At 58.4% G+C, this 57,671-nt stretch carries 51 protein-coding genes, 1 tRNA gene and 1 pseudogene (2 of these 53 running past the window's edge); 24 read left to right on the top strand and 29 right to left on the bottom strand.

Annotated features, from left to right (window positions below):
• The 4 genes in view from nirB to cobA are tightly spaced (at most 13 nt apart) and all read left to right on the top strand, a layout consistent with a single transcriptional unit that may run on beyond the window.
• A protein-coding gene (nirB, locus tag PspR84_RS09555) for a nitrite reductase large subunit NirB (RefSeq protein WP_160057063.1) crosses the window boundary here: on the top strand, positions 1-1,248 show its 3' portion. It extends 1,206 nt beyond the left edge of the window; 1,248 of the gene's 2,454 nt are visible here — the last part of the coding sequence; its start codon lies beyond the left edge, outside the window; the stop codon is at positions 1,246-1,248.
• On the top strand, positions 1,245-1,562 hold the full coding sequence (gene nirD, locus PspR84_RS09550) for a nitrite reductase small subunit NirD (RefSeq protein WP_053118721.1): 318 nt from the start codon (positions 1,245-1,247) through the stop codon (positions 1,560-1,562). The genes nirB and nirD overlap by 4 nt, the downstream gene beginning before the upstream one ends.
• Complete coding sequence (locus PspR84_RS09545; protein WP_160057062.1) at positions 1,562-4,276, top strand: nitrate reductase; 2,715 nt, start codon at positions 1,562-1,564, stop codon at positions 4,274-4,276. The genes nirD and PspR84_RS09545 overlap by 1 nt, the downstream gene beginning before the upstream one ends.
• Before the next feature lie 13 nt (positions 4,277-4,289).
• Positions 4,290-5,033 (top strand): uroporphyrinogen-III C-methyltransferase, encoded by a 744-nt coding sequence (gene cobA, locus PspR84_RS09540; RefSeq protein ID WP_160057061.1) that lies wholly within the window; start codon positions 4,290-4,292, stop codon positions 5,031-5,033.
• A gap of 87 nt (positions 5,034-5,120) precedes the next feature.
• On the opposite strand, the gene PspR84_RS09535 is transcribed toward cobA, so the two are convergent.
• The 8 genes from PspR84_RS09535 to ppsA form a co-directional block, all read right to left on the bottom strand.
• A complete protein-coding gene (locus PspR84_RS09535; protein ID WP_160057060.1) occupies positions 5,121-6,155 on the bottom strand; it encodes an OmpA family protein in 1,035 nt (344 codons plus the stop codon).
• A 107-nt stretch (positions 6,156-6,262) separates the two neighbouring features.
• The gene (gene sigX, locus PspR84_RS09530; RefSeq protein WP_011333251.1) at positions 6,263-6,853 is read right to left on the bottom strand and encodes an RNA polymerase sigma factor SigX; all 591 of its coding nucleotides are present in this window, start codon (positions 6,851-6,853) and stop codon (positions 6,263-6,265) included.
• 90 nt (positions 6,854-6,943) lie between these two features.
• Positions 6,944-7,768 carry a mechanosensitive ion channel domain-containing protein gene (locus PspR84_RS09525; protein WP_007916401.1) on the bottom strand — a complete coding sequence of 275 codons (825 nt, stop codon included), beginning with the start codon at positions 7,766-7,768 and terminating at the stop codon, positions 6,944-6,946.
• 2 nt (positions 7,769-7,770) lie between these two features.
• Positions 7,771-8,019: a hypothetical protein gene (locus PspR84_RS09520; protein ID WP_008076827.1), complete on the bottom strand. Its 249-nt coding sequence runs from the start codon at positions 8,017-8,019 to the stop codon at positions 7,771-7,773.
• 63 nt (positions 8,020-8,082) lie between these two features.
• Positions 8,083-9,078 (bottom strand): zinc transporter ZntB, encoded by a 996-nt coding sequence (locus tag PspR84_RS09515; protein ID WP_160057059.1) that lies wholly within the window; start codon positions 9,076-9,078, stop codon positions 8,083-8,085.
• 22 nt (positions 9,079-9,100) lie between these two features.
• On the bottom strand, positions 9,101-9,592 hold the full coding sequence (rraA, locus tag PspR84_RS09510; protein ID WP_137218790.1) for a ribonuclease E activity regulator RraA: 492 nt from the start codon (positions 9,590-9,592) through the stop codon (positions 9,101-9,103).
• A gap of 224 nt (positions 9,593-9,816) precedes the next feature.
• Positions 9,817-10,806, bottom strand: a complete 990-nt coding sequence (locus tag PspR84_RS09505; protein WP_160057058.1) for an alpha/beta fold hydrolase — start codon at positions 10,804-10,806, stop codon at positions 9,817-9,819.
• Positions 10,807-10,991: 185 nt separating this feature from the next.
• Positions 10,992-13,367 (bottom strand): phosphoenolpyruvate synthase, encoded by a 2,376-nt coding sequence (gene ppsA / locus PspR84_RS09500; protein ID WP_160057057.1) that lies wholly within the window; start codon positions 13,365-13,367, stop codon positions 10,992-10,994.
• A 174-nt stretch (positions 13,368-13,541) separates the two neighbouring features.
• Here ppsA and PspR84_RS09495 point away from each other — a divergent pair, with 174 nt between their 5' ends.
• Entirely contained in the window at positions 13,542-14,360 is an 819-nt protein-coding gene (locus tag PspR84_RS09495; RefSeq protein ID WP_034152875.1) for a pyruvate, water dikinase regulatory protein, read from the top strand.
• A gap of 114 nt (positions 14,361-14,474) precedes the next feature.
• Here the strand turns inward: PspR84_RS09495 and PspR84_RS09490 are convergent, their stop codons facing one another.
• Positions 14,475-15,884, bottom strand: coding sequence for a PLP-dependent aminotransferase family protein (locus PspR84_RS09490; protein WP_160057056.1), 1,410 nt, complete (start codon positions 15,882-15,884; stop codon positions 14,475-14,477).
• Positions 15,885-15,998: 114 nt separating this feature from the next.
• Between PspR84_RS09490 and PspR84_RS09485 the strand changes: the two genes are divergently transcribed.
• A complete protein-coding gene (locus tag PspR84_RS09485) occupies positions 15,999-16,913 on the top strand; it encodes an EamA family transporter (RefSeq protein WP_174244499.1) in 915 nt (304 codons plus the stop codon).
• An 88-nt stretch (positions 16,914-17,001) separates the two neighbouring features.
• Here PspR84_RS09485 and prpD read toward each other — a convergent pair whose 3' ends face one another.
• The 6 genes from prpD to PspR84_RS09455 form a co-directional block, all read right to left on the bottom strand.
• A complete protein-coding gene (gene prpD / locus PspR84_RS09480) occupies positions 17,002-18,486 on the bottom strand; it encodes a 2-methylcitrate dehydratase (RefSeq protein WP_160057053.1) in 1,485 nt (494 codons plus the stop codon).
• A 299-nt stretch (positions 18,487-18,785) separates the two neighbouring features.
• On the bottom strand, positions 18,786-19,976 hold the full coding sequence (gene prpF / locus PspR84_RS09475; protein WP_160057051.1) for a 2-methylaconitate cis-trans isomerase PrpF: 1,191 nt from the start codon (positions 19,974-19,976) through the stop codon (positions 18,786-18,788).
• 54 nt (positions 19,977-20,030) lie between these two features.
• On the bottom strand, positions 20,031-22,625 hold the full coding sequence (gene acnD / locus PspR84_RS09470; RefSeq protein ID WP_160057049.1) for a Fe/S-dependent 2-methylisocitrate dehydratase AcnD: 2,595 nt from the start codon (positions 22,623-22,625) through the stop codon (positions 20,031-20,033).
• A 199-nt stretch (positions 22,626-22,824) separates the two neighbouring features.
• Positions 22,825-23,952: a 2-methylcitrate synthase gene (prpC, locus tag PspR84_RS09465; RefSeq protein ID WP_160057047.1), complete on the bottom strand. Its 1,128-nt coding sequence runs from the start codon at positions 23,950-23,952 to the stop codon at positions 22,825-22,827.
• A gap of 136 nt (positions 23,953-24,088) precedes the next feature.
• On the bottom strand, positions 24,089-24,982 hold the full coding sequence (gene prpB, locus PspR84_RS09460) for a methylisocitrate lyase (protein ID WP_103303868.1): 894 nt from the start codon (positions 24,980-24,982) through the stop codon (positions 24,089-24,091).
• On the bottom strand, positions 24,979-25,701 hold the full coding sequence (locus PspR84_RS09455; RefSeq protein ID WP_174244498.1) for a GntR family transcriptional regulator: 723 nt from the start codon (positions 25,699-25,701) through the stop codon (positions 24,979-24,981). Before PspR84_RS09455 ends, prpB begins: the two co-directional genes overlap by 4 nt.
• Before the next feature lie 357 nt (positions 25,702-26,058).
• Here PspR84_RS09455 and PspR84_RS09450 point away from each other — a divergent pair, with 357 nt between their 5' ends.
• The 4 genes from PspR84_RS09450 to pabB all read left to right on the top strand — a co-directional run bounded on the left by PspR84_RS09450 (position 26,059) and on the right by pabB (position 30,770).
• Positions 26,059-26,595 carry an ATP-dependent zinc protease gene (locus tag PspR84_RS09450; protein ID WP_008081000.1) on the top strand — a complete coding sequence of 179 codons (537 nt, stop codon included), beginning with the start codon at positions 26,059-26,061 and terminating at the stop codon, positions 26,593-26,595.
• Between the two features lie 5 nt (positions 26,596-26,600).
• Positions 26,601-28,136: an inactive transglutaminase family protein gene (locus PspR84_RS09445; protein WP_134175033.1), complete on the top strand. Its 1,536-nt coding sequence runs from the start codon at positions 26,601-26,603 to the stop codon at positions 28,134-28,136.
• Complete coding sequence (locus PspR84_RS09440; RefSeq protein WP_160057043.1) at positions 28,136-29,122, top strand: alpha-L-glutamate ligase-like protein; 987 nt, start codon at positions 28,136-28,138, stop codon at positions 29,120-29,122. The genes PspR84_RS09445 and PspR84_RS09440 overlap by 1 nt, the downstream gene beginning before the upstream one ends.
• A 304-nt stretch (positions 29,123-29,426) precedes the next feature.
• Entirely contained in the window at positions 29,427-30,770 is a 1,344-nt protein-coding gene (pabB, locus tag PspR84_RS09435; protein WP_160057041.1) for an aminodeoxychorismate synthase component I, read from the top strand.
• Positions 30,771-30,865: 95 nt separating this feature from the next.
• On the opposite strand, the gene thrH is transcribed toward pabB, so the two are convergent.
• Entirely contained in the window at positions 30,866-31,483 is a 618-nt protein-coding gene (gene thrH, locus PspR84_RS09430) for a bifunctional phosphoserine phosphatase/homoserine phosphotransferase ThrH (protein WP_160057039.1), read from the bottom strand.
• 165 nt (positions 31,484-31,648) lie between these two features.
• On the opposite strand from thrH, the gene PspR84_RS09425 reads away from it, so the two are divergent.
• From PspR84_RS09425 to PspR84_RS09415, 3 genes are all read left to right on the top strand, one after another.
• Positions 31,649-32,383 carry a phosphoadenylyl-sulfate reductase gene (locus PspR84_RS09425; protein ID WP_160057037.1) on the top strand — a complete coding sequence of 245 codons (735 nt, stop codon included), beginning with the start codon at positions 31,649-31,651 and terminating at the stop codon, positions 32,381-32,383.
• A 575-nt stretch (positions 32,384-32,958) separates the two neighbouring features.
• Complete coding sequence (locus PspR84_RS09420) at positions 32,959-34,497, top strand: NCS1 family nucleobase:cation symporter-1 (protein ID WP_160057035.1); 1,539 nt, start codon at positions 32,959-32,961, stop codon at positions 34,495-34,497.
• A 54-nt stretch (positions 34,498-34,551) separates the two neighbouring features.
• The gene (locus tag PspR84_RS09415) at positions 34,552-35,280 is read left to right on the top strand and encodes an aspartate/glutamate racemase family protein (protein ID WP_160057033.1); all 729 of its coding nucleotides are present in this window, start codon (positions 34,552-34,554) and stop codon (positions 35,278-35,280) included.
• 121 nt (positions 35,281-35,401) lie between these two features.
• Here the strand turns inward: PspR84_RS09415 and PspR84_RS09410 are convergent, their stop codons facing one another.
• Positions 35,402-36,328, bottom strand: coding sequence for a LysR family transcriptional regulator (locus PspR84_RS09410; protein WP_160060065.1), 927 nt, complete (start codon positions 36,326-36,328; stop codon positions 35,402-35,404).
• Between the two features lie 127 nt (positions 36,329-36,455).
• On the opposite strand from PspR84_RS09410, the gene PspR84_RS09405 reads away from it, so the two are divergent.
• Positions 36,456-37,202 carry a 3-oxoacyl-ACP reductase family protein gene (locus tag PspR84_RS09405; protein WP_053116857.1) on the top strand — a complete coding sequence of 249 codons (747 nt, stop codon included), beginning with the start codon at positions 36,456-36,458 and terminating at the stop codon, positions 37,200-37,202.
• Between the two features lie 73 nt (positions 37,203-37,275).
• On the opposite strand, the gene PspR84_RS09400 is transcribed toward PspR84_RS09405, so the two are convergent.
• Positions 37,276-37,971: an HAD-IA family hydrolase gene (locus PspR84_RS09400; protein ID WP_034152892.1), complete on the bottom strand. Its 696-nt coding sequence runs from the start codon at positions 37,969-37,971 to the stop codon at positions 37,276-37,278.
• 246 nt (positions 37,972-38,217) lie between these two features.
• On the opposite strand from PspR84_RS09400, the pseudogene PspR84_RS29835 reads away from it, so the two are divergent.
• The 5 genes and pseudogenes from PspR84_RS29835 to PspR84_RS09385 form a co-directional block, all read left to right on the top strand.
• Positions 38,218-40,806: pseudogene (locus tag PspR84_RS29835) on the top strand (DUF6531 domain-containing protein); the annotation flags it as partial.
• A gap of 62 nt (positions 40,807-40,868) precedes the next feature.
• Positions 40,869-40,970, top strand: a complete 102-nt coding sequence (locus tag PspR84_RS29600) for a hypothetical protein (RefSeq protein WP_238785312.1) — start codon at positions 40,869-40,871, stop codon at positions 40,968-40,970.
• Positions 40,954-43,005 carry an RHS repeat-associated core domain-containing protein gene (locus tag PspR84_RS29595; protein ID WP_238785310.1) on the top strand — a complete coding sequence of 684 codons (2,052 nt, stop codon included), beginning with the start codon at positions 40,954-40,956 and terminating at the stop codon, positions 43,003-43,005. Before PspR84_RS29600 ends, PspR84_RS29595 begins: the two co-directional genes overlap by 17 nt.
• The gene (locus PspR84_RS09390; protein ID WP_160057029.1) at positions 42,995-43,297 is read left to right on the top strand and encodes a contact-dependent growth inhibition system immunity protein; all 303 of its coding nucleotides are present in this window, start codon (positions 42,995-42,997) and stop codon (positions 43,295-43,297) included. Before PspR84_RS29595 ends, PspR84_RS09390 begins: the two co-directional genes overlap by 11 nt.
• 288 nt (positions 43,298-43,585) lie before the next feature.
• A complete protein-coding gene (locus PspR84_RS09385) occupies positions 43,586-43,828 on the top strand; it encodes a contact-dependent growth inhibition system immunity protein (RefSeq protein ID WP_342794569.1) in 243 nt (80 codons plus the stop codon).
• 81 nt (positions 43,829-43,909) lie between these two features.
• On the opposite strand, the gene PspR84_RS29465 is transcribed toward PspR84_RS09385, so the two are convergent.
• From PspR84_RS29465 to PspR84_RS09365, 5 genes are all read right to left on the bottom strand, one after another.
• The gene (locus PspR84_RS29465; protein ID WP_174244440.1) at positions 43,910-44,083 is read right to left on the bottom strand and encodes a hypothetical protein; all 174 of its coding nucleotides are present in this window, start codon (positions 44,081-44,083) and stop codon (positions 43,910-43,912) included.
• A gap of 122 nt (positions 44,084-44,205) precedes the next feature.
• On the bottom strand, positions 44,206-44,625 hold the full coding sequence (locus PspR84_RS09380; protein WP_007914081.1) for a YMGG-like glycine zipper-containing protein: 420 nt from the start codon (positions 44,623-44,625) through the stop codon (positions 44,206-44,208).
• A gap of 120 nt (positions 44,626-44,745) precedes the next feature.
• Entirely contained in the window at positions 44,746-46,077 is a 1,332-nt protein-coding gene (locus PspR84_RS09375; RefSeq protein WP_160057027.1) for an IS4 family transposase, read from the bottom strand.
• Positions 46,078-46,196: 119 nt separating this feature from the next.
• Complete coding sequence (locus PspR84_RS09370) at positions 46,197-46,568, bottom strand: glycine zipper domain-containing protein (protein ID WP_016983669.1); 372 nt, start codon at positions 46,566-46,568, stop codon at positions 46,197-46,199.
• Positions 46,569-46,892: 324 nt separating this feature from the next.
• Positions 46,893-47,081 carry a hypothetical protein gene (locus PspR84_RS09365; protein WP_095050941.1) on the bottom strand — a complete coding sequence of 63 codons (189 nt, stop codon included), beginning with the start codon at positions 47,079-47,081 and terminating at the stop codon, positions 46,893-46,895.
• Positions 47,082-47,321: 240 nt separating this feature from the next.
• Here PspR84_RS09365 and PspR84_RS09360 point away from each other — a divergent pair, with 240 nt between their 5' ends.
• Complete coding sequence (locus tag PspR84_RS09360) at positions 47,322-47,606, top strand: hypothetical protein (protein ID WP_160057025.1); 285 nt, start codon at positions 47,322-47,324, stop codon at positions 47,604-47,606.
• A gap of 60 nt (positions 47,607-47,666) precedes the next feature.
• On the opposite strand, the gene PspR84_RS09355 is transcribed toward PspR84_RS09360, so the two are convergent.
• Both PspR84_RS09355 and PspR84_RS09350 read right to left on the bottom strand, forming a co-directional pair.
• A complete protein-coding gene (locus tag PspR84_RS09355; RefSeq protein ID WP_016985528.1) occupies positions 47,667-47,987 on the bottom strand; it encodes a YbjQ family protein in 321 nt (106 codons plus the stop codon).
• A gap of 143 nt (positions 47,988-48,130) precedes the next feature.
• A tRNA-Ser gene (locus tag PspR84_RS09350) sits at positions 48,131-48,220 on the bottom strand.
• A 295-nt stretch (positions 48,221-48,515) separates the two neighbouring features.
• Here PspR84_RS09350 and PspR84_RS09345 point away from each other — a divergent pair.
• The 3 genes from PspR84_RS09345 (at position 48,516) to PspR84_RS09335 (ending at position 51,251) form a co-directional block, all read left to right on the top strand.
• Positions 48,516-49,205 (top strand): crotonase/enoyl-CoA hydratase family protein, encoded by a 690-nt coding sequence (locus tag PspR84_RS09345; RefSeq protein WP_160057023.1) that lies wholly within the window; start codon positions 48,516-48,518, stop codon positions 49,203-49,205.
• A 217-nt stretch (positions 49,206-49,422) separates the two neighbouring features.
• The gene (locus tag PspR84_RS09340; protein WP_077571798.1) at positions 49,423-50,145 is read left to right on the top strand and encodes a 1-acylglycerol-3-phosphate O-acyltransferase; all 723 of its coding nucleotides are present in this window, start codon (positions 49,423-49,425) and stop codon (positions 50,143-50,145) included.
• Between the two features lie 134 nt (positions 50,146-50,279).
• Positions 50,280-51,251 carry a magnesium and cobalt transport protein CorA gene (locus PspR84_RS09335; protein WP_134175048.1) on the top strand — a complete coding sequence of 324 codons (972 nt, stop codon included), beginning with the start codon at positions 50,280-50,282 and terminating at the stop codon, positions 51,249-51,251.
• Between the two features lie 109 nt (positions 51,252-51,360).
• On the opposite strand, the gene PspR84_RS09330 is transcribed toward PspR84_RS09335, so the two are convergent.
• From PspR84_RS09330 to PspR84_RS09320, 3 genes are all read right to left on the bottom strand, one after another.
• Positions 51,361-52,083: an amidotransferase gene (locus tag PspR84_RS09330; protein ID WP_160057021.1), complete on the bottom strand. Its 723-nt coding sequence runs from the start codon at positions 52,081-52,083 to the stop codon at positions 51,361-51,363.
• Positions 52,084-52,175: 92 nt separating this feature from the next.
• The gene (locus tag PspR84_RS09325; protein ID WP_160057019.1) at positions 52,176-54,320 is read right to left on the bottom strand and encodes a 3-hydroxyacyl-CoA dehydrogenase NAD-binding domain-containing protein; all 2,145 of its coding nucleotides are present in this window, start codon (positions 54,318-54,320) and stop codon (positions 52,176-52,178) included.
• A gap of 23 nt (positions 54,321-54,343) precedes the next feature.
• Positions 54,344-55,549: an acetyl-CoA C-acetyltransferase gene (locus PspR84_RS09320; protein ID WP_160057017.1), complete on the bottom strand. Its 1,206-nt coding sequence runs from the start codon at positions 55,547-55,549 to the stop codon at positions 54,344-54,346.
• Positions 55,550-56,134: 585 nt separating this feature from the next.
• Between PspR84_RS09320 and PspR84_RS09315 the strand changes: the two genes are divergently transcribed.
• On the top strand, positions 56,135-56,956 hold the full coding sequence (locus tag PspR84_RS09315; protein WP_160060064.1) for a cytochrome c: 822 nt from the start codon (positions 56,135-56,137) through the stop codon (positions 56,954-56,956).
• Positions 56,957-57,068: 112 nt separating this feature from the next.
• Here the strand turns inward: PspR84_RS09315 and PspR84_RS09310 are convergent, their stop codons facing one another.
• Positions 57,069-57,671, bottom strand: partial view of a transglutaminase family protein gene (locus PspR84_RS09310; protein WP_102901166.1) — the 3' portion only. It continues 201 nt past the right edge of the window; only the last 603 of its 804 coding nucleotides appear in the window; its start codon lies beyond the right edge, outside the window; the stop codon is at positions 57,069-57,071.

Raw genomic sequence — 57,671 nt, 5'->3', positions numbered from 1 at the left:
CTCGGCGACGTAGGACATCAGGGCCAGGACAAAGCCATGGTCATGGCCGACACCGCCGAAGTCTGCGGCTGCAACGGCGTGTGCAAAGGCACCATTGTCAAAGCCATTCAGGAACACGGCCTGTTCAGCGTCGATGAGGTGAAGAAACACACCAAGGCTGCCAGCTCCTGTGGCTCGTGCGCCGGGCTGGTCGAACAGATCCTGATCAACACCGTCGGCGGTGCGGCCGACGTCAAACCGAAAAGCGAAAAAGCCATCTGCGGTTGCAGCGACCTCAATCACGGGCAGATCCGCCAAGCCATTCGCGAGCAACATCTGCTGACCATCGCCGGCACCATGAGCTACCTCAACTGGCGCACGCCGAACGGCTGCGCAACGTGCCGCCCTGCTCTCAACTATTACCTGATTTCCACTTGGCCCGGCGAAGCCAAGGACGATCCGCAATCACGCCTGATCAACGAACGTGCACACGCCAACATCCAGAAGGACGGCACGTATTCGGTGGTGCCACGGATGTGGGGCGGCGTGACCAATCCTTCGGAACTGCGACGGATTGCCGACGTCGCCGACAAGTACAACGTGCCGATGGTCAAGGTCACCGGCGGTCAGCGCATCGACTTGCTCGGCATCAAGAAGCAGGACTTGCCCGGCGTCTGGAAAGACCTCGACATGCCGTCCGGCCACGCTTACGGCAAATCCATCCGCACGGTGAAAACCTGCGTCGGCAGCGAGTTCTGCCGCTTCGGCACGCAGAACTCGACACAACTGGGCATCGAACTCGAGCACGACCTGTTCAACATGTGGTCGCCGCACAAAGTGAAACTCGCTGTCTCCGGATGCCCACGCAACTGCTCGGAAGCGGGGATCAAAGACGTAGGAATCATCGGCGTCGACTCCGGTTGGGAGATGTACATCGGCGGCAACGGCGGGATCAAAACCGAAGTCGCCGAATTCTTCGTCAAGCTGAAAACCGCCGAAGAAGTGCGCGAATACAACGGCGCCTTTCTGCAGCTGTATCGCGAAGAAGCCTTCTACCTCGAACGCACCGTGCATTACCTGCAACGGGTCGGCATGGAACACATCAAGAAAGCCGTGCTGGAAGACCCGGAGCGCCGCAGAGCGCTGAACGAACGCCTGCAATTCTCCCTGTCGTTCGAACAAGACCCGTGGAAAGAACGCCTGGCGCAGCCGCAACTGAAGAAAGAATTCGATGTGATCCCTGTGAAAAACCTGGAGGTGCCGGCATGAACTGGCTGGATATCTGTGCTCTCGAAGAGATCAACGCCCTCGGCTCGCGGATCATTGCCGGGCCGAAAGGTGACATCGCGATTTTTCGTACAAGCGACGATGAGGTTTTCGCCCTCGACGACCGCTGCCCGCACAAGGGTGGGCCGTTGTCGCAAGGCTTGATCTACGGCAAACGTGTGGCCTGCCCGCTGCACAACTGGCAGATCGATCTCGAATCCGGCGAAGCGCAGGCGCCGGACATCGGTTGCGCGCACCATCACCCGGCGCGGGTCGAAAACGGTCGTGTGCAACTGGCCCTGCGGGACGCCATCTGATGAACCGCCAGACGACCGCCTCGACCTGCTGTTATTGCGGGGTCGGCTGCGGCGTGCTGATCGAGCATGACGGCGAGCGCATCCTCGGCGTCAGCGGCGATCCGGCGCACCCGGCCAACTTCGGCAAACTGTGCAGCAAAGGCTCGACCCTGCATCTGACCGGCGACCTTGCCGCTCGCGCGCTGTACCCGGAATTGCGCCTGGGCAAAGGCCTGGCGCGCAGCCGCACAGACTGGGACACCGCACTGGAACACGCTGCCAACGTGTTCGCCGAGACCATCGCCGAGCACGGCCCTGACAGCGTGGCGTTCTATATCTCCGGACAGTTGCTGACCGAGGACTACTACGCCTTCAACAAGCTGGCACGGGCACTGGTCGGGACCAACAACATCGACAGCAATTCGCGCCTGTGCATGTCCTCAGCCGTGGTCGGCTACAAGCGCAGCCTCGGCGCCGACGCCCCGCCGTGCAGTTATGAGGATCTGGAGCTCAGCGATTGCGTGATGATCGTCGGCAGTAACATGGCCTACGCCCATCCGGTACTTTTTCGTCGGCTGGAAGAAGCAAAATCTCGCCGCCCGCAGATGAAAGTCATCGTCATTGATCCACGGCGCACCGACACCTGCGACCTTGCCGATTTGCACCTGGCGATTCTGCCCGGTACCGATGTCGCTTTGTTTCATGGGATTTTGCATCTGTTGTTGTGGGAAGACTGGATCGACCGCGATTTCGTCAAAGCGCACACCGATGGCCTCGCCGAACTGAAAAGTCTGGTGCGCGATTACACCCCGCAAATGGTTTCGCAGTTATGCGGCATCAGCGTCGAGCAATTGCAGCAGTGCGCCGAATGGGTGGGCACTTCGCCGAGTTTTCTGTCGCTGTGGTGCATGGGTTTGAACCAGTCCACGGCTGGCAGCGCGAAAAACAGTGCACTGATCAATCTGCACCTGGCCACCGGACAAATCGGTCGTCCGGGTGCAGGACCTTTCTCCCTGACCGGCCAGCCAAATGCCATGGGCGGACGCGAAACCGGCAGCTTGTCGAACCTGTTGCCGGGTCATCGTGACGCGGCCAACCCGGAGCATCGCTCACAAGTGGCGGCTTATTGGGGTGTGGATCAACTGCCGGAAAACACTGGTCTCAGCGCCATCGAACTGTTCGAGCAAGTGCGCAGCGGCAAGATCAAGGCGTTGTGGATTGCCTGCACCAACCCTGCGCAATCGATGCCGGATCAGAACTCAGTGCGCGCGGCGCTGGAAGCTTGCCCGTTTGTGGTTCTGCAAGAAGCCTTTCGCACCACCGAAACCGCAGCGTTTGCCGATCTCCTGCTACCCGCCGCCAGTTGGGGCGAGAAGGAAGGCTCGGTGACCAACTCCGAACGACGCATTTCCCACGTACGCAAGGCCATCCTCCCACCGGGCGAAGCGCGGCCGGACTGGGCGATCACAGTGGATTTCGCACAGCGCCTGGAGAAACATCTGCGTCCCGCTGAGCCGAGCCTGTTTACGTTTACTCGGCCCGCGCAGTTGTTCGATGAGTTCAAAGGGCTGACACGCGGCCGCGATCTGGATATGTCCGGGATCAGTCACGCGCTGATCGACGAGATCGGACCGCAGCAATGGCCCTTCCCTGTCGGAGCGCGGCAAGGAACGCCACGCCTGTACGAGGATGGGATTTTCCCAACCGCCAACGGACGCGCGCAATTCATAGCCGACCCTTATCGCGCCGCCAAAGAACAGCGCGACGCACGTTTTCCACTGACGTTGATCACTGGACGTCTGCGTGATCAATGGCACGGTATGAGCCGCACCGGCACGGCGGCGCAATTGTTCGGGCATGTCAGCGAAGCGGTGTTGAGCTTGCACCCGGACGAACTGCGCAGGCATCGCTTGCAGCCAGGAGATCTGGTCAACCTCAAAAGTCGTCGCGGCGCAGTGATCGTCGCGGTTGGCAGCGATGACAGTGTGCGTCCGGGACAGGCATTTCTACCGATGCACTGGGGCGACCGCTTTCTCAAGGGTGGCGTAAACAGCCTGACCCTGCCGGCCTTCGACCCGTTGTCGAAACAACCGGAACTCAAACACAGCGGCGTGCGCCTGGAGCCGGTCAATCTGCCGTGGCAGCTTTTCGCGCTCATTGAGGGTGATGTTCAACGGCATTTCGAGGCCCTGCGACCGCTCTGTGAGGCATTTTCCTACGTGAGTCTCAGCCTTGTCGGACGTGAACGACCGGCATTGCTGATACGCGCAGCCAGCAGCGAGGCGCCGGATGCGCAGTTGCTCAATGAAATCGACCGATGCCTGTCACTGATCGACGGCCCGGTTCTGGCTTACGACGATCCACGTCGGGCCATTGGCAAGCGCGTACGCATTGAAAACGGCCGAATCACCGCGATTCGCCTGGCCGGCGAAACCCTCGCCCGGCATTGGCTGCAAGGGTTGTGGCTGGAGGGCCGTGCGGACGAACAACTGCGGCGCTGGTTGCTGGCACCGATGAGTGCTCCTCCGGGTAGTGCCGGGGCGCAGATCGCTGCGGATAAAACCCTGTGCAACTGCAAGAACGTCAGCCTCAACGCGGTCTGCGCCGGTATTCGCCAAGGGCTCGATTTGCAAGGCTTGAAAAACAATCTGGGCTGCGGCACGCAATGCGGCTCCTGTGTCCCGGAAATAAAACGCTTGCTGGCTGCCGATGTGCAGCCAGTCGCCGTCATCTGATGAGGAAAACACCATGAACGCAAAAGTCTGGCTGGTGGGTGCAGGTCCTGGTGATCCCGAATTACTGACCCTCAAAGCGGTGCGCGCCCTGCGCGAGGCCGATGTGGTGCTGATCGATGATCTGGTCAACGACGCAGTGCTCGAGCACTGCCCTGGCGCGCGCATTATTGCGGTGGGTAAGCGCGGTGGTTGCCGTTCCACGCCGCAGGCATTTATCCATCGGTTGATGCTGCGCTATGCCCGTCATGGCAAGTGTGTGGTGCGGCTCAAGGGCGGCGATCCGTGCATCTTCGGCCGTGGCGGTGAAGAGGCGCAATGGCTGCGTGAACGTGGCGTTGAGGTGGAGTTGGTCAATGGCATCACCGCCGGGCTCGCTGGGGCGACGCAGTGCGATATTCCATTGACGTTACGCGGTGTAGCGCGCGGGGTGACGCTGGTGACTGCGCATACTCAGGACGACAGCCAGTTGAACTGGCAGGCACTGGCGCAAAGTGGCACAACGCTGGTGATATACATGGGCGTGGCTAAGCTGGGCGAGATTCGCGATCAGTTGTTGGCGGGCGGAATGGCGGCGGATACCCCGGTGGCGATGATCGAGAATGCATCGTTACCAGAACAACGAGAATGCCGGAGCGATCTCACGGCAATGAACGAAGCAGCCTACAGATTTCAATTGAAGAGCCCTGCGATACTGGTGATCGGCGCCGTGGCCGGTTATGCGCAGGAAGCCAGCGAGACGCGTATTGCCGCAATGTAGGAGCAGCCTGGTTTCAAAGCTTCAATCTCAAATCGCAGGCAAAGAAAAGCCCGGCCTAAGCCGGGCTTTTCTCAGAGCGGCAGCTAATTACTTAGCTTGAGCTTCAACCTGCGCTTCTACGCGACGGTTTACAGCGCGGCCAGCTTCAGTTTTGTTGTCAGCAACTGGGCGGGATTCGCCGTAGCCAACAGACTGAACGCGGGACGATTCAACACCGTACTGGTTGGTCAGAACTTGCTTAACGGCGTTTGCACGACGCTCGGACAGTTTCTGGTTGTAAGCGTCAGGACCGACGGAGTCAGTGTGACCTTCAACAGTAGTGGTGGTGGATGGGTACTGCTTCATGAAGTCCGCCAGGTTCTTGATGTCGCCGTAGCTGTTGGTTTTAACAACAGATTTGTCGAAATCGAACTTAACGTCCAGCTCAACACGAACAACTTCAGCAACTGCTGGGCAGCCGTCAGCGTCAACAGTTACGTTGGCTGGGGTGTCCGGGCACTTGTCAACGTTGTCGCAAACGCCATCGTTGTCGCTGTCGGAGCAAACTTCAGCTGGTGCTGGAACTGGAGCAGCAGCAGGCTTGGAGCCACCACCGAAGTTCACACCGATACCAACGCTAGGAGCCCACTCGGTGTCGCCCTGGTCGATGTTGTACTGAGCTTCAACGCCGGCACGGGCGTAGAAGTTCTCGGTGAAGTACAGCTTGGCACCGCCGCCAACGTTGGCGAAGGTGGAACGGTTACGACCGCCAGAACCGTTCTGACCGATGCTCTGATCGGAGAAACCAGCCGATACGTATGGACGCAGCATGTCGCCTGGGTTGTTGAAGTGGTACAGAGCGTCCAGAGCGGTGTTAGCGCCCTTGATGTTACGACCGTCGTCGGAACGCACGTTGTGCACTTCGTCGTAGCCCAGACGCAGTTCAACGTCGTCGGTCAGGAAGTAACCGATCGAACCGCCGAACAGGTTGCCGTTGTTCTTGAAGTTACGAGCGCTGTCGAATTGTTCTTTCTTTGCGAAGCCTTCGATTTCAACTGCGCCTTGGCCTTGTGCCAGAGCGCCGAACGAAGTGGCGGCAATCAGAGAACCAATGGCCAAGCCCAAGGTGTTTTTCAGTTTCATCCGTTAAATCCCCATCTGGTGATTGTGAAGCAGTCCCGCAAACCGGGGGACAACTCGGCGGCAAGTCTATCAGAACTTGCCTACACGTAAGAGATATTTGCGCTGAACTAAGTTTCAGCAATGCCTGCAAATTTCTCACGCAATTTATCTAGAGCACGTTTGTAACGCATTTTTGTCGCACTCAAACCCATGTGCATGATGTCTGCGATCTCCTGAAATTCCAGCTCTGCGACAAATCGAAGCACCAGAATTTCGCGGTCAATCGGGTTCACATACACCAGCCAGCGATCAAGCCCGCCCTTCTCCTCGGGTTTCGGCGCCTTTTCTTCGGACGCTTCCTCGAGGGGGTCAAGACTCAATGCGTCCATCAAGCGACGCTTTCGCCGTTCCTTCCGATACTGCGTAATACATTCGTTGTACGTGATGCTGTAGAGCCACGTTTTGAACTTCGATTTCCCCTCGAAGTTCTTCAGGCCATACAGCACCTTCAACATGACTTCCTGACAGACATCGTCTGCGTCGCGATCGTTCCCAAGATATCTCGCACAAACGTTAAATAATGTTCTCTGGTAACGCCGCATCAGTTCTTCATAAGCGCGCGTTACGTGAAAAAGCTCGGTATGCGAGCGCGCGACCAACTCCTCATCAGAGAGCTCGCGGGGGTCGTAGCGCGTGGATAGCGTTTGGGCTTTATTCAAAACAAGTCGTGCCGACAGTCAGGTCAATGTCCACCGCGACCAGCATCAGCTGGCATTTTGCGGCGGCATACATTAGCAGGGTTTGCCGGATTAGCGGCTACTCACATGCTGTTCCAGCAGGATCCGATTGGAAAGAGAGACTAGCTCACCCTCATCGGTCAGCAATGTGGTTTTCACCGTGCCGATCTCCTCGATCTGCCCTTCGACCTCGCCAACACGCACTTGTTGCCCAACCTGATACAACTCACGCACATAGATTCCCGCAAGAATCTGACCGGCAATTTCCCGGCTTCCCAAACCCATGGCCAGCGCAACCGCCAGACCAACGGTAATCAAAACGATGACGATCACATGGTTCAGCAGGTCGGTCTTGACCTCAAGCTGGCTGATCGCGACCGAAATGCTGATGATGATTACCAGCCCCTGAGCAATTCGCCCAAGCCCCGAAGCGTAGTCCAGGCCTACGCCTTCTGCCGCCCCGCGCACCAGTCCGTTGGCCAGTTGCGCGAGCAAGACACCTACCAGCAACACCAGCGCCGCGCCGAATACTTTCGGCAAATAGAGCGCCAACATATCCAGCGTAGCTGAAACTCGCTCAAGGCCAAGGGATTCTGCTGCAGAAACCAGAAAAATCAGCAGGACGAACCAGTAAACGATTTTACCGATCAGCGTCGAAATCGGAACCTGCAGTCCCGCCCGGGACATCAATTTGGTCAGCCCGGTACCGCCCATCAGGCGATCAAGGCCCAGTTTGGCGAGCAGCTTGGAGAGCAAGGTATCGAGCAGCTTGGCCACGACGAAACCCAACAGCAGCACGACGAGTGCGCCGAACAGGTTCGGGATGAAATTGGCCACTTTGGTCCACAACGCAGTCATTGCAGTGACGAGGCTCTGAGTCCAGAGGTCGAGTTCCATATTCAATCAGCCTTATCAGCAGTGCGAGCGGTAGGTTTACGAAGACGGGAAACCGGCGAGACATGGGCCGAGCCGTTATTCAGGGCGATCATCAGCGCGGGCAGCCAGCGGCCCAGCAGGCTGAACAGATCACCGGCGCCAACCTGGCGGTTGGCGGTTTTGAGTACGCGGCCCAAGCACGCATCGTCGTCGCGGCTGGACGGCGAGGCGTTGAGCATGTCGCGCAAAGACTGTTCAAACGGATCGTGCATACGCACCTCTCGTGATGTCTGTGAAAGACGCGGGCAGATTTGGTCGGGTCACATGCTCCATGTTCAAACCCAGCGCAAACGACGGAACAACCACCACTGACCAAAGGCCAGGGCGAGCACCGTCAAACAGGCAATCAGGAAACCATAGGGGCTGCTGGAGAATGGAATGCCGCCAACGTTGATGCCCAGCAGACCGGTGATGAAACTCATCGGTAAAAAGATGCAGGTGATGATCCCGAAGCGGTACATCGTGCGATTCATGCGCTCGCTCAAACGCCGGTCTTCAGCCTCAAGCACAAGCCCCACGCGCTCTCGGGTCAATTCGAGCTCTTCGAGATAGCGGGTCAGGCTGTTGTTCAATTCGTTCCAGTAATCGGCATCGTCATCGACAAACCACGGCAGTTTTATCCGCGTGAGTTGTCCAAAAATATCCCGCTGCGGCGCAAGAAAACGCTTCAGCCCGGCAGCCCTGCGACGGATGTGCAAAATGGCGCCATGCTCAGGGGTATACCGTTCGTCGGCATCCATCTTTTCTTCTTCCTCATCGGCGATTTCCGAGAGGCAAGTGACCAGATCCTGAACCTTGTTGGTGAGGAACTGCGCCAGATAAAGGATCAGTTCAGAGGCCGTTTTCGGACCTTTGCCATCCGCCAATTGCACCAACAGTTCATCGGTGGCGCGCAATGGGCGCAAGCGCAGGGAAATCACCCGTTGGGCCGAAGCAAAAATCCGCACCGAAACCATGTCTTCCGGCTCGGCACCCGGGTTGAGATTGACCCCGCGCAGAAACAGCAGCAGTTCGGCATCCGGCAACGGCAACAGGCGCGGACGCGTGTTCTCTTCCAGCAGCAGGTCGCAGGTGAATTCGTTGAGACCGCTGGATTTGCGCAGCCAGGTCTGGGTCTGCGGATGGCTGCGATCCCAATGCAGCCACAGGCTTTCATGGGCCTGCAACTGCAAATCGTCGAGCTCAGTCCGGGCTATCGAACGCGCACCGCCTTTTCCGTCCAGCACCAGGGCATGCACCAACCCCCATTGCGCGTTTTCTTCCTCGAACATCCGCATCCCTTTGTCGAAACTCTTATTCAGGCATCTGCAGCGGGCTCGGCGAAATGATCACGCCGTTGTTGTCCGCATAAATGTACTGGCCCGGGTGGAACGTCACACCGGCGAAAGTCACCGGAACGTTGAGGTCACCGATACCACGTTTTTCAGTTTTCATCGGATGGCTGGCCAGCGCCTGCACACCCAGATCGGTTTGCGCGATGACGTCGACGTCACGGATGCAACCGTAGATCACCAGCCCTTCCCAACCGTTTTTAGCAGCCTTCTCGGCAATCATGTCGCCCAGCAGCGCGCGACGCAGCGAACCACCGCCATCGACCACCAGCACCTTGCCATTACCTTTGAGTTCGGCTTGTTCCTTGACCAACGAGTTGTCTTCGAAGCATTTGATGGTCACGATTTCGCCACCGAACGAATCACGGCCACCGAAATTGCTGAACATCGGTTCCAGCACCTGCACCAGCTCCGGATAGGCGTCGCACAGGTCAGGCGTAAGGTAATGGTTCATCGAAAAACTCCTGTAAAAAGGAAGACGATCAAGGATGCCGCGTTCTGAAGAGACGAGCTCCGCTGGTCGCTGTTTACCTTAGCTCATTGAATGTTCGCTGAATGAACCTGAACAAACGCTGAAACGTAATTGCTAAACAGTCACCGAATATGACCAGAACCGCACAATTCGTCATATCTTAGCCGCAAGCCGATCTGAACGAAATGCCCTTCAGAGCCTCCGTCTCAGACCGCAGCAACCAGATCAGGCTGCTCGCCCAGCAACGGCGCGTGCTGATCGTTCAACCAGCGCGCCACCAACGGCCACACCTCAGTCTGCGCGGTTTTGCTCACCAACATTTCAACATGACCGAAATTATCAGTGAAACCCTTCTCGCGCCCCAGATTGATGAACTGCTTGTGTTCGGAGCCAATTTGCTCAAACAGTTTGCGACAGGCCCACGCAGGATCCTGATGATCCCCTGCTGCAGTCACCGCCAGCACTGGCACTTGAACATCGGCCAGCCCCGCCCACCAATCCGTGTCCTTGTCGCCAAAACGGCCGAACAAGCCGTACCAGCGCATGCTTTCCAGCGCCAGACCGATCGGCTCATCTTCCGGGCCGCGCTTGAGGCGTGAACCCGACAGTTGCGCAAAACGCTTGAGAATGAAGCGGCTGCTCCACTCCACCGGCGGAATTTTCAGCGGCCAGTAAGTGCGGCTGACTTGTGTGCCGAAAAACGCTGCCGAAGCTACGGCAGGCTCGCCGAGGTATTCGCCACCGAGCGCTGCGGCCAAAGTGATGCCGCCCAGCGAATGGCCGATCCAGTGCGGGATCTGCCCGCTCTGCTCACGCACGAACGCGGCAATCGCCGGCAGATCGTAACGGGCGTAGTCGGCGACACGATTGCGCCGGTACTCCTCATTGCGCTGCGACAGGCCGTGGCCGCGCATCTCCGGAATCCACACGTCGAACCCCAGTCGCGTCAGATACGCGCCCAGGCCCAGGCCTTTCGGTGAAAACCAGAAGCGACGATTGGAAAAACTGCCGTGCAGCAGAATCACCGGCACGCCGCGTGGCGCGGAGTCATCGGCCATGCCCAAACGGGTGACGGCGATCTCCACGGACCAGTCGGGACTGTTGCCGGGCTTCAGTCGGTAAACGTCTTCGCTCAGATCGCCGCGCCGTTCGGCGCTGATCAGGGCGACAGGAAACAGGTTGCTGCTGCTTTGCATAATGCTCTTGCACAAAAAAGGGCGGCATCCGGAGACCCCGCCCTGTTTGAATCATAAGGAGCCGAATCGTGTAGGAGCGAGCCTGCTCGCGATGGCGGTGTGTCATTCGAATCAATGCAGACTGTCATGACGCTATCGCGAGCAGGCTCACTCCTACAGGGGGACGCGGCCCATTCACATGTTGATCAAGCCGGCGCCTGGCCTTCCGCCAGGAAGAACCAGGTTTCCAGCACGGTATCCGGGTTCAGCGACACGCTTTCGATGCCCTGTTCCATCAGCCACTTGGCCAGATCCGGGTGGTCCGAAGGACCCTGACCGCAGATGCCGATGTACTTGCCGGCCTTGTTGCACGCGGCAATCGCGTTGGCCAAGAGCTTCTTGACCGCCGGATTACGCTCGTCGAACAGGTGCGCGATGATACCGGAATCGCGGTCCAGGCCCAGCGTCAGCTGAGTCAGGTCGTTGGAACCGATCGAGAAACCGTCGAAGAATTCGAGGAACTCTTCGGCCAGAATCGCGTTGGATGGCAATTCGCACATCATGATCACGCGCAGACCGTTTTCGCCGCGCTTCAAGCCGTTTTCGGCGAGCAGATCGACAACCTGACTGGCTTCGCCCAAGGTACGGACGAACGGCACCATGATTTCAACGTTGGTCAGGCCCATCTCGTTGCGCACACGTTTCAGCGCGCGGCATTCGAGTTCGAAGCAGTCACGGAACGATTCGCTGATGTAACGCGAAGCGCCACGGAAGCCCAACATCGGGTTCTCTTCTTCCGGCTCGTAGAGCTTGCCACCGATCAGGTTGGCGTATTCGTTGGACTTGAAGTCCGACAGACGCACGATGACTTTTTTCGGCGTGAACGCTGCAGCCAGGGTGCTGATGCCTTCCACCAGTTTGTCGACGTAGAAGTCGACCGGGTCATTGTAACCGGCGATACGCTTGTCGACGCTGTCCTTGATTTCCTGTGGCAGACCGTCGTAGTTCAACAGCGCTTTCGGGTGGACGCCGATCATGCGGTTGATGATGAATTCCAGACGGGCCAGGCCGACACCGGCATTCGGCAACTGTGCGAAGTCGAAAGCGCGGTCCGGGTTGCCGACGTTCATCATGATCTTGAACGGCAGCTCCGGCATGGCGTCGACGGAGTTCTTCTTGATGTCGAAACCCAGCTCGCCTTCGAAGATGTAACCGGTGTCGCCTTCAGCGCAGGACACGGTCACGCCCTGGCCATCCTTCAGCAATTGGGTGGCGTTGCCGCAACCAACCACAGCCGGAATACCCAGCTCGCGAGCGATGATCGCTGCGTGGCAAGTACGGCCGCCACGGTTGGTGACGATGGCGCTGGCGCGCTTCATCACCGGTTCCCAGTCCGGGTCGGTCATGTCGGAAACGAGTACGTCGCCCGGCTGGACTTTGTCCATCTCGGAGACATCTTTGATGATGCGCACTTTACCGGCGCCGATGCGCTGGCCAATGGCGCGACCTTCAACCAGCACGGTGCCGGTTTCTTTCAACAGGTAACGTTCCATGACGTTGGCCTGGGTGCGGCTTTTCACGGTTTCCGGACGGGCCTGAACGATATACAGCTTGCCGTCGTCACCGTCCTTGGCCCATTCGATGTCCATCGGGCACTGGTAGTGCTTTTCGATGATCATCGCTTGCTTGGCCAGCTCGCTGACTTCAGCGTCGGACAGGCAGAAACGCGCGCGGTCAGCCTTGTCGACATCGATGGTCTTGACCGAACGACCGGCCTTGGCCTCGTCGCCGTAGATCATCTTGATGGCTTTGCTGCCGAGGTTGCGACGCAGGATCGCCGGACGACCGGCTTCCAGCGTGCCCTTGTGCACGTAGAACTCATCCGGGTTGACCGCGCCTTGTACGACGGTTTCGCCCAGGCCGTAAGCGCCGGTGATGAACACCACGTCACGGAAACCGGATTCGGTATCGAGGGTGAACATCACGCCGGCAGTGCCGGTTTCCGAACGCACCATGCGCTGCACGCCAGCCGACAGGGCGACCAGTTTGTGGTCGAAGCCCTGGTGCACGCGGTAGGAAATCGCACGGTCGTTGAACAGCGAAGCAAACACCTCTTTGGCGGCGCGGATAACGTTTTCCACACCACGGATGTTCAGGAAGGTTTCCTGCTGACCGGCGAACGAGGCGTCCGGCAAGTCTTCGGCGGTGGCGGAAGAACGCACGGCCACGGCCACGTCAGGGTTGCCGGCCGACAGCGCGGCGAAGGCGGTGCGGATCTCGGCATTCAGTTTTTCCGGGAATTCGGCTTCCATGATCCATTGACGGATCTGCGCGCCGGTCTTGGCCAGGGCGTTGACGTCGTCGACGTCGAGCGCATCGAGGGCCGCGTGGATCTGGTCATTGAGGCCGCTCAGTTCGAGGAAATCACGATAAGCCTGAGCCGTCGTGGCGAAGCCGCCGGGGACCGAAACACCGGCGCCTGCCAGGTTACTGATCATCTCGCCCAGGGATGCGTTCTTGCCCCCCACATGCTCAACATCGTGTTTGCCGAGCTTATCGAGGGAAACTACGTACTCTACCAAGGTGATCTCTCCACTAACTGTGTTGGAAAAGCTCAGAAACCGGCGGCCCGGGGGAGCCTTGGCCGGTTGTATGGCCTGGACCTGGAAAATAAGTGAGAATGCGGGCCAGTCGCGGCCGACAAATCGCGCCTATCATATCCAGAAATGCTCATTAGCTTAAGGCCCAAGGTGCAAATGAAACGATCTGCTTTCTTCATCTCCGATGGCACCGGCATCACTGCCGAAACCCTGGGTCAAAGCCTTCTGGCGCAGTTCGAAAACATTACCTTCAGCAAATTCACGCGACCGTACATCGACAGCGTTGAAAAAGCGCGGGCCATGGTACAACAAATCAACAAAGCCGCTGAAACCGACGGCTTTCGCCCGATCATCTTCGACACCATCGTCAATCAGGACATCCGTGAGATTCTCGCAACGTCCAATGGTTTCATGATCGACATTTTCTCGACCTTTCTTGCCCCGCTGGAGCAGGAACTGACCGAGCACTCTTCCTACACGGTCGGCAAGTCGCACTCGATCGGGCACAACTCCAATTACATGGAGCGTATCGAGGCGGTTAACTTTGCCCTCGACAACGACGACGGTGCGCGCACGCACTATTACGACAAAGCCGATTTGATACTAGTGGGCGTGTCGCGATGCGGCAAAACGCCGACGTGTCTGTACATGGCCATGCAGTTCGGCATTCGCGCGGCCAACTATCCGCTGACCGAAGACGACATGGAACGCCTGACCCTGCCGACGGCCCTGCGCGCCCATCAGCACAAGCTGTTCGGCCTGACCATCGACCCCGACCGCCTCACCGCGATCCGCAACGAGCGCAAGCCCAACAGCCGCTATTCGAGCTACGCCCAGTGCGAATTCGAAGTGCGTGAGGTAGAGAATCTGTTCCGCCGCGAGAACATCCCCAACATCAACTCCACGCATTTTTCGGTGGAAGAGATTTCGGCGAAGATTCTGGTGGAGAAAGGTGTGGAGCGGCGGTTCAAATAGATTTGTGGTGTCTGAATGACCGCTATCGCGAGCAGGCTCGCTCCCACAGGGGGAATGCATTCCAACTGAAAGAATGCGGTCCACTGTGGGAGCGAGCTTGCTCGCGAAGAACGATTACACGGACTCTGTTAATGCCTGCGCCAGAGCTTCAAAGCCCCCCAGCAACAACCCATCATCCCCCACTGCATTACACACACTCACCCGAACAAACTGCGGCACCGCCGCATGCCCGACCGCAAACGCCTCAGCGGTGGCGACCAGATAGTTGTTTTCCTTCAACTCCGCGGCAATCTGCGACGCCCGCCACAGCTCAGGCACCTCCACCCAGAAATGCGGGCTGTAAGCATGAGTCTTGTAATTCAAGCCCTGCAGAACGGGCGAAACCAGTGCCTTGCGCCGGCCAATCTCGCTTATTTGCTCGTCCAACAAGCGCTCGGCCATGCCGCTTTCAATCCACAGGCTCGCCACTTCCATCGATAACGGATTGGCCATCCAGCACGTTGCACGAATGGCGGAACTCAAACGCCCGACCAGCGGCAGTGGCGCATGCAGGTAACCGACGCGCAATCCGGCGGAAACAGCCTTGCTCAGACTGCCGATCAACACCGAGCGCTCCGGCGCGAAATAACTCAGCGGCAACGGGCGCTGGCGGTCCAGAACCGCATGGGCTTCGTCTTCGATAATCAGCAAATTGTGCTGGCGGCAGATATCGGCAATCGCCTGGCGCCGTGAGATCGACATCACAGCGGCTGTAGGATTCTGGATCGTTGGCGTGCAATACAGCGCTGAAACACGATGTTGACGGCAGATGTCCTCCAGTGCCGACGGCAACAGTCCTTCGTCATCCATCGTCGCGCCGACAAGTTTTATCCCAAGCTGGCGTGCGACGCCGATCAATCCCGGGTAGGACAAATGCTCAGTCACCACTGTGTCGCCGACCTTGAGCAGGCCCATCAACGCGCACAACAAGCCATGCTGACCACCGTTGACGCACAACACCTGATCGGCGTGCGGCACGAACGCTTCGTGCTGCAGCCAGACCGCCCCGGCCAATCGGTGCCGTGCCAGCCCCGCTTCGGCGGTGTAACCGGTCAACTGCTGTAACACCCGCGGATCACTGGCCAGTTCCTGCAGACTCTGGCTCATGAACGCCGCTTCCTGTGCGGGAATCGGCTGATTGCGGCTCATATCGAAACAGGCTGACGGCTCATCGCTGACATTACGAAAGCCTTTGTCCTGCGCCCGCTCCATCCCGCGCTGAGACACATAAGTGCCATCTCCGACGCGGGCGACGACCAATCCCACGCGTTCCAATTCGCCGTAGGCACGGCTGATCGTACCGATGGTCACTCCGAGATTGTCGGCCAACAACCGATGCGGCGGCAGTTTACTACCGGAATCGATGACGCCCTCATCGATGGCCTGCGCGACGGCATTCGCCAGGCGTTTGTACTTCACGCCCACGCCATTGGCGAGACCACCACGGAGGATTGACACCATGGCAATACTTACTTTGACAGTCATTCTCACCCCGAATAGCGTGATTAAAAAAGGGTCAATCAGAAATAGACCGTTTCCGCGATCAGGTCAATTCCACCGTTCGGAGCACGCCACATGTCGACCGCCGTCAGCACACCGATGCACATCAGCAAACCCTGGCTCGCAGGACTGGTTACCAGCACCTTGTTTCTGATCGTCTGCCTGAGTTGGGGCACGACGTGGCTGGGGATCAAGATTGCGGTGGAAAGCGTGCCGCCGCTGACGGCCGCCGGATTGCGTTTTTTGATCGCTTTTCCGCTGTTTCTGAGCTTCGCGCTGTTGCGCAAGGAACCGCTGTTGTTTCCCAGAAAAAGTCGCTGGTTTTTTGTGTTCGTCACGCTGTCGTATTTCAGCCTGCCCTACTACCTGCTCAACTACGGCGAGATGCACGTGTCATCGGGCTTGACCGCCCTGCTGTTCAGTTGCATGCCGGTGTTTATCCTGCTGTTTTCCGCGTTGTTTCTGCGCGAGAAAATCTACCCGTCGCAGATGCTCGGTATCGCGATTGGCTTTGGCAGTCTGCTCATGATTATCCGCAGTCAGGGTCTGCACCTGGATCAGGCCGAATGGCTGGGGGGGCTGGCGATCCTGTGCGCAGCGGTGATGCACGCGCTGTGTTACGTGGTGACGAAAAAACATGGCAGCGCCATCAGCGTGATTACCTACAACACGCTACCGATCGGCATTGCCGGGGCGATGTTATTTATTGTCGGGCTGAGCATTGAGACGCCGGTGTTCAGGGATGTCAGCGCACGCTCCTGGGCTGCCCTGTTTTACCTAGGACTGGTGGCGTCGGTCGGCGGATTCATCGTTTACTTTTTGCTGCTTAAACGCTTGAGCCCGATCATTCTGTCGTTCGTGTTTATCATTTTCCCGGTGTTCGCCGTGATCATCGGCGCCTGGTACGAGGGACAACCCCTGTCCCGGGAGTTGATGATCTATTCAGCGATTTTGTTGAGCGGTTTTGCGATCACCAAATTGCCCATCGAAAAATGGCGTACGCGGTCCGTGTAGGAGCTGCCGAAGGCTGCGATCCTTTGATCTTGTTTTAAACATCAACGTCAAAAGATCGCAGCCTGCGGCAGCTCCTACAGGTTTTTCGTCAGATCACAAGTAGGTCGACGAAACGGTTTACCGGGGTGGCCTCGAGCCGGGTTTGATCCTTGCACAACGCAAAGATCTCACCGCTGCGCTGGCCGGTGAAACGTGTTGCCAGATTGGCCTTGAACTTGTCTTCCAGTAATGGAATGCCCTCGGCACGGCGCCGGCGATGGCCGATCGGGTACTCCACGACAACGTTTTCCGTGCTGCTGCCATCCTTGAAAAACACCTGCACGGCGTTGGCGATCGAGCGCTTGTCAGCCTCCAGATATTCGCGGGTGAAACGCGGTTCTTCGACGATGAGCATTTTCTCGCGCAGCACATCGATGATCGGATGCGCACGGTGGAAATCGTCTTCGTATTGCTCGGCGACCAGATTGCCGAAGGCCAGTGGCACGGCGGTCATGTACTGGATGCAGTGGTCGCGGTCGGCGGCGTTGGCCAACGGTCCAACCTTGGAAATGATGCGGATTGCCGATTCGTGGGTGGTGATGACGATTTTGTCGATTTCGTGCAGGCGATTGCGCACTTGCGGGTGCAGTGTCACCGCGGCTTCGCAGGCGGTTTGCGCGTGGAATTCGGCGGGAAAGCTGATCTTGAACAGGACGTTTTCCATCACATAACTGCCGAATGGCCGAGAGAAATTGAAGGCGCGTTTATCTTCCGGTTTCAGCGCCAGATCGCTATTGGTGTGGCTGAACAGCACATCATAAAAGCCCCATTGCCTGGCGGTGAGAACGCCGGGAATGCCCATCTCGCCACGCATCGCAATATCGGCCAGACGCACACCGCGACTCGACGCATCCCCCGCCGCCCAGGATTTTCGTGAACCGGCGTTCGGCGCATGACGATAGGTACGCAGGGCCTGACCATCGGCAAACGCATGAGACAACGCCGACAACAGTTGCTCACGATTGGCGCCCATCAGTTTGGCGGTGACAGCGGTTGAAGCGACTTTCACCAGAATGACGTGATCGAGTCCTACACGATTGAAGGAGTTTTCCAGGGCAATCACACCTTGAATTTCGTGGGCCATGATCATCGCTTCAAGCACATCGCGGATTGTCAGCGGCGCTTCAGCGCTGGCCAGACGCTTCTGCGAAAGATGATCGGCCACCGCGAGAATCCCGCCGAGGTTGTCGGATGGATGGCCCCACTCGGCAGCGAGCCAGGTGTCGTTGTAGTCGAGCCAGCGGACGATGCAGCCGATGTCCCACGCGGCCTTGACTGGGTCGAGGCGATAGGAGGTGCCGGGGACCCGCGCACCGTAAGGAACCACCGTTCCTTCGACTATCGGGCCCAGGTGTTTGGTGCACTCGGGAAAGCGCAACGCCAGCAGGCCACAGCCCAGCGTGTCCATCAGGCAGTTGCGGGCGGTGTCGAGGGCTTCGGCAGAGGGGGCTTTGAAGGTGAGGACGTAGTCGGCAATGTCCTGCAGGACACGGTCGTAATCGGGGCGGTTGTTCAGGTCGACGTTGGCGCTCATTGCGGTTCTCCTGTGCGGGAATGATGAGTGGTGCGGTCTTCCTCAGGGCTTGGCTGGGTTGGTCTGGTTGATTGCAGGTCCGGGGTGCCTGCTTGTTTTGGGTTTCTTCAGTGAGTTGCCCCTCACCCTAGCCCTCTCCCGAGGGAGAGGGAACCGAATGGGGGATGCTGTAGAGGTTCACCGACGTGAGCGATCTGCGCTGAATCCATAATCGATCAGATCAATGTACAACCCCAGACACCTCGGTCGGCCCCCTCTCCCTCCGGGAGAGGGCTGGGGTGAGGGCAAAGGTTATCGAATCAGAAAGAGTCTCCGGGGATGCGTACATAGCCTTCCATCAGCACGCGGGCACTACGGCTCATGATGGCTTTTTTGACGATCCACTCGCCGTTTTCCAGACTGGCTTCAGCGCCAACGCGCAAGGTCCCGGACGGATGCCCGAAACGCACGGCATTGCGTTCAACGCCACCGGCAGCAAGGTTTACCAACGTGCCGGAAATAGCCGCCGCAGTCCCAATCGCCACCGCCGCCGTGCCCATCATCGCGTGGTGCAACTTGCCCATCGACAACGCGCGCACCAGCAAATCCACATCGCCAGCCCCAACCGCTTTGCCACTCGACGCCACGTAATCAGCAGGCTTGGCAACGAACGCGACTTTCGGCGTGTGCTGCCGCTTGGCCGCTTCATCCACATTGGCAATCAGGCCCATGCGCAACGCGCCATAAGCTCGAATCGTCTCGAACATCTGCAGCGCTTGCGGATCGCTGTTGATCGCACTCTGCAACTCGGTCCCGGTGTAACCGATGTCTGCGGCGTTGACGAAAATCGTCGGGATACCGGCGTTGATCATGGTCGCCTTGAACGTACCGACACCCGGCACTTCCAGCTCATCGATCAGGTTGCCGGTAGGAAACATCGAGCCACCGCCACCCTCTTCTTCCGCTGCCGGGTCCATGAATTCAACTTGCACTTCGGCCGCAGGAAAGGTCACGCCGTCGAGTTCGAAATCACCGGTTTCCTGCACTTCGCCGTTGGTGATCGGCACGTGGGCAATAATCGTTTTGCCAATGTTGGCCTGCCACACGCGCACCACCGCGACACCGTTGTGCGGAATGCGGCTGGCGTCGACCAGACCGTTGCTGATGGCAAACGAACCGACCGCAGCCGAGAGGTTGCCGCAGTTGCCGCTCCAGTCCACGAACGGCTTGTCGATCGAGACCTGTCCGAACAGGTAATCGACGTCGTGATCGGCCTTGATGCTTTTCGACAGGATCACGGTTTTGCTGGTGCTCGAAGTCGCGCCGCCCATGCCGTCGATCTGCTTGTCGTACGGGTCAGGACTGCCGATCACGCGCAGCAATAAAGCGTCCCGAGCCGGGCCGGGAATCTGTGCCGCTTCAGGCAGATCCTTGAGGCTGAAGAACACGCCTTTGCTGGTGCCGCCTCGCATGTAGATGGCGGGGATTTTGATTTGTGGTGCGTGAGCCATATTGCTCCTTACCGAAAGCATGGGACTTAAAATCCCATGCCCACATCAGTTGATTTAAACGGCAACCGCCGACTCTTCAAGGAAGTCCTGCGCGAAGCGCTGCAATACGCCGCCAGCCTCGTAGATCGACACTTCTTCAGCGGTATCCAGACGACAGGTCACCGGCACCTCAACGCGCTCGCCGTTCTGGCGATGGATCACCATTGTCAGATCCGCACGCGGTTTGCGCTCGCCGATCACGTCGTAGGTTTCGCTGCCGTCGATGGCCAGGGTGTGACGGTCGGTGCCCGCTTTGAACTCCAGCGGCAACACGCCCATGCCCACCAGGTTGGTGCGGTGAATGCGCTCGAAACCCTCAGCGGCAATCGCTTCGACGCCGGCCAGTCGCACGCCTTTCGCCGCCCAGTCGCGGGACGATCCCTGACCGTAATCGGCGCCGGCAATGATGATCAGCGGCTGCTTGCGTTCCATGTAGGTTTCGATGGCTTCCCACATGCGCATCACTTTTCTTTCCGGCTCGACACGGGCCAGCGAACCCTGCTTGACCTTGCCGTTTTCCACGACCATTTCGTTGAACAGTTTCGGGTTGGCGAACGTCGCGCGTTGCGCGGTCAAGTGGTCACCACGGTGGGTGGCGTACGAGTTGAAGTCTTCTTCCGGCAGACCCATTTTCGCCAGGTATTCGCCGGCGGCGCTGTCGAGCATGATTGCGTTGGACGGCGACAGGTGATCGGTGGTGATGTTGTCCGGCAGCACCGCCAGCGGGCGCATGCCTTTGAGCGGACGGGCGCCGGCCAGTGCGCCTTCCCAGTACGGCGGACGGCGGATGTAGGTGCTCATCTCGCGCCAGTCGTACAGCGGCGTGACTTTCGGGCCGGTGTCTTCGTGGATGGCGAACATCGGAATGTAGACCTGACGGAACTGCTCAGGCTTGACCGAAGACTTCACCACGGCGTCGATTTCTTCATCGCTCGGCCAGATGTCTTTCAGGCGGATTTCCTTGCCATCGACCACGCCCAACACGTCCTTCTCGATATCGAAGCGGATGGTCCCGGCAATCGCATAGGCGACCACCAGCGGCGGCGAGGCGAGGAACGCTTGCTTGGCGTACGGGTGAATGCGGCCGTCGAAGTTGCGGTTGCCCGAGAGCACGGCGGTGGCGTAGAGATCGCGATCGATAATCTCTTGCTGGATCAGCGGATCGAGCGCGCCGGACATGCCATTGCACGTGGTGCAAGCGAAGGCGACGACACCGAAACCGAGCTGCTCCAGCTCAGTGGTCAGTCCTGCTTCATCGAGGTACAACGCCACGGTTTTCGAACCCGGCGCCAGCGAGGATTTCACCCACGGCTTGCGGGTCAGACCGAGCTTGTTGGCGTTGCGCGCCAGCAGGCCGGCAGCAATCACGTTGCGCGGGTTGCTAGTGTTGGTGCAACTGGTGATGGCGGCGATGATCACCGCGCCGTCAGGCATTTGCCCCGGCACGTCATCCCACTGCCCGGAGATGCCTTTGGCGGCCAGATCCGACACCGCGACGCGCGCGTGCGGGTTGCTCGGGCCGGCCATGTTGCGCACCACCGAAGACAGGTCGAAAGTCAGACCGCGCTCATATTGCGCACCTTTCAGACTGTCGGCCCAGAGGCCGGTGAGCTTGGCGTATTGCTCGACGAGCTGCACTTGCTGGTCTTCACGACCGGTCAGTTTCAGGTAATCGATGGTCTGCTGATCGATGTAGAACATCGCCGCCGTGGCGCCATATTCCGGGGCCATGTTGGAGATGGTTGCGCGGTCGCCGAGGGTCAGCGCGGCGGCGCCTTCGCCGAAGAATTCCAGCCACGCGCCGACGACTTTCTGTTTGCGCAGGTATTCGGTCAGCGCCAGCACCATGTCGGTGGCGGTGATGCCCGGTTGCAGCTTGCCGGTCAGCTCGACGCCGACGCTTTCCGGCAGACGCATCCACGAAGCGCGACCGAGCATCACGCTCTCGGCTTCGAGGCCGCCGACGCCGATGGCGATCACGCCCAAAGCATCGACATGCGGGGTGTGGCTGTCGGTGCCGACGCAAGTATCGGGGAACGCGACGCCCTCACGCACCTGAATCACCGGTGACATTTTCTCCAGGTTGATCTGGTGCATGATGCCGTTGCCCGGCGGGATCACATCAACGTTCTTGAAAGCCTTTTTGGTCCAGTTGATGAAGTGAAAACGGTCTTCGTTGCGCCGGTCTTCGATGGCGCGGTTTTTCTCGAACGCCTGCTTGTCGAAACCGCCCGCTTCCACTGCCAGCGAGTGGTCGACGATCAATTGCGTCGGCACCACCGGATTGACCTGCGCCGGATCGCCGCCCTGCAAGGCGATCGCGTCACGCAAACCGGCGAGGTCGACCAGCGCGGTCTGGCCGAGAATGTCGTGGCAGACCACGCGCGCCGGGAACCACGGGAAGTCGAGGTCGCGTTTGCGTTCGATCAGTTGTTTGAGGGAATCGGTGAGCGTGGCCGGGTCGCAGCGACGTACGAGGTTTTCCGCCAGCACGCGGGAGGTGTACGGCAGGGTGTCGTAACTGCCGGGCTGAATCGCTTCGACCGCCGCACGGGCGTCGAAATAATCCAGAGGGCTGCCGGTCAGGGTTTTACGGAATTCTGTGTTCATCGGGTCAGGACTCGGGTCACGGTAGTTTCAAAGGGTGAGGCCAGAAACCTGAGTTACACACCGTCCACTGTGGGAGCGAGCCTGCTCGCGAAAGCGGTAGATCAGTCTACATCCATGCTGGATGTCAGTCCGTCTTCGCGAGCAGGCTCGCTCCCACAGGGTCTAGCGGTGCTCTCTGGTTCCGGGTCAGCTCACCATTTCAGCGACGTTCGATTGGCACGAACTTGCGCTGTTCAACGCCGACGTACTCGGCGCTTGGACGGATGATGCGGTTGTTGGCGCGCTGTTCGAACACATGCGCAGCCCAGCCGGTCAGGCGCGAGCAGACGAAAATCGGCGTGAACAGCTTGGTCGGGATGCCCATGAAGTGGTACGCCGAGGCATGGTAGAAATCGGCGTTGGGGAACAGTTTTTTCTGCTCCCACATGGTCTTGTCGATCGCTTCGGAAACCGGAAACAACACCTTGTCACCGACTTCATCCGCGAGTTTTTTCGACCAGCCCTTGATCACCTCGTTGCGCGGATCGCTGTCCTTATAGATCGCGTGGCCGAAGCCCATGATCTTGTCTTTGCGTTCGAGCATGCCGAGGGTGCCTTTGATTGCCTCTTCCGGCGACGAGAAGCGTTCGATCATTTCCATCGCCGCTTCGTTGGCGCCACCGTGCAACGGGCCGCGCAGTGAGCCGATGGCGGCGGTCACGCAAGAATACAAATCGGACAGGGTCGAGGCGCAAACGCGGGCGGTGAAGGTCGAGGCGTTGAATTCGTGTTCGGCGTAAAGGATCAGCGAGACGTTCATCACTTTGACGTGCAGTTCGCTCGGTTTCTTGTCGTGCAGCAGGTGCAGGAAGTGGCCGCCGATAGTCGGCTCGTCGCTAACGCAGTTGATGCGTTTGCCGTCGTGGCTGAAGCGATACCAGTAGCACATGATCGCCGGGAACGCGGCGAGCAGACGGTCAGTCCTGTCGCGCTGCTCGGAGAAGTCTTTCTCCGGTTCGATGTTGCCGAGGAACGAGCAACCGGTGCGCATCACGTCCATCGGGTGGGCGTCGGCAGGGATGCGTTCGAGCACTTCTTTCAGCGCTTGCGGCAGGTCGCGCAGCTTGCTCAGTTTGCCTTGGTATTCGTCAAGTTGCGCTTTCGTTGGCAGCTCGCCGTACAGCAGCAAGTACGCGACTTCTTCAAATTGCGCATCGGCTGCCAGTTCACGCACGTCGTAGCCGCGATAGGTCAGCCCGGCACCGGCCTGGCCCACGGTGGACAGTGCGGTTTGCCCGGCAACCTGGCCACGGAGCCCGGCGCCACTGAGTACTTTTGCTTCGGCCATTGTGTTCTCCAATCTTCTTGAATTTGTATGGGGAAACTTGTGGGAGCGAGCCTGCTCGCGAATGCGTCGTGTCAGTCACATTGATATTGCCTGACCCGCCGCTTTCGCGAGCAGGCTCGCTCCCACAGGGTTTGATTCAGCCTTTCTTTTGTGCAAACAACGCATCGAGCTTCTGCTCGAACGTGTGGTAATCGATGCGATCGTAAAGCTCCATGCGAGTCTGCATGGTGTCGATGACATTCTGCTGCGTGCCGTCGCGGCGGATTGCGGTGTAGACGTTTTCCGCGGCCTTGTTCATCGCGCGGAACGCCGACAGTGGATAGAGCACCAGCGAAACATCGGCGCCAGCCAGTTGCTCGGTGGTGTACAGCGGTGTCGAACCGAACTCGGTGATGTTGGCCAGAATCGGCGCTTTCACACGGTTGGCGAACAGCTTGTACATCTCCAGCTCAGTGATCGCTTCCGGGAAAATCATGTCAGCACCGGCCTCAATGCACGCGGCAGCGCGATCGAGTGCCGATTCCAGACCTTCCACCGCCAGCGCATCGGTGCGGGCCATGATCACAAAGCTGTCGTCGGTGCGGGCATCAACGGCGGCTTTGATGCGGTCGACCATTTCCTGCTGGCTGACGATCTCTTTATTAGGACGGTGGCCGCAACGCTTGGCGCCAACCTGATCCTCGATATGAATCGCCGCCGCGCCGAACTTGATCATCGACTTCACCGTGCGCGCGACGTTGAACGCCGACGAGCCGAAACCGGTGTCGACGTCGACCAGCAGCGGCAGATCGCAAACGTCGGTGATACGGCGCACGTCGGTCAGCACGTCATCCAGACCGGTGATGCCCAGATCCGGCACGCCGAGCGAGCCTGCGGCCACCCCGCCACCGGACAGGTAGATCGCCTTGAAACCGGCGCGCTTGGCCAGCAGCGCGTGGTTGGCGTTGATCGCGCCGACCACCTGCAAGGGATGCTCGCTGGCGACCGCATCGCGGAAACGCTGGCCTGGGGTGCTGTGCTTGGAACTCATGACTCACCTCGTTCAGTGGCTGTCTTATTGTGGGTGCCGTCCTGGTAATGACGGGCGATGTTGCGTTTCGAGGCGCCGATGTGACGGCGCATCAACAATTCCGCGAGCTCGCCGTCACGGTCGGCGATGGCATCGAGAATCCGGTGGTGTTCGGCGAAGGCCTGACGCGGGCGGTTCGGTGTGGTGGAGAACTGGATGCGGTACATGCGCACCAATTGATAGAGCTCGCCGCAGAGCATCTGCGTCAGCGTGCGGTTGCCGCTGCCCTGGATGATCCGGTAATGGAAGTCGAAATCACCTTCCTGTTGGTAATAACCCACGCCGGCCTGAAACGCCGCGTCGCGCTCGTGGGTTTCCAGCACCCGGCGCAGTTCGTCGATTTCTTCGACGCTCATGCGTTCGGCCGCCAGACGGCAGGCCATGCCCTCGAGGGATTCGCGGATTTCGTAGAGTTCGAGCAATTCGGCGTGGCTGAGCGAGACCACCCGCGCACCAACGTGTGGTACGCGCACCAGCAGGCGCTGGCCTTCCAGGCGATGAATCGCCTCACGCAACGGCCCACGGCTGATGCCGTAGGTGCGCGCCAGCTCCGGCTCGGAGATCTTGCTGCCCGGAGCGATCTCGCCTTTGACGATGGCTGCCTGAATGCGCCGGAAGACGTTTTCCGAGAGTGTCTCGGAATCGTCGCCGCTGATGACCGGGGGATCGAGTTGATCCAGCATGATTGTCGACACCTTTAAATCCAATGCGGCAAAAACTAGCCAATTAGCCCGCATCAGTCAAAGGATAAATGGGCATTGTCGACAATCGTCTAATAACCTTAAAAGATCGCAGCCTTCGGCAGCTCCTACAGGTCGCACGCAAATCCTATGTAGGAGCTGCCGAAGGCTGCGATCTTTTGATGTTTTATAGACCGGCCCCGGCGCTGGCGCCATAAAACCACCGTGCTAGAATGCCGCCCGCATTTGCTGGCCATTTGTACGGCTTGTCATATAAAGCTGCCAGGCACACGAAGGGCCTTGCGCAAGTTTTGCCAAGGACCTGAACCGAAAACGGAACGCTGCGCACCAGGATTTATGAGACTCAAGCCTTTTCCCACATTCTTTGCCCTGTTTTGCCTGCCCGGCCTCGCCGCCGCGGGGGAAAAAACCGTGTACGGCCTCAACGAATACGCTTCGCTTGACGGCATCAATCTCGAAGTCGCAGCCAAACTCGATACGGGCGCGAAAACCGCCTCGCTGAGTGCCCGCGACATCAAACGCTTTAAACGCAATGGTGAGTCCTGGGTACGTTTCTACCTGGCGATTGACGCCGCGCATTCGCACCCGATCGAACGGCCGTTGGCCCGGGTCAGCAAGATCAAGCGCCGCGCCGGCGACTACGACCCTGAAGAGGGTAAGAAGTACACCGCCCGTCCGGTGATCGAGCTGGATATCTGCATGGGCACGGCGCTTCGCAGCATCGAAGTGAACCTGACCGACCGAAGTGCGTTCCAATACCCGCTTTTGATTGGCTCCGAAGCGCTGAAACGCTTCGATGCGCTGGTCGATCCAAGCCTTAAATACGCTGCCGGCAAACCCGCCTGCACCATCGCCGCTCATACCGCCGAGTAATTTCCATGCGTTCTCTAACCTTCCACCTGAAAATCCTGATCACCATTCTGGTGCTCCTGGGCGTTTCGGTTACGGCCTATCAGATTTTCGTGCTCGGCATCCCGGTGACCGAAGATGCCACCGACGACTTGTGGAACATCGACGCCAAGGTCGAGTTCGTCGCCAGCACCAAGGATCCGGTGAAGATCCAGATGTTCGTGCCACCGTTGAGCCGCGACTACGTCAGTCTCAACGAAAGCTTTATCTCCAATAACTACGGCGTCGCCGTCAACCGCGTCGACGGCAACCGCAAGGTCACCTGGTCGGCGCGCCGGGCCAAGGGCAACCAAACCCTTTATTACCGTTTGGTGCTGACCAAGCGTTACACCGCCGAAAAATCCAAGATCAAGGGCCCGACCTTCCGCGACAGCATCGCCATCGAAGGCCCTGAGAAAATCGCCGCCGAAGCCCTGCTCGCGCCGATTCGCCAACACTCGGCCGACGTCGAAACCTTTATTGGCGAGGCGATCAAACGCGTCAACAACCTTAACGATGACAACGTGAAACTGCTGCTGGCCGGCGATCCATCGACGGCGCACAAAGCCAAAATCGTCGAACTGCTGTTGTCCATCGCCCACGTCCCGGTGGAAAAAGTCCACACCATCCGCCTCGTCGCCGACCAGCCACAAATGCCTGAACTGTGGCTGCGCAGCTTCAACGGCAACGACTGGCTGTACTTCAACCCGGAAACCGGCGAGCAAGGCCTGCCGACCGACCGCCTGCTGTGGTGGACCGGCGATGAAAACCTGATCACCGTCGACGGTGGCAAAAAAGCCAACGTGACCTTCAGCCTGAACAACAGCGAGATGAACGCGATTCGTCTGGCCAAGCTGACCGACGAAAACACCGACGCCAACTTCCTCGAATACTCGCTGTATGGCTTGCCGCTGCAGACCCAGCAGACCTTCATGATCATGGTGATGATCCCGATCGGCGTGCTGGTGATTCTGATACTGCGCAACCTGATCGGCCTGCAGACCCTCGGCACGTTTACCCCGGTACTGATCGCTCTCGCCTTCCGCGAAACGCAGCTGGGCTTCGGCATTCTGCTGTTTACCGTGATCACCGCGCTGGGCCTGTCATTACGTTCGTATCTGGAACACCTGAAGCTGCAAATGCTGCCGCGACTCTCGGTGGTGTTGACCTTTGTCGTAGTGCTGATCGCGGCGATCAGTTTGTTCAGCCATAAACTGGGTCTGGAGCGCGGCTTGTCTGTAGCGCTGTTCCCGATGGTGATTCTGACCATGACCATCGAACGCCTGTCGATCACTTGGGAAGAGCGCGGTGCCAGCCATGCGATGAAAGTCGCGATTGGTACGCTGTTCGCCGCTTCTCTGGCGCACCTGATCATGACCGTGCCTGAGCTGGTGTACTTCGTGTTTACCTTCCCTGCGATCCTGCTGATTCTGGTCGGCTTCATGTTGGCGATGGGGCGTTATCGCGGCTACCGCCTGACCGAGCTGGTGCGCTTCAAGGCTTTCCTGAAGAAGGCTGACGCCTGATGTTCGGTTTCTGGAAGACCTGGAAGGCCCTGGAGGCGCGGGGCATCATGGGCATCAATCGGCGTAACGCCGACTACGTGCTCAAGTACAACAAGCGCAGCCTGTACCCGATCGTCGATGACAAGATCATCACCAAGGAGCGCGCCATCGAGGCCGGCATCCATGTGCCGGAACTGTATGGTGTGATCTCCACCGAGAAGGAAATCGACAAGCTCGACGAGATCATCGGCGGGCGCAACGATTTCGTAATCAAACCGGCGCAGGGCGCGGGCGGCGACGGCATCATCGTGATTGCCGACCGCTTCGAGGGCCGCTATCGCACGGTGTCTGGCAAGATCCTCGCCCATGAGGAGCTTGAGCATCACATCTCGAGCATCCTTACCGGTTTGTACTCGCTGGGCGGCCACCGTGACCGCGCGCTGATCGAATACCGCGTGACCCCGGATCAGATCTTCAAAAGCATCAGTTATGAAGGCGTGCCGGACATCCGCATCATCGTGCTGATGGGTTATCCGGTGATGGCGATGCTGCGCCTGCCGACCCGGCAGTCGGGCGGCAAGGCCAACCTGCACCAGGGCGCGATTGGCGTCGGTGTCGATCTGGCGACCGGTTTGACGTTGCGTGGCACCTGGCTGAACAACATCATCACCAAACACCCCGACACCACCAACGCGGTGGACGGCGTGCAACTGCCCTACTGGGACGGCTTCATGAAACTGGCGGCTGGCTGTTATGAGCTGTGCGGGTTGGGCTATATCGGTGTTGATATGGTGCTGGATCAGGAGAAAGGTCCGCTGATTCTGGAGCTGAATGCGCGGCCTGGGTTGAATATTCAGATTGCCAACGACTGTGGGCTGACGTTGCGTACACATGCGGTGGAAGCGCGGTTGGAAGAGCTGAAGGCGCGTGGGGTGACGGAGACGGTTGAGGAGCGGGTGGCGTTTACTCAGGAAATGTTTGGGCATATTCCTGCGGTCGAGGGCTAAAAGCTGAAAAGCCCCTCACCCTAGCCCTCTCCCAAAGGGAGAGGGGACTGACCGAGGTGGATGTTCGAGGTACGCCGACCTGAACGTCTTGAATCGAACTCAGGCCTTGAAAAGCATGAAGATCGGCTCCCTCCCCCAAGATATCGAGCCGAACCCAAGTTTTGAAAAGCCCCCGATCTGCCCCCTTTCCCCCTCGCCCCCCTTGGGGGAGAGGGTTGGGGTGAGGGGGAGGCTTTTGACTTTGATCTGGCATCGGAGAGGACTACAATCCCCACCCCGCCTCAACGGCCGATCTGCCCCGCCCATGTTGACCTGTTCCGTACACCCGCTGCCCTACCGCGCCAATCCCGCCGACTATTTCGCGGCCATCCGCAACGCGCCCGGCGCCGTGCTGCTCGACAGCGGCCGGCCGAGCGCTGACCGTGGCCGTTATGACCTGCTCAGCGCCTGGCCGCTGGAACAACTGGCGGTGTTGCCTGACGAAAGCGGCAGCCATTTCCTGCAACGTCTGCGTGACAATCTGAATCGCCTCGGTGAGGCTGATTTGCCAGCGGGTTTCGAACTGCCATTCGCTGGCGGCTTGATCGGTTATCTGAGCTACGACTTCGGCCGGCATCTGGAAAACCTGCCGAGCCAGGCCCGCGATGATCTGCAGCTGCCGGATGCACGTTTTGGCCTCTACGACTGGGCACTGATCAGCGATCACCAGGCGGCCACCAGCCAATTGGTCTTCCACCCGTCGGTGATTGATAGCGAGAAACAGCGGCTGATTGCGTTGTTCACGCAGCCAGTCGCCAGTGCACTGATCCCGTTCAAACTGAACAAGCCGATGGCCGCCGATCTCTCGGCCGACGATTACCGCCAGGCGTTCGAACGCATTCAGCATTACATCCAGGCCGGCGACTGCTATCAGGTCAATTTCGCTCAGCGTTTCCGCGCGTCGTGCCAGGGCGACCCGTGGCTGGCCTACTGCAAATTGCGCGAAGCCTGCCCGACGCCGTTTTCCGGTTTCCAGAGCCTGCCCGACGGCGGCGCCGTGTTGAGTCTGTCACCCGAGCGCTTCGTCAAAGTCAGCCAGCGCCAGGTGGAAACTCGCCCGATCAAAGGCACCCGCCCGCGTGGCCTGACACCCGCCGAAGATGCCGCCAACGCCGCTGAACTGCTGGCCAGCCCCAAGGATCGCGCGGAAAACCTGATGATCGTCGACCTGTTGCGCAACGACCTCGGCCGCACCTGCCGCATCGGCTCGGTGCGGGTGCCGGAGTTGTTCAGCCTGGAAAGCTATCCGAACGTGCATCACCTGGTCAGCAGCGTGACCGGTGAATTGGCGGATGACCGCGATGCACTGGATCTGATTGCCGGCAGCTTCCCCGGCGGCTCGATCACCGGCGCGCCGAAGATTCGCGCGATGCAGATCATTGATGAGCTGGAGCCGACGCGGCGTGGGTTGTATTGCGGGTCGCTGCTGTATCTGGACGTGCGCGGCGAGATGGACAGTTCCATCGCGATCCGCAGTCTGTTGGTCAAGGATGGGCAGGTGTGTTGCTGGGGCGGCGGCGGGATTGTTGCCGATTCGGACTGGCAGGCGGAGTATCAGGAGTCGATCACCAAAGTCAAAATCCTCCTGGAAACCCTGCAGAACCTCTAAAAGCTTAAAAGCTTCGCGAGCAGGCTCGCTCCCACAGGGTGAATACGTTCCAAATGTGGGAGCGAGCCTGCTCGCGAAGGCGTCCTTCCAGACGACTAAAAACTCAACTCTCTATTAGAAGCCTTCAAGAATTCCTGTTTCAACTCGGCAAAGGTATGCACCGCCGGAAACTGCGGAAACTCGCGAATCACATTCTCCGGCGCGTGAAACAGAATCCCCGCGTCCGCCTCGCCCAGCATCGTCGTATCGTTATACGAATCCCCCGCCGCAATCACCCGGTAATACAGGCTCTTGAACGCCAGCACCGACTGACGCTTGGGATCTTTCTGACGCAGTTGATAGCTGGTCACCCGCCCGGTCTCGTCAGTAATCAGACGATGGCAAAGCAACGTCGGGAAGCCCAACTGGCGCATCAGCGGCTGTGAAAACTCGTAAAACGTGTCCGACAGAATCACTACCTGAAAGCGCTCGCGCAGCCAGTTGACGAATTCCACCGCCCCGTCCAACGGCTTCAGCGTGGCGATCACTTCCTGAATGTCCGACAGCTTCAAGCCATGCTCATCAAGGATGCGCAGGCGCTGCTTCATCAGCACGTCGTAATCGGGAATGTCCCGGGTCGTGGCCTTGAGGGATTCGATTCCGGTTTTTTCGGCGAAGGCGATCCAGATTTCCGGCACCAACACCCCTTCAAGATCCAGGCAAGCAATTTCCACAAGACACTCCCGTTTGTATTGATTATTTGAGTCGAGCGAGGCCGAACTCTAGCGACTCACATGCAGACGCGCAACGCACAGCACGTCCCCGAGTCGTGCAGCTTTTTGTTACCATCAGCGCCATATAGAGCGCCCAGCGCCACCGACCTGTAGGAAGCCGCCCTGATGAGTGCAACGTTCGACGTCGTGGAACTCGCCACGACCTATGCCAACAAATCCGCGCAAGACATCCTCAAACTCGCGTTTGCCGAGTTCGGCGATGACCTGTGGATATCTTTCAGCGGCGCCGAGGATGTGGTGCTGGTGGACATGGCCTGGAAGCTCAACAAGAACGTCAAGGTGTTCAGCCTCGACACCGGCCGTCTGCATCCAGAGACCTACCGCTTCATCGATCAAGTGCGCGAGCACTACAAGATCGATATCGAACTGGTGTCGCCGGACTACACGAAACTCGAACCGTTCGTGAAGGAAAAAGGCCTGTTCAGTTTTTACAAGGACGGCCACGGCGAATGCTGCGGCATCCGCAAGATCGAGCCGCTGCGCCGCAAACTGTCCGGTGTCAAAGCCTGGGCCACCGGCCAGCGCCGCGACCAGAGCCCGGGTACACGCAGTGCCGTGGCGGTGATGGAAATCGATACTGCGTTCTCCACTCCTGAGCGCACCCTGTACAAGTTCAACCCGCTGGCGCAGATGACCAGCGAAGAGATCTGGGGTTACATCCGCATGCTCGAACTGCCGTACAACAGCCTGCATGAGCGCGGCTTTATCAGCATCGGCTGCGAACCGTGCACCCGCCCGGTGCTGCCGAACCAGCACGAGCGCGAGGGGCGCTGGTGGTGGGAAGAAGCGACGCAGAAAGAGTGCGGGCTGCATGCCGGTAACATCATCAGCAAGACGTAACTCCCTGTCGCGCTGATTTCCCCCTGTAGGAGTGAGCCTGCTCGCGATAACGGTGTCTCAGTCGATGAATTTTTTGCCTGATATACCGCTATCGCGAGCAGGCTCACTCCTACAAAGGTCACTAGCGACTCTAAAAACATGTACACACGAATGTCACCATCGGTGCCATTTATGTGTGCACTTTTTTGTTTCCGCGCCCTGAAAAGTTACATCCCGCCTGCAAAACGCTCACTCCAATCCGCGATGAAATTCCCGCGCCAAAAATAAATACCTGTTCAACCGGTCAATTTTTAACCAATTATTTTCAGACACTTAGCGCTCATCGATAACTTTTCGAAATGAGCACGGTTGCGCATAGATCAACGACTGGCACAGATCTGGCTTAGGTGCATACATGTTTTGTATACAAAACTGCAAAACATAAACACTTTCGATCCGCAAGCCTGAAGCGCCCTATCCCGTACAGGCTGCAGATGCCCCGTAACCAGTGATGTTTGCTGGCCGCGACGAAGATTTGTCGAGCCTCACGGCTTATGCACAGTCATCGCAGCCTTGAACATCAGGAGCCTGCCGGAATGCGTACAAGTCTCTCCAATAACATCGCGCTGAATCTGCCTGCCTCTGCTCTCGATCAACCGTCGCCGCACGATGGCCTGATTGAGCCGCTGCAACTGAGCCCCCGCCTGCACAACAGCGATCTGGCGCCAACCAAGGCCGAAGGTCGACGCTGGGGCAAATACAGCATCTTCGCCCTGTGGACCAACGATGTGCACAACATCGCCAACTACTCGTTCGCCATTGGCCTGTACGCCCTGGGCCTGGGGGGCTGGCAGATTCTGCTGTCGCTGGGGATTGGTGCGGCGCTGGTGTATTTCTTCATGAACCTGTCCGGTTACATGGGGCAGAAAACCGGAGTGCCGTTTCCGGTGATCAGCCGGATCAGTTTCGGCATCCACGGCGCGCAAATTCCTGCACTGATCCGGGCGGTTATCGCCATCGCCTGGTTCGGCATTCAGACGTATCTGGCGTCGGTGGTGTTCCGCGTATTGCTCACCGCAGTGCATCCCGGTTTTGCCGAATACGACCACGATTCGATTCTTGGCCTGTCGACGCTGGGTTGGATTTGCTTCGTGGCGATCTGGTTCGTACAACTGGCGATCCTCGCCTACGGCATGGAGATGGTTCGCCGCTACGAAGCGTTTGCCGGGCCGGTGATTCTGCTAACCGTTGCCGCCCTCGCCGCCTGGATGTATTTCCAGGCCGACGCGACCATCGCCTGGTCGATCCGCGAACCGCTCACCGGTGGCGAGATGTGGCGCAACATCTTTGCCGGCGGCGCGTTGTGGCTGGCGATCTACGGCACGTTGATTCTGAATTTCTGCGACTTCGCCCGCTCCTCGCCGTGCCGCAAGACCATCAAGGTAGGAAACTTCTGGGGTTTGCCGGTGAATATTCTGGTGTTCGCTGCGATTACTGTCCTGCTCTGCGGCGCGCAATTTCAGATCAATGGCCGGATCATCGAAAGCCCGACCGAGATCATCGCCTCGATTCCCAACACCTTCTTCCTGGTGCTCGGTTGCCTGGCATTCCTGATTGTCACCGTGGCGGTGAACATCATGGCCAACTTCGTCGCCCCGGCCTTCGTCCTCAGCAACCTGGCGCCGAAGTACCTGACCTTCCGCCGCGCCGGGCTGATCAGCGCGACCATCGCTGTGTTGATCCTGCCGTGGAATCTCTACAACAGCCCACTGGTGATCGTGTACTTCCTGTCCGGTCTCGGCGCCCTGCTCGGCCCGTTGTACGGGGTGATCATGGTCGACTACTGGTTGATCCGCAAAGGCCGGATCAACGTCCCGCAGCTCTACAGCGAAGATCCCAACGGCGCTTATTACTACAGCCACGGCGTCAATTTCCGTGCGGTGGCGGCGTTTATTCCTGCGGCGCTGATCGCGATGGTCCTGGCCTTGGTTCCCGGTTTCCACAGCGTCTCGCCGTTCTCCTGGCTGATCGGCGCCGGGATCGCCGGAATGCTTTACCTGATCATCGCCAAACGCCAACCGCACTACGCCGACATCAGCGGCGAATCGATCGCTGTCGACAACGTCTGCCATTAACTCCCTCGCGGCCCGGTTTCGGGCCGCAGAACTGCCCGCTATAAGGATTTCCCCATGCGTATTCTCGTGGTCAACGTCAACACCACCGAGTCCATCACCGAGGCCATCGCCCGTTCGGCGCAGGCCGTTGCGTCACCCGGTACCGAAATCGTCGGTTTGACGCCGTACTTCGGCGCCGATTCGATTGAAGGAAATTTTGAAAGCTACCTGGCGGCCATCGCGGTGATGGATCGGGTGATGGCCTACGATCAACCGTTCGACGCGGTGATTCAGGCCGGTTACGGCGAACATGGTCGTGAAGGTTTGCAGGAATTGCTCAACGTGCCGGTGGTGGACATCACCGATGCTGCAGCGAGTACGGCGATGTTTTTGGGGCATGCGTATTCGGTGGTGACCACGCTGGATCGCACCGTGCCGCTGATTGAGGATCGGTTGAAACTGTCCGGTCTGTGGGACCGCTGCGCTTCGGTACGGGCCAGTGGTTTGGCGGTGCTGGAACTGGAACACGAGCCGCAGCGTGCCTTGGAAGCCATCGTGCATCAGGCAGAACTGGCGGTGACGCAGGACAAAGCCGAGGTGATCTGCCTGGGTTGCGGCGGCATGGCCGGGCTGGATGAGCAGATTCGTCGGCGTACCGGGGTGCCAGTGGTGGATGGAGTGACGGCGGCGGTGACGATTGCGGAATCGCTGGTTCGACTGAAGTTATCAACCTCGAAAGTGCGGACTTACGCGACACCGCGACCGAAGACCATCATTGGCTGGCCGGGGCGGTTTGCCCGCTGAGGTCATCAGCGAAAAACCGAGTCGACCCATTCGCGAGCAGGTTCGCTCCCACAGGGGAAACGCATTCCAAATGTGGGAGCGAGCCTGCTCGCGAAGGCCACAACTCGATCTGATGCCTTACTCAAATCGCACTGAACCGTCGCGCCAACCCCTGCTCCGCAAACTGCTCAATCACAAAATCCACAAACGCCCGAGTCTTGCCAGGCAACAATTTATGTTCGGCGTAATAGATCGAGATATTGCCATCATCAACAAACCAGTCCGGCAACACCCGCTGCAATGTCCCGGCCTGCAGATAGCCCACCGCAAAAGGCATACTCACCAGCGCGATTCCCAAGCCTTGTGCTGCTGTCCTGCAAGCCGCCTCGGAATCACTCATGGTCATTCGCGCCTTGAGCATCAACGGCTGACAGTTCTGTGGATTACGTCCGGTCAATTGCCAGGAACGCACGCGTCCGGTTTGCGGCGAGCGGATCAGAATGCCGTCGTGATGGCTGAGGTCGTCTGGATCGATGATCTTGGGGTTGGCCTTTAGATAATCTTTGGATGCCACCAATATACGGTGCGCCGGGCTCAACTTGCGTGCGATCACCCCTTGCGGCAGTTCAAAACCACCACCAATGGCCGCATCAAAGCCCTGCCCGATCAGATCAACCTGTCGATTATCGAAATGCCAGTCCGGATTGATCGCGGGATATCGTCGTAGAAACTCACCGAGCATCGGCACGATATGCAGACAGCCAAATGCTGCGCCCATGCTGACTTTCAGCGTTCCCGCCGGCAGGCCTTCGACACTGGACAGATTGGCCACGGCATTTTGAATCGTCGTCAAACTGCCACTGACCTGATCCAGGAAAAGTTGCCCGGCCTCGGTCAGCGTCAGGCTGCGTGTACTACGCTGGAACAGCCGCACGCCGAGCCGCACTTCGAGTTTGGCCACACTTTTGCCGACGGCTGCCGGGGTCAGGCTCAAGCGTCGCGCGGCCTCGGCAAAGCTGCCGACTTCGGCGCTGCGCACGAAGCATTCAATGCTGCTGAAGGTTTCCATGATTGCCACTATAAACTTCTGGTTTACACAGACTATAGCAATCATGGTCTACACAGTTGTCGATACCACGCCGATACTCGGCACCAATACCAAGGCATTCCTGCCTTGACCACTCTGGAGATCGAACATGACCACTCAACACCTCAGCGGTAAAGTTGCTCTGATTCAAGGCGGTTCCCGTGGTATCGGCGCAGCCATCGTCAAACGCCTGGCCGCTGAAGGCGCTGCAGTAGCCTTCACCTACGTCAGCTCCACCGCCAAAGCCGAAGAATTGCAGAACAGCATCACCGCCAACGGCGGCAAAGCCTTGGCGATCAAGGCTGACAGCGCTGATGCCGCCGCCATTCGCCACGCCGTCAGCGCCACCGTCGAAGCCTTTGGCCGCGTCGATATTCTGGTCAACAACGCTGGCGTGCTGGCCGTCGCACCACTGGAAGATTTCAAACTCGAAGACTTCGACCAGACCGTGGCGATCAACATCCGCAGCGTCTTCATCGCCTCGCAGGAAGCCGCCAAGCACATGGGCGAAGGCGCGCGCATCATCAACATCGGCAGCACCAACGCCGACCGCATGCCCTTTGCCGGCGGCGGTGTGTATGCGATGAGCAAATCAGCGCTGGTCGGCCTGACCAAAGGCCTGGCCCGCGACCTCGGCCCACGCGGTATCACCGTCAACAACGTGCAACCCGGCCCGGTCGACACCGACATGAACCCGGCGCACGGTGACTTTGCCGAAAGCCTGATCCCGTTGATGGCAGTGGGTCGTTACGGCAAAGCCGAAGAAATCGCCAGTTTCGTCGCCTACCTGGCAGGCCCGGAAGCCGGTTACATCACCGGTGCCAGCCTGACCATCGACGGTGGTTTCGGCGCCTGATTTTTCCGGGTCGCCTGAACGAAAAACGCCGCCCCTCTTGTTACAGAGGGGCGGCGTTTTTTGTGTCAGATGCTTACGCCCATTCCAGCGCCGGCAAGCCGCAAGCACTCGGAGTAAACGCTTTCAGTGTGCGCAGAATCCCGTCGGCGTGTGCGTACTTTTCATCGGCCATGGCAGCATCGGGGATCGCAATCGCGGTCATGCCTGCGGCTTTCGCAGCGGTCACGCCAAACGGCGAATCCTCGAACACCAGACAATCTTCAGGCGCGACACCCAAACGACGGGCAGCGGTCAGGAAGATATCCGGCGCCGGTTTGGCCGCGCCGACTTCCGGGTCGTCTGCCGTGACGATGAAGTCGAACAACGCAAACCAGTCACGGTGCAGCGTGGTTTTCTGGCCGAACGATTGACGCGAGGAACTGGTGCCAACAGCAATCGGGATGTTGTGCGCCTTGAGATGGCGAATCAATTCCTCTGCGCCCGGCATCGCTTGTGCGGTGGGAAAACGTTCGCGCATCAGCGGCTCGCGAATCACCAGAAACTCTTCGGCGGTGATCGGCAGATCCAGTGCCTGCACCACGTAGTTCGCCAGATCGTTGGCCCCGCGACCAATGATGTTCTGCTTGATGCTCCAGTCGAAGGTGCGCCCGTAGCGCCCGGCAATCAACGAGGTGACTTCGGTGTAAATGCCCTCGGTGTCCAGCAGCAAACCGTCCATATCGAAAATCACGGCCTTGATCGGGCCGAACGCCTTCAGCGGTGCATTCATCATCGGATCCGTTAACAAAGACATCCCGGGCGGCACAGTTGGCGCCACTACGCGGATCTGATTAAAGGGTTCAGCAGCATAACGAGCGCGACGGACATTGAGCAACGGCAATGTCCATCGCAGCGATGAACGACTCGTAACAATTCAGCGAAACATCCTACAGGTATTGCCTACTCGCCCGACTTCTTTCCTGATTGATCCCCCGCAAAGTCCCCGCACCTTTTTGATGTGCGCGAGAGACTGCGAATGCTTCCAACCGATCGGCTGCTGGCCCTGAACAACAGCATCGGCCTGCTCGTTGTTGCTGCTTTGAACCCGGACGAGCCGGACTTCGAACACCTGATCCGCGAATTCCGCCTGTGCCTGAACCACTACGACGCCTGGGCCGAGCAGTTCTGGACAGGCACCGCGCTGGAGGTCGAGCAGGTGTTCACTGTCGGCAACGACGTGCGCCTCAGCGCGCCGATCAAGTCGCGCCAACCGCTCAGTTCATCGGTGGTCATGTGCCCGGCCAGCGGGACGTTGACGCTGGTGCACATATTCGACGCCGCGCGGTTTGTGCCGATTGGCAACACCCCGGTAACCCTCGAACCGGTGCTTGCCGATGTCGGCGGCGTGCTGACTTTCGGCGAAGCGCTGCATTACACCATCGGCCCCAGCGGCATTCTGCAGGTGACCAACTGCGATCGGGGCCAGCGTTATCGCATCACCTTCTTTCCCGATGTGTCCACGGACCATGTGCGTGCGCTGTATGCCTCTTATGAAGGTGTCATTGCAGGCCTGGAAGGCTGGCTGCGCGCTGAGTGGGCAGGGTTTCAGCCCCAGTGGACGGAGTTCTCCAGCGCCGGATTTCTTGACCGTTACGGCCAGTTGCAGCAGGCCGACTGGCGCGGGTTCGAGAAAGCCCTGAATGGCGTTTGGGACGACATCAAACAGGTATTCGGCCTGCTCGCCGACCTGCAGGCCAACAGTGAAAAACTGCTGGAGTACCTCAGTGAGGCCGAGCTTGAGGCGTTGTTGAATGCCTCCAGCGACGCCATTGCCAATGGTCTGCTGATCCTCAGTGACGAGCCTTTGCTGTTCATTCATCTGGCCGCGTTCACCAGTTGGCTGAAGATGCTGCCGCCGCAGTATGTAGCTGAAGTGGTAGCCGAGGTGCGGGTCGAACTGCTGATCAGTTTTCTGCTGATGGGGTTGTCGGGTGGCGTCGGCGTGCCGGTGCGCTTGAGCAGCAAGGTGCTGGCGAAGGTCAAGTCGCCACGGGCGCGGGAATGGCTGGCGGCCTCGGCGTTGCGCTTGGCCGAACTGACGTCCTCGGCGGATTTGACGCGGCATGCCAGCGTTTTGAAGCCACTGATGCTCAATGTGCGTGACGTTGAGTTGAAACCGACACCGTCGATACCGCTGAACATTCGTCAGGCCGATTCTGTGGTGTTGACGGTGCCGAATCCGGCGCCTGTTGTGCGGGACAAGTCTGGCGGTTCGAGCCGGATCGAGCGACATGAGCCGCATGACGACTCGCCGGATCAGGCGAAAAATCCCAACGGTGACAGCGCTGATTGTGTGCCCCACACCTGCACCAACGGTTGCCCGGTGTCGATGGTCACCGGTGAAGAACTGCTGACCCTGACTGATGCCGTGCTCGATGGCGTGTTGCCGTTTGAATTCACGCGGTTGTATCGCAGCAGTGCCGCCGAAATCGATGTTGGGTTGGGGTTTGGCTGGAGCCATTCGCTGGCGCATCGACTGGCGTTTGAGGGCGACTCTGTGGTCTGGGTCGACCACGAAAACCGGTGTACTCGTTTTCCGTTGCCGAGCGTTGAACGACCGGCGATTCACAACAGCCTATCGCGGGCGGCGATTTTTCTGGGCGATGAGCCGGAAGAGCTGATCCTCGCACTGGCCGGGGACGCGGCGCGGTTTTATCACTTTCGCGCGGGACGGCTGACGGCGATCAGCGATGCCTATGGCAATCGTCTGACGGTGCAGCGCGATCGCTCTGACCGGGTGCAGCGCCTGGACAACGGCGCCGGGCGTTCGCTGCTGTTGCGCTATGACCGCGCGCAGTTGGTTGGTGTGGATTACCAGGTGTTTCGCGACGGTGCCTGGAGCACCGAACAGGCGCTGGTCAGTTACCGCTACGACGCCTATCAGCACCTGATCGAAGCGAGCAACGCCGTCGGTGACAGCGAGCGTTACGACTACGACGACGCTCACGTGATTCTGCAGCGGCAACTGGCCGGTGGCGCGAGTTTTTTCTGGGAGTGGGAACGTTCGGGCAAGGCTTCTCGCTGTGTCAGGCATTGGGCCTCGTTTTCGCAGATGGACACGCGCTACGTCTGGAACGACGACGGCAGTGTCGCGGTGCATTACGTCGATGGCACCGAAGAAACGTACGTCCACGACGAGCGTGCGCGGCTGGTGCGTAAAGTCTCGGCGGATGGTGGCGAGCAGCTCAAGGCCTATGACTCATCGGGGCGGTTGATCGCCGAGCAGGATGCCTTGGGGGCGGTCACCGAATACCGCTACGACGAGGTCGGACGGCTGATCGCGCTGATTCCGCCGGACGAGGCGCCCACGTCCTACGAGTATCGCAACGGTTTCTTGCATCGGCGTTCGCGCGGCGAGGCGGTGTGGATCTACCGGCGCAATGCCGAGGGCGATGTCACCGAAGCGGTCGACCCCGATGGTCAGGTCACCCATTACTACTACGACACCTGGGGTCAGTTGCTGTCGATCCGTTATCCGGACAGCAGCCGCCATCGCTTGGTCTGGAACAACCTCGGCCAGTTGACCGAGGAAACCCTGCCCGACGGTGGCGTGCGGCGTTTTTCCTACGATGCACTGGGGCGCCGGACCACAACCGCAGACGAACACGGTGCGGTCACCCGCCAGCATTGGGACGCCGTTGGCCGACTGATTCAGACGACTTTTCCTACCGGCAGCACTCGCGCCTACAGCTACGGCGCCTACGGTCAGGTCATTGCCGAGCGCGATGAACTGGGGCGCATCACCCGTTATGAGTATGACGACGACCTGCACCTGGTTTCGCGGCGAATCAACCCCGACGGCACGCAGGTGCAGTATCGCTACGACCATGCGCAGTTATTGCTCACCGAGATCGAAAACGAATCGGGGGAAAAATACCGGCTCGATTACACGCCGACCGGGCTGATTCGCCAGGAAAGCGGTTTTGATAGCCGGCGTACCGCGTATGCCTATGACCTCAACGGCCATCTGCTGGAGAAAACCGAGTTCGGCGATGACGGCTCTTGTCTGCTCACCGCTTATGAGCGCGATGCCGCTGGCCGGCTGTTAGTCAAAACCCTGCCCGATGGGATCAAGGTCACCTACCAATACGATCGCCTCGGCCGACTGGTCAGCGTCGACGATGGCCAGAACCATCCGCTCGCCTTCGAGTACGACCGCCAGGACCGCTTGATCACCGAGCATCAGGGCTGGGGCACTCTGCGTTACCGCTACGACGCCTGCGGTCAGCTCAAGCGCCTGCGTCTACCGGACAACAGCGTGCTCGATTACCGCCACGCCAAGGGCGGCGCGCTGACCGACATCGACCTCAACGGCACGCCGCTGACCCGTCACGTCTATCAGTCCGGACGCGAAAGGCAACGTCAGCAAGGTCTGCTGCTCAGCGAATATACCTACGACGACCAGGGACGATTACTCGCCCACGCCGTAGGCCATCAGCGCGATGCGTTGTATCGCCGCGATTATGCCTACAACGCCAACGGCAATCTCGCGCACATCGCCGACAGCCGCCACGGCCAGCGCACCTACGGCTACGACGCCCTCGACCGCCTCATTCGCGTACGCCACTCGCGCGACGAACTGCCGGAAAGCTTCGCCCACGACCCGGCCGGCAACCTGCTGATGCAGGACCGCCCCGGCCCGAGTCAAATCAAAGGCAACCGCCTGCTCATGCAGGGCGACCGCCATTACGACTACGACGCCTTCGGCAACCTGATCCGCGAACGCCGCGGCCGCGCGCAAACTCTCGTCACTGCATACCGCTACGACAGCCAGCACCGCCTGATAGGCCTGACCCGCCCCGACGGCCAGACCGCGACTTACGCCTACGACGCTTTCGGCCGACGCATCCGCAAAACCGTCGGCGACGCCACCACCGAATTCTTCTGGCAAGGCGACCACCTCGTCGCTGAAAGCAGCGAACACGAATACCGCAGCTACGTCTACGAACCCGGCACCTTCCGCCCGCTCGCGCTGCTCGACGGCAAAGGCCCGAAAAAGGCCTGCCCGTTCTACTACCAACTCGATCATCTCGGCACCCCGCAGGAACTCACCGACTACAGCGGCGACATCGTCTGGTCCGCGCAATACGACGCCTACGGCAAAGTCGCCACGCTGACCCTGGCCGGCGACGACTACCTGAATCAGCCGCTGCGCTTTCAGGGGCAGTATTTCGACGGGGAAAGCGGCCTGCATTACAACCGGCACCGGTACTACGACCCGCGGCTGGGACGGTATCTGACGCCGGATCCGATCAAGTTGGCCGGTGGGTTGAATCAGTACCAGTACGTGCCGAATCCGACGGGGTGGGTGGATCCGTTGGGGTTGACTTGCACTCCGTGTCCGGGAGCAATACAAGCTGATGGACCCTATAGTGAGATAGTTCCAGGAGGTGGTTTGAAGGCAAACGACTCTCGGGGAGGGCATGTTTATGAAAAACATGTCGAACGATCTGAGGCCCAGCTAAGACATAGGTTAAAAGCAGAGCCAAACATACCCATTGCCTCCACATTTCTCACTAGAACTGAAGCCGAATCCTCTATTTCAGCCGTGATCAAAAACAATCAAAACAAGATAGACAGTTTTCTCAAAGGTAAGGGAAAGAAACTTGTTATCAATGAACCTACAATTGCTCCGGCAGGCGTAGGTGTTGTTCGGCAGAGCGGGAAGCTGGAACCGCTATTCAGCATTAGGCTGATAATCCAACGTGAGGCAAAAGCACCTCTCGGCTATTTCATTTTGACAGGATTCGTAAATGACAAATGATGATCACCCCCAGCTCTTTCAATTCCTCGGCGCATATTTCCATGAAGACTGGATGTGTGAGTCAGCACGGGCAGACGACATTATCAAGTCGTTCATAGCAGACTCCGAGGAAGTAACATTGCTCGATGTCGCAAAAGAAATTGAAACCCTATTGGCGCTAAATCTTACAGAAACTGACTTACGGAGTTTTTTACTCAAAGAAATAGGATGTTGTTACTGCTACTGGCATGAATGGCCGAATGGGATCGAATGGCTAGATCACGTTAAGCTTTTACTAAAAAAACGGAGGTAAACGATCGATCATTGATTTTTAAAAAACATCATCCAGTCGAAGGAAACTACCAAATCACCACTTACTTCCAATAGGGCCTGAAAACAGGCCCTGTAGTGTGAAAACCATCTACAAACATGCTCAATGGCTTCACGCACTCTCACTCAACATCAAAATTACTATTGGTCTTGAAAAAAGACCCTGCGCTACCTTTGGGATATTTTTTACTAACGGGATTTCCAGAGCTATGAAAAGTGACTTTCCAGAGGCTCATGATTTTTTGGCGCCTACTTTCATCAAGACTGGCTGGTGGAGCACGACACATCTGATCAAGTGATTGACGATTTTTTGAGAAACTCCGACAAGGAAGTATTACTATTAGTCCGTAACGAGTTGCAAACCTTACTCAGCCGAAGGCTAAACGAAATGGACCTACGGGCGTTTCTGTTAAAGGAACTGCATTGCTACTACTGTTACTGGAACGAATGGGCATCTGGCGAAGTATGGCTACATCACATCGAAAGGAAGTTAAACGAAAGTATGGCTGACTAGCATGCACACCTATAAGGGCCTGAAATTACAGGCCCAGTAGATTCAGGTTCAGATAACTAGGTTCGGTTTGAAGACAAGCGTTCACTGCTCATCCTCATCCTCATCCTCTTCATACTCCATATCCGCCTCATCCGAATCATTCAACGGCACCGTGGCATCATCCATCAACGACCCCGGATCCTCATTCCCCGGGTCATTGATAAACGGCAGTCCACTCGAACCTTTCTCTTCCTTGCCTTCAGTTTCGGGAGTCATGGCAAACCTCATCATCTCATGGCGTGTATGACGTTCGAAAAGCCCTACGGCCAATCGTTCCGGTGTCTGACGAGCAAATACAAAAAACCCGGCAAAAAGCCGGGTTTCTGTTCAAACCTCCATCAATGATGGCGGTTTTTATGTTTGTTCTTGTGTTTATGACCGCCGCCCGAATGAGAGCCACCATCGTCACCGAGGTTATTACCGACCGCACCACCCGCCGCGCCGCCCAACCCTGCGCCAATGGTCGAACCCGTTGAGCCGCCGAGGCTGTTGCCGACGACCGAGCCACCCGCCGCGCCGAGACCACCACCAATGGCAGCTTCGGTGCGATTACGCTTATTCGCCCCGACGGCACTGCCGGCCGCGCCGCCAACACCCGCACCTACCGCCGCGCCAGTACTGCCACCGAGTTGTCCACCGACCACATTGCCGAGCGCGCCGCCCAGGCCGCCACCCACAGCGGCGGTGCCATCACCAGCGGCCATCGCCCCTTGTGCTACCAGCAAACCGAAAAACAGTGCAGATAATGACAAGCGCATATGAACCTCACAGTTCCCGAAGCGGGACAGTCCGCCCAGACATGGGCCTATGTGAGATTGGAGACGCAAACGGGAAAAACGTTCAGCCATGAAAAAGCCCGACATCAAGCCTAATGCTGTTCACTTAAGCGGAGCAGCCTTACGGTCCACCGGAAACCGGGTTTTTGAGCTCTTCACCGTCCTTGGCCTCGAAGGCCTTGGGCGGTGATCCAGAAACAACCCGCCAACGCCTTTTCTAAGTTCCGCCAACCGTCTACCCGTCGCTGAAACAGGATTGGCCGCAGCCATCACGATCAACTGCACGGCGATGTACTGGCAAACCGGCTTGAAACGGACGTCCGACGGCGCTCGACCAAACGCCACTGCTGCCTGACTTGCCTCCCGACGAATCACGTTGTAAGCCAGCAACAACCCCCATACTTCCTGGTAGATCAGATCGACCTTTTTGCTGCGCAAGGTCATTGCGTTTTGCTGCATTGAGCTTTTGATATCCCTGAAGCCCAATTCGATTTCCCAGCGCTCCTGATAAAGCTTGGCAACAGACTTGGTGCTGTAGATCTTGGCCGGCAACGACGTCATGACTGTTTTTACTTTGCCTTGAATTTCATAACTGACTTCACGCGCCTCCCAGTGTGTGGGAAGAGTCGGATTTCGCTTTCTGGCTTGCGGCGACACTTTCATACGCACCAAACGGTCGTGCTGGTTGTAACGGGCTATCTCCTCGCAAACCAATCCCTTTTTTGCCGGAATCAGCCAGTGGCGCTGGTTGCCGTCGCCGCTCAGGCTGAGCATGAGATCGGCGCTCCAGAATCCCTTATCGAACAGCGTCACGGAGTGGTCGGGGATCTGCTGCAAAAACTCATCGGCCAGACGCATTTCGTTGCGTCGGTAAGGGCTAAGCTGTGCATCCAGGATCAGGTGTGAACGCACATTCATCAGCGCCACCAGGCGCAGCATGGGAAAGGGAGTCTGGCGGTCGGTCGAGGTGTTTCCAGAACCGAAATGGTCTCGCAACTCCGGCGTATCCGGCGTGCGCAGAAGCGCACCATCGACTGCAAATACTTGCAGATCCTGCCAGGCATCATCGGGATAGCGCTGCGCGCCCCATTGAGTACCCGTTTTGCGAAACAACCACTCAACCGGGTCGGCCCCCAGCCGCTTGCGGGCCTCGGTCACACCGCTACGGGCCAACAGATGGTCAGAAGCCAGACCTTGGGCGCAGATGTTCAAACGTCGGGCGACCTCATGAACGGGCTCGTCGCGAAACAATGCCATGCCGAGCACCAGCCAGAGCACTTGGTCGGCAGGCAAGCGACGCCGCCGGATAGTGGCCTGGCTAGACAGATCCAGCGCAGACGCAACCCACTCGATGGGAATATTTTGAGTGAAAGTACTCAAGTCACAGAAGTTGAAAAGGTCGCCGAGGTCGAGCAAGTCCTGTTGAACAGACATAAAAAAATCCGATGCCAGAGATCTGACATCGGATTTTCGAAGAAGCCCGGCGAGGATTCAAATGCTTAAGTGAACAGCATTAGACATCAAGCCGGGCTTTTTCGGACAAACAATCAGTCTCAGTGACGCTTGTGACCTTTGGACAAGTTGCTGCCCACCGCGCCGCCAGCTGCGCCGCCCAGGCCTGCACCAATCGTGGCGCCGGTTCTGCCGCCCAGGCTGTTGCCGATCACCGAACCACCGGCTGCACCAACACCGCCGCCAATGGCCGCTTTGGTCCGGCTACCCTTGCGTGCCGCCATTGCGCTGCCCGCCGCGCCTGCTACGCCAGCACCGATTGCCGCGCCAGTGCTGCCGCCCATTTTCTGGCCGACGACATTACCCAGCGCGCCACCCAGACCACCGCCCAGCGCAGCAGTACCATCGCCAGCAGCCATTGCACCTTGAGCAACCAGAAGCCCGAGAACCAGAGCAGGCAGTGTTAAACGCATGACGAAAACCTCAAAAATTGGGATGACAAAAAGGGCCGGGATTTAATGCCGTCGCTGCGCAAAAGTCCAGCCGAAATCAGAGGCTTCGCGTACTCGGCGCCGATTGGACAGCGATTCTGCAAAAGGTTTTATGACAGGCAAAAAAAAGCCCGCTGGGGAGACGGGCTGGAGACTTGCTTTCTAACGGATGGCTTCACCCTACCGCGGTAGACGTGAAAAGTTTGTGAAAGCCCACTGCATTTGCCGCCGAACTGAGTAGGACATGTCTCTCACTCAATCAGCCATAAAAAACCCCGTTCAATGACGGGGTTATGCAGTGACAGATTATTTTCTGGATCGCGCGCTGACCTTGGGTAGAAATTTTGCCTTCGGTCCTTTCGGTGCTGTGGATTTGATCTTGCCGGTCTGCACCCGGTCCTCGCCAAAGCCTGACTGGTACTCGGTCTGACCGCACCGTACACAGTTATTGAAGGAAAATTCAGCGCCATCGTCTTCGATATACGGATCAGTCATACCATCGCCCCTTCGCCACCGGTCGACACCGGCAAAAACCCATTCGCCTGAAAAAATATCGACCTCCAACGTTTTTGAGACTAGCTGGTCATTCCTGGACTTGTTATTCAGATCTCCTGATGCCCGACGAATGGCCTACAAAAACTCAACGCGATGTAGTGCCATTGGTCCTACACCGCTAAAGAATTGCAGAGACAGGCCGTTGCCCTTTTTCATACAAATGAATCTCAAGGAGAGAACATGCAAATCAACGGATTCCCGAATATGCCTGTCGTAAAACTCACGGACGAACAGATCGCAGCCGGCAAGGCTGGCGCTGAAAAACTCAAGGAAAAGATCGCTTCCGGTGAAATCACCATCAAGTATCCAGATCCGGATACACCGGTTCTGCAACCAGGGGTCATTTACCATCCCAGCAAGCCAGTCGAACCCATCCCGCCTTCTGATACACCCCCTCTGGTCGCCATTGATACACCACTGACCTATGACGAAAGAGGCACCGTGCTCCTCAAGCCACAAGGCTGATTACACAGAAAGACTGAGCCCGTTCAATCTCTGAATGGGCTCACACACCGCCCAACAAACTCAGCGCAACTTCACCGCTGTACCCGTCGCAAACACCACAACCATCCCGCCCTTGCCGCCGGGCATGCTGATTTCGAAATCCACTCCGACCACCGCATCAGCTTGCAGAGCACGCGCGCGCTCCCTGATCTCTTCAGTCGCCTGAATACGCGCCTCCTTCAACGCCCGCTCCAGCGTCTGCGAACGCCCGCCGAAAAAGTCGCGCATACCGGCAAACATGTCACGGATCACATTGACGCCCTGCACCGACTCGGCGCTGACGATGTCCAGGTATGCGGTGATCTGCCGACCTTCAATTGCGTGCGTGGTGGAAATAATCATGGAATGTCGTGCCTATATGGATGAATAAATCCGCGATTGTAATAGCTCAAAGCGGAATTCAAGCCGCAGCCAATAAAATCCGGACGCCAGAAACCACAAAACCCCTGACTTCTTTCGAAATCAGGGGTTTTGTGTACTGAATATGGCGGTGAAGGAGAGATTCGAACTCTCGATACAGTTTCCTGTATACACACTTTCCAGGCGTGCTCCTTAAGCCACTCGGACACTTCACCGTATCTCTTCAAACATGTTCTGTCTGTCGAGGCGCGCTAATGTAGTCGAAAGCTTTTGCGATGGCAAACTTTTTTTCAGAATTTTCATGCGGTTAAGAGAAAAAACCATTTTGCCCACCGGCGGGCCATGGCAAACCGGCCAATCTTCGGTGGGCGCGGCCCTTCTATATAGAAGCGCAATGCCTCGTTACGCTGGGTGGGCCGGGAAACGGTGACTGGCGAGTCAGTCACGGCGCTTTACCTGGCCTGCGACGGTGGGTAACGTCTGCCGATCTTTCTTACAAGGAATAGCGTCATGAGTGAGTTGATTTCCTACCACCTCGAAGACGGTATCGCGACCCTGACCTTGAGCAACGGCAAGGTCAATGCCATTTCTCCGGACGTGATTGTGGCATTCAACGCGGCGCTGGATCAGGCGGTAACGGATCGTGCCATCGTGATCATCACCGGTCAGCCAGGGATTTTGTCCGGCGGCTATGACCTGAAGGTGATGACAGCCGGCCCTAAAGAAGCGGTAGCGTTGGTGACTGCCGGTTCGACGCTGGCCCGTCGTCTGCTCTCTCACCCGTTCCCGGTGATCGTAGCTTGCCCGGGTCATGCCGTGGCCAAGGGCGCGTTTATTCTGTTGTCTGCCGATTACCGCATCGGTGTTGATGGCCCGTTCAGCATCGGCCTGAACGAAGTGCAGATCGGTATGACCATGCACCACGCTGGTATCGAGTTGGCGCGTGACCGTCTGCGTCGCTCGGCATTTCACCGCTCGGTAATCAACGGCGAGATGTTCGATCCGAAAAGCGCCGTGGATGCCGGTTTTCTCGACAAGGTGGTTTCCGCCGAGGAGCTGCAAGGCGCCGCCCTCGCCGCTGCGCGCCAACTGAAGAAGATCAACATGCTCGCGCACAAGAACACCAAGTTGAAAGTCCGTAAGGCACTGCTGGAAGCGCTGGATAACGCGATCATCCAGGATCAGGAGCATCTGGGTTAAGCCTGGATTCAAGAACGTAACGAAAAGCCCGACCGTCGTGTCGGGCTTTTACTTGCACATATGGTTTAAAAGTCTGCAACAGCTCTAGGACAGGTCTGATCATCAATTCGGAAACATGCGCTTAAACATCGGCTATCTCCGGACTCTATAGTGGCAATTGCCGAAAACAGTGCACATCCGTACACTGCGCCACCTTTTGTCCCGGTGGGGCCTGAAAATGCTGTTCGTGTTTCGTATGTTATTGATGGGCCTGCACTTTATTCTGGCCGGTGTGCTCGGGGTGATTCTCGGGATCTGCCGCCCGTTCAATCCTGACAACAGCCGTCTGTGCGCCCGCCTCTATGCGCTACCAGCGATGTGTATTTTGCGTTTACGAGTGAAATCCGATGTCAGCGGTTTGCTGAACAAACCCGATAGCTGCGTGATCATCGCCAACCATCAGTCCAACTATGACCTGTTCGTTTTCGGCAACGTCGTGCCACGCCGTACCGTGTGCATCGGCAAGAAGAGCCTCAAGTGGGTGCCACTGTTCGGACAACTGTTCTGGCTGGCCGGCAATGTGTTGATCGATCGTGGCAATGCGCACAAAGCACGTCAGTCGATGCTGACCACCACCAATACCTTGCAGAACGAAGACACCTCGATCTGGGTGTTTCCGGAAGGCACGCGCAATCTCGGCGAAGAATTGCTGCCCTTCAAGAAAGGCGCGTTCCAGATGGCGATTGCCGCCGGTGTACCGATCGTTCCGGTTTGCGTGAGCAGTTACATCAAGCACATGCGTCTGAATCGCTGGCGTAGCGGGAAAATCCTCATACGCTCGCTGCCGGCGATTCCTACAGCCGGATTGACCATGGATGACATGCCCATGCTCATCAATCAGTGCCGCGAACAGATGCGCGAGTGCATTGAGTCGATGGATCGGCAACTGCAAGCCGCCTGAAAAGATAACCCGCCCTGTGCGGGTTTTCTTTTGCCCGGTGAACTGTACAGATTTCACTGACTCTCAAGCAACGACACGGCTAAGCTGAAGCCGTGTATTCCCTGCCACCTGCCAAGAAGAAGTGAATCACCACCATGGGTCGAGTTGTTGCTGCTGCGGTGTACAGCGCAGGCAAGAAAGTCACCAATATTACCCTCGACGAAGGCGCTGCCTGGGCCGCGAAAACCGGTCACTTTGTCTGGATCGGCCTGGAAGAGCCGGACGCTCAAGAGCTTTCCAATCTGCAACGTCAGTTCAACCTGCACGAACTGGCCATTGAAGATGCCCTGGAAAAACATAGCCGACCGAAGCTGGAAACCTTTGGCGACGCTTTGTTTATCGTCACCTATTCGCCCATCCGCGAAAACGGCGTTCTGCAATTTATCGAGACGCACATCTTTGCCGGCAAGGGCTACATCATCACCGCGCGTAACGGTCACTCGGCGTCCTACGCGCATGTCCGCCAACGTTGTGAGGCGCGTCCGCTGCTGCTGGAGCATGGAGAAGATTTCGTACTCTATGCGCTGCTGGATTTCGTCATCGAGAACTACCAACCGGTGGGCGAAGCCATTCATGCCGAAATCGATGAACTGGAACGCAACGTGTTGTGTAGCGCGTTGAACGAACGCGACATTCAGAAGCTGCATGGCTTGCGCCGCGATGTCGTGCGCCTGCGCCGTTACGCGGCGCCGATGGTGGAGATTGGCGAGGAACTGCAGAAACTGAGTTTCCCGTTTATCGACAAGAACATGCGCCCGTACTTCCGCGATGTGCAGATCCACGTAACGCGGCAGATGGAAGACCTGAGCACTTTGGCCGACATCGCCAGCCAGACCATCGAGATCGGTGTGTTGCTCGAGGCTTCACGGCAAAGCGTGGTGCAGCGCAAGTTTGCTGCCTGGGCGGCGATCCTGGCGTTTCCGACGGCGGTGGCGGGGATTTACGGGATGAACTTCCAGAACATGCCGGAGTTGAGCTGGCACTACGGTTACTTCGGGGTGCTGGGGTTTATTGCGGTGGGGTGTGTGAGTTTGTGGGCGAGCTTCAAGAAGTCCGGGTGGTTGTAGCGCAGACCGAGTTGTCTGGAACATTCGCGAGCAGGCTCGCTCCCACACTGATCGATGGCGCACCGAACATCCAATGTGGGAGCGAGACTGCTCGCGAAGCTTTTTGGCCTTAGACAGTTTCTGGCTTATGCGCCACAAAACGCATCATCCACTCCGCAACCGTCGCACCATGGTGTTCCTGCTCAAGACTGGCCACGCCCTTGGTGTAGATCTGCGAACCCAACGCTTCCTGACGCAGATCCAGCAGCGCCCGCGAATAATCGTGGATAAATTCCGGATGCCCCTGGAAGCACAGCACCTGATCGTTGATGTGATAGGCCGCGAACGGGCAGAAATCGCTGGATGCAATAACCGTCGCGTTTTCCGGCAGCGCTGTGACCTGATCCTGGTGGCTGATCAGCAGCGTCAACTCTTCGCGTACCGGGCTCATCCATGGCGCCTTGGCTGCCAGTTTGTAATTGTGGGTGCCAACACCCCAACCTTGCGTGGCGCGCTCGCTCTTGCCACCGAGCAGCAGCGCCAGCAGTTGATGGCCGAAGCACACGCCGAGCAGTTTGTCACCACGCTCGTAACGAGTCAGCAGGTATTCCTTGAGGGTCTGGATCCACGGATCAGTACCGAACGAGTCAGCCTTGCTGCCGGTGACCAGGTACGCGTCGAAGGTTTGGTTGTCGCTTGGGTATTCGCCCTGCATCACGTTGTAGACGGTGAACTCGGCGGCAATCGGTTGCTGTGAGAACAGGCGCTGGAACATCTGCCCGTAACCCTGATATTGATCGACCAGCTCTGGACGCAGGATGTCGGTTTCCAGAATGCAGATGCGTAGCGACATAAAAAATACCTGACACGTGATGGGAATAATGAACACCCCAGAGCCTGCCTTGAAACACCCTGGCAAGGCAAGCCCCGGAATGCTCGTTGCCCTTAGAACATTTCACCTTTTGCCGCTTTATCCAGCAGCAACGCTGGCGGCGCGAAACGCTCGCCATACTGCTCGGCCAGATACTGCGCGCGAGCGACGAAATCCTTCACCCCGTACTGGTTGATGAACTGCAAGGCGCCACCGGTCCACGGCGCAAATCCGATGCCGAAGATCGAACCGATATTGGCGTCCGCCGTCGAGGTCAATACGCCCTCTTCCACGCAGCGCACGGTTTCGATGGCTTGCACAAACAACAGTCGATCACGCACGTCTTTGGGCGAAATCTGCCCGTCGACCTGCTCGAAACGCGCCTCCAGTTCGGGCCACAAATGTTTCTGTCCACCGGCCGGATAATCGTAAAAGCCGCCACCCGCCGCTTTGCCCGGGCGCTTGTATTCATTGAGCAGCAAGTCAATCACGGCGAAGGCCGGGTGCTCAATCAGCGATTTCCCTTCTGCCTGTAGGTCCTTGGCAGTTTGCTGACGGATATGGCTCATCAGGCTGAGGGAAACTTCGTCGGAGATCGCCAGAGGCCCGACCGGCATGCCGGCCTTGCGCGCCTCGGTTTCGATCATCGGCGCACTCACGCCCTCGCCAAGCATGGCGATGCCTTCGTTGGTGAAGGTGCCGAAGACGCGTGAAGTAAAGAAGCCGCGACTGTCGTTGACGACGATCGGGGTTTTCTTGATTTGCAGGACGAAATCAAAACCTCGGGCAAGCGTTTCATCGGTGGTCTGTGCCCCTTTGATGATTTCCACCAGCGGCATTTTTTCCACCGGACTGAAGAAATGCAGGCCGATGAATTTGCCAGGATCAGGCACAGCCTTTGCCAGACCGGTGATAGGCAACGTCGAAGTATTGGAAGCGATGACGGCTTCGGCGCCAACCACTTGCTGGGCGGCAGAGGAAACCCTAGCCTTGAGATCGCGATCTTCGAACACCGCTTCGATGATCAGATCGCATCCCGCGAGGTCCGCATCACTTTCGCACGGCTTGATCCGCGCCAACACCTCATCACGCTTCGCAGCATCCATCTGTCCGCGAGCGACTTTCTTGTCCAGCAACGCCGCAGAATGTGCTTTGCCTTTTTCGGCGGCAGCCAGATTGACGTCCTTGAGCACCACTTCAATACCCGACGAAGCACTGACAAACGCAATCCCCGCGCCCATCATCCCAGCGCCAAGCACGCCGACCTTTTGCGTCTTATAAGGCGCAAAGCCCTGCGGCCGCGAACCACCGGCGTTGATCTCATTGAGTTGAAACCAGAACGTGCCGATCAGGTTTTTCGAGATCTGCCCGGTGGTCAGTTCGGTGAAGTAACGGGTTTCGATCAGGTGCGCGGTGTCGAAATCGACCTGAGCGCCCTCGACTGCCGCGCAGAGGATTTTCTCCGGCGCCGGCATTGTCCCTTGGGTCTTGCTGCGCAGAATCGACGGCGCAATCGCCAGCATCTGCGCGACTTTCGGATTCGACGGCGTGCCGCCCGGAATCTGATAACCCTTCACATCCCATCGCTGCACTGCCGTCGGATTGGCAACGATCCAGGCGCGCGCCTTGGCCAGCAATTCATCGCGATCCGCCGCCAGTTCATCAATCAACCCCGCCTGCAACGCCTGTTGCGGACGTACTTTCTTGCCTTCGAGCAAATACGGCAGCGCTTTCTCGATCCCGAGCATGCGCACCATGCGCACCACTCCGCCGCCGCCCGGCAACAGGCCGAGAGTCACTTCCGGCAGACCGAGCTGCACCGATGCATCGTCCAGCGCCACGCGATGATGACAGGCGAGGCAGATTTCCCAACCGCCGCCCAACGCCGCGCCGTTGATCGCCGCGACCACCGGTTTGCCAAGGGTCTCCAGGGTGCGTAACTGCGCTTTGAGGGTCAGCACCATGTCGTAGAAGGCTTTGGCTTCGGGCTTGCCGATCTTGATCAGCTCCTTAAGGTCGCCGCCGGCAAAGAAGGTTTTCTTCGCCGAGGTGATGATGACCCCGGCAATCTGGTCTTTTTCAGTCACCAGACGGGCAACGCAAGCGGCCATGGCCTCGCGGTACACAGCGTTCATGGTGTTGGCGCTCTGGCCCGGCATGTCGATGGTCAGCACGACGATAGCGTCCTGGCCTTTTTCGTAACGAATGGCTTCGCTCATAACAAGGTTCCTTGGATTCGGGCTCAGAGGCGTTCGATGATGGTCGCAATGCCCATGCCGCCGCCGACGCACAGCGTCGCCAGGCCATAGCGCAGGCGTCGCGCTTCCAGCTCATCGAGCAAGGTACCGAGGATCGCGCAACCGGTCGCGCCCAGCGGGTGGCCCATGGCGATGGAGCCGCCGTTGACATTGACCTTGTCGGGGTCGACTGCCATGTCCTTGATGAACTTCAGCACCACCGAAGCGAACGCTTCGTTGACCTCAAACAGATCGATGTCTTCAACGCGCAACCCGGCCTTGGCCAGTGCCTTGCGCGTCGCCGGCGCAGGGCCGGTGAGCATGATGGTCGGGTCGGTGCTGGTGACCGCCGTGGCGACGATGCGCGCCCGAGGTTGCAAGCCCAGCGCCCGTCCCTTCGCTTCTGAGCCGATCAGCATCAGCGCCGCACCGTCGACGATCCCGGAACTGTTACCCGGTGTGTGCACGTGATTGATTCGCTCGACATGGCTGTAGACCCGCAACGCCGTGGCGTCGAAGCCCATCTGCCCGATCATTTCGAAACTCGGCTTGAGCTTGCCCAAGCCTTCCAGAGTCGACTCGGCACGAATGAGCTCATCATGATCGAGCAGGATGATGCCGTTCTGGTCCTGCACCGGCACCAGCGACTTGTTGAACGAGCCGTCAGCCCGGGCCCACGCGGCCTTCTGTTGCGAGTGTAAGGCGTAGGCATCGACGTCCTGACGACTGAAGCCTTCCAGCGTGGCGATCAGGTCAGCGCCAACCCCTTGCGGGGTGAAGTGGCTGTGCAGGTTGGTCTGCGGGTCCAGTGCCCAGGCGCCGCCATCGCTGCCCATCGGCACCCGCGACATCGACTCGACACCACCGACCACCACCAGGTCTTCGAAGCCCGAACGCACTTTCATTGCGCCGAGGTTGACCGCTTCGAGTCCCGAGGCGCAGAAACGGTTGATCTGCACGCCCGCGACGCTGACGTCCCAATCGGCCACTTGCACGGCGGTTTTGGCGATGTCCGAGCCTTGATCGCCAATCGGCGTCACGCAGCCGATCACTACGTCATCGACCTGACTGGTGTCCAGCGCGGTGCGCGCTTGCAGCGCGGTCAGCAGACCGGCCAGCAGATTCACCGGTTTGACGCTGTGCAGGGCGCCATCGGCCTTGCCTCTGCCACGGGGCGTGCGTAACGCATCGAATATCAAAGCTTGGGTCATGTCGTCCTCGAACCTGTGCGGTGAGTGATTTCTTGTACCTTCACTCTTGGCCCAAGCCGTCATCGTTTCAATGACCACAGTGCTCAATACACTTGACGCACACGCTCAGACGGACGGTCATCAAAGGCCGGGTGAACCGGTTCAGGTCAGCGAGTTGTCTAGCCAGCGGGCGGCAAAGAAGCTGGCAATACGCCTCATGCTTTTTTAATCGCGATTTTCAGTAACTCCATATGAAATGGATCTAAGGCAAGCGTGACGCGGGCCCTAAGGTAGTACATGTACGTCAGGGTCGTCGGGTTTTGCCGAGGCCTACGTTCTTCAACAGGAAGTGCAGCGCTCGCCGTCATGGATATGCAGGCAAGCATCAGGAAATAACAATAAAGGCGGTCAAGCCATGTTCAAACAACCGAAAGTTCGTCAAGCAGGGCTCATTCTTTTCGCCACGACGCTGTTGTTGATTTTGCCGAATCTGACCAAGGTCATCGGCTGAATCGAGCGGCAGGTGCTGTTTATCGCCACTGAAAATGTGACTGGCCCGCTACCCGGGCCAGCGTGGCTGTGCCAACCTTGGCGCACTCCCACGACATGGACGGCGATCATTTGAAAGCGCTCATTGTGTTCGGGGCCATGCTGCTGAGCATGCCCTTGTCTGCCGCTCAGTTGAACTTACAACTGGGTACAAACAGCCGCACCTGGCAGACCGAGGAATTGCTCAAGCATCCTCAAGTGCAAACCCTCACGATCAAAAACGATGTGTCCTATAAAAAGGACATGACCTATCGCGTCGTGCCTGTGGCTGCGCTGCTGACCGGGATAAAACCGCAAGATCATCTGCAAGCGGTGGCACTGGACGGGTTTGCTGCAGAACTGGCCGCTGCGCCACTGCTTAACCGCGACGGCGCACGGGCCTGGCTGGCCATCGAAGATCCGGCGCAGCCGTGGCCAGCACTGTCGGAAGGCAAGCACAGCGCCGGGCCGTTCTATCTGGTCTGGAGCGATCCGCAAGCCGGCAATATCAGCCCGGAGCAATGGCCATTCCAGGTCGCGAGCATCAAGCGCATGGCACCAGTGGCCGAGCGCTTTCCTGCCCTGCTACCGGATTCTGCGTTGAAAGCGGATGACCCTGTGAACCTGGGATTTGCGCTGTTTCAGAAAAACTGTCTGGCGTGTCACCGGTTGAACGGTGCGGGGGATGCGCAGTTCGGGCCGGATCTGAATATTCCGTATAACCCGACCGAGTACTTCGGCGCGGATTTCCTCAAGCGTTACATTCGTGATCCGCAGAGTTTGCGTCAGTGGCCGCAGGCGAAGATGCCGGGGTTTTCGGTAGAGGTGTTGCCGGAGGGGGATCTGGAAATGCTTGTGGGGTATCTCCAGCACATGGCCGGACGCAAAGTTAAGCCCTGAGCACATTTCCTTGTAGGAGTGAGCCTGCTCGCGATAGCGGTGTATCAGTCAGCACATTTGTAACTGACAGACCGCTATCGCGAGCAGGCTCGCTCCCACAGGAGTACGGCGTTTACTGTTGTTGTACGGAGATGACTGGCGTCGGCGAGACAAATACCTTCGCGTGCATCTGCTCACACCCGCCGCCCCGGCGCATGCCGCGCACCGGGCAGGCATCCAGATAATCCAGACCCACCGCCAGTTTCAAGTGCCGCTCCGGCCGCGCCAGTTGATTGGTCACGTCAAAGCTGTACCAGGCGTCATCCAGCCATGCTTCTGCCCAGGCGTGGCTGGCGAGATGTTCGCAATCCTCGCTGTACAAGTACCCCGACACATAACGCGACGGAATCCCGAGACTACGTGCACAAGCCAGAAACGCGTGAGCATGATCCTGGCAAACACCCGCACGCCCGGCGAAGGCCTCAGCGGCGCTGGTATCGACCTCGGTGGATCCCGGCGTGTAAGTCATGTGTTGATTCAAACCGTGCATAAGATCAATCAGCGCGGTGCGATCCCGCCGTTGCTTGCAGGACCTCTCGGCAAACGCGCGCAAGGCCTCGTCCGCCTCGGTCAAGCGAGTAAAGCGCAGGAACGGCAGCGCCGACTGGCTCTCATGCTCGGCCTCGCGCAGTTCGTCGATATCAACCTGCCCGCGCGCGCCGATGATGATCGCTTC

This window comes from Pseudomonas sp. R84, from assembly GCF_009834515.1.
GTDB lineage: Bacteria > Pseudomonadota > Gammaproteobacteria > Pseudomonadales > Pseudomonadaceae > Aquipseudomonas.
Note: the sequence above shows the minus strand (reverse complement) of the source record. Positions and strands in the feature narration are given on the sequence as shown.

Bases quoted from the DNA above. Each gene is read 5' to 3' on its own strand.
- nirD (WP_053118721.1), top strand. From the start codon at position 1,245: ATGAACTGGCTGGATATCTGTGCTCTCGAAGAGATCAACGCCCTCGGC.
- PspR84_RS09545 (WP_160057062.1), top strand. From the start codon at position 1,562: ATGAACCGCCAGACGACCGCCTCGACCTGCTGTTATTGCGGGGTCGGC.
- cobA (WP_160057061.1), top strand. From the start codon at position 4,290: ATGAACGCAAAAGTCTGGCTGGTGGGTGCAGGTCCTGGTGATCCCGAA.
- PspR84_RS09535 (WP_160057060.1), bottom strand. From the start codon at position 6,155: ATGAAACTGAAAAACACCTTGGGCTTGGCCATTGGTTCTCTGATTGCC.
- PspR84_RS09525 (WP_007916401.1), bottom strand. From the start codon at position 7,768: ATGGAACTCGACCTCTGGACTCAGAGCCTCGTCACTGCAATGACTGCG.
- PspR84_RS09520 (WP_008076827.1), bottom strand. From the start codon at position 8,019: ATGCACGATCCGTTTGAACAGTCTTTGCGCGACATGCTCAACGCCTCG.
- PspR84_RS09515 (WP_160057059.1), bottom strand. From the start codon at position 9,078: ATGTTCGAGGAAGAAAACGCGCAATGGGGGTTGGTGCATGCCCTGGTG.
- rraA (WP_137218790.1), bottom strand. From the start codon at position 9,592: ATGAACCATTACCTTACGCCTGACCTGTGCGACGCCTATCCGGAGCTG.
- PspR84_RS09505 (WP_160057058.1), bottom strand. From the start codon at position 10,806: ATGCAAAGCAGCAGCAACCTGTTTCCTGTCGCCCTGATCAGCGCCGAA.
- PspR84_RS09495 (WP_034152875.1), top strand. From the start codon at position 13,542: ATGAAACGATCTGCTTTCTTCATCTCCGATGGCACCGGCATCACTGCC.
- PspR84_RS09490 (WP_160057056.1), bottom strand. From the start codon at position 15,884: ATGACTGTCAAAGTAAGTATTGCCATGGTGTCAATCCTCCGTGGTGGT.
- PspR84_RS09485 (WP_174244499.1), top strand. From the start codon at position 15,999: ATGCACATCAGCAAACCCTGGCTCGCAGGACTGGTTACCAGCACCTTG.
- prpD (WP_160057053.1), bottom strand. From the start codon at position 18,486: ATGAGCGCCAACGTCGACCTGAACAACCGCCCCGATTACGACCGTGTC.
- prpF (WP_160057051.1), bottom strand. From the start codon at position 19,976: ATGGCTCACGCACCACAAATCAAAATCCCCGCCATCTACATGCGAGGC.
- acnD (WP_160057049.1), bottom strand. From the start codon at position 22,625: ATGAACACAGAATTCCGTAAAACCCTGACCGGCAGCCCTCTGGATTAT.
- prpC (WP_160057047.1), bottom strand. From the start codon at position 23,952: ATGGCCGAAGCAAAAGTACTCAGTGGCGCCGGGCTCCGTGGCCAGGTT.
- prpB (WP_103303868.1), bottom strand. From the start codon at position 24,982: ATGAGTTCCAAGCACAGCACCCCAGGCCAGCGTTTCCGCGATGCGGTC.
- PspR84_RS09450 (WP_008081000.1), top strand. From the start codon at position 26,059: ATGAGACTCAAGCCTTTTCCCACATTCTTTGCCCTGTTTTGCCTGCCC.
- PspR84_RS09445 (WP_134175033.1), top strand. From the start codon at position 26,601: ATGCGTTCTCTAACCTTCCACCTGAAAATCCTGATCACCATTCTGGTG.
- PspR84_RS09440 (WP_160057043.1), top strand. From the start codon at position 28,136: ATGTTCGGTTTCTGGAAGACCTGGAAGGCCCTGGAGGCGCGGGGCATC.
- pabB (WP_160057041.1), top strand. From the start codon at position 29,427: ATGTTGACCTGTTCCGTACACCCGCTGCCCTACCGCGCCAATCCCGCC.
- PspR84_RS09425 (WP_160057037.1), top strand. From the start codon at position 31,649: ATGAGTGCAACGTTCGACGTCGTGGAACTCGCCACGACCTATGCCAAC.
- PspR84_RS09420 (WP_160057035.1), top strand. From the start codon at position 32,959: ATGCGTACAAGTCTCTCCAATAACATCGCGCTGAATCTGCCTGCCTCT.
- PspR84_RS09415 (WP_160057033.1), top strand. From the start codon at position 34,552: ATGCGTATTCTCGTGGTCAACGTCAACACCACCGAGTCCATCACCGAG.
- PspR84_RS09410 (WP_160060065.1), bottom strand. From the start codon at position 36,328: ATGGAAACCTTCAGCAGCATTGAATGCTTCGTGCGCAGCGCCGAAGTC.
- PspR84_RS09405 (WP_053116857.1), top strand. From the start codon at position 36,456: ATGACCACTCAACACCTCAGCGGTAAAGTTGCTCTGATTCAAGGCGGT.
- PspR84_RS09400 (WP_034152892.1), bottom strand. From the start codon at position 37,971: ATGAATGCACCGCTGAAGGCGTTCGGCCCGATCAAGGCCGTGATTTTC.
- PspR84_RS09390 (WP_160057029.1), top strand. From the start codon at position 42,995: ATGACAAATGATGATCACCCCCAGCTCTTTCAATTCCTCGGCGCATAT.
- PspR84_RS29465 (WP_174244440.1), bottom strand. From the start codon at position 44,083: ATGACTCCCGAAACTGAAGGCAAGGAAGAGAAAGGTTCGAGTGGACTG.
- PspR84_RS09380 (WP_007914081.1), bottom strand. From the start codon at position 44,625: ATGCGCTTGTCATTATCTGCACTGTTTTTCGGTTTGCTGGTAGCACAA.
- PspR84_RS09375 (WP_160057027.1), bottom strand. From the start codon at position 46,077: ATGTCTGTTCAACAGGACTTGCTCGACCTCGGCGACCTTTTCAACTTC.
- PspR84_RS09370 (WP_016983669.1), bottom strand. From the start codon at position 46,568: ATGCGTTTAACACTGCCTGCTCTGGTTCTCGGGCTTCTGGTTGCTCAA.
- PspR84_RS09365 (WP_095050941.1), bottom strand. From the start codon at position 47,081: ATGACTGATCCGTATATCGAAGACGATGGCGCTGAATTTTCCTTCAAT.
- PspR84_RS09360 (WP_160057025.1), top strand. From the start codon at position 47,322: ATGCAAATCAACGGATTCCCGAATATGCCTGTCGTAAAACTCACGGAC.
- PspR84_RS09355 (WP_016985528.1), bottom strand. From the start codon at position 47,987: ATGATTATTTCCACCACGCACGCAATTGAAGGTCGGCAGATCACCGCA.
- PspR84_RS09345 (WP_160057023.1), top strand. From the start codon at position 48,516: ATGAGTGAGTTGATTTCCTACCACCTCGAAGACGGTATCGCGACCCTG.
- PspR84_RS09340 (WP_077571798.1), top strand. From the start codon at position 49,423: ATGCTGTTCGTGTTTCGTATGTTATTGATGGGCCTGCACTTTATTCTG.
- PspR84_RS09335 (WP_134175048.1), top strand. From the start codon at position 50,280: ATGGGTCGAGTTGTTGCTGCTGCGGTGTACAGCGCAGGCAAGAAAGTC.
- PspR84_RS09330 (WP_160057021.1), bottom strand. From the start codon at position 52,083: ATGTCGCTACGCATCTGCATTCTGGAAACCGACATCCTGCGTCCAGAG.
- PspR84_RS09325 (WP_160057019.1), bottom strand. From the start codon at position 54,320: ATGAGCGAAGCCATTCGTTACGAAAAAGGCCAGGACGCTATCGTCGTG.
- PspR84_RS09320 (WP_160057017.1), bottom strand. From the start codon at position 55,549: ATGACCCAAGCTTTGATATTCGATGCGTTACGCACGCCCCGTGGCAGA.
- PspR84_RS09315 (WP_160060064.1), top strand. From the start codon at position 56,135: ATGGACGGCGATCATTTGAAAGCGCTCATTGTGTTCGGGGCCATGCTG.